Origin of the sequence: Pseudomonas japonica (assembly GCF_013522925.1) — a bacterium.
GTDB classification, from domain to species: domain Bacteria; phylum Pseudomonadota; class Gammaproteobacteria; order Pseudomonadales; family Pseudomonadaceae; genus Aquipseudomonas; species Aquipseudomonas japonica_A.
In genome coordinates this window covers 1-57671 of the sequence record NZ_JAAMQU010000004.1, presented here as the reverse complement: position 1 = coordinate 57671, position 57671 = coordinate 1, and the positions used below count along the sequence as shown (strand labels likewise).

At 64.7% G+C, this 57671-nt stretch carries 45 protein-coding genes and 1 pseudogene (1 of these 46 running past the window's edge); 9 read left to right on the top strand and 37 right to left on the bottom strand.

The window, feature by feature from the left end; all coding sequences use genetic code 11:
* Positions 1-642: the 3' end of an APC family permease gene (locus G7016_RS07380; RefSeq protein ID WP_181112306.1), read on the top strand. The gene continues 723 nt to the left of window position 1, outside the view; the window shows 642 of its 1365 coding nt (coding positions 724-1365); its start codon lies off the left edge, out of view; it ends in the stop codon at positions 640-642.
* A gap of 13 nt (positions 643-655) precedes the next feature.
* On the top strand, positions 656-1762 hold the full coding sequence (locus G7016_RS07375; RefSeq protein WP_181112304.1) for a DmpA family aminopeptidase: 1107 nt from the start codon (positions 656-658) through the stop codon (positions 1760-1762).
* 7 nt (positions 1763-1769) lie between these two features.
* On the opposite strand, the gene G7016_RS07370 is transcribed toward G7016_RS07375, so the two are convergent.
* Positions 1770-2657, bottom strand: a complete 888-nt coding sequence (locus tag G7016_RS07370; RefSeq protein WP_181112302.1) for a polysaccharide lyase family 7 protein — start codon at positions 2655-2657, stop codon at positions 1770-1772.
* Positions 2658-3123: 466 nt separating this feature from the next.
* Here G7016_RS07370 and G7016_RS07365 point away from each other — a divergent pair, with 466 nt between their 5' ends.
* A complete protein-coding gene (locus tag G7016_RS07365) occupies positions 3124-3777 on the top strand; it encodes an RES family NAD+ phosphorylase (RefSeq protein ID WP_181112300.1) in 654 nt (217 codons plus the stop codon).
* Positions 3778-3805: 28 nt separating this feature from the next.
* Here the strand turns inward: G7016_RS07365 and G7016_RS07360 are convergent, their stop codons facing one another.
* Positions 3806-4426: a hypothetical protein gene (locus tag G7016_RS07360; protein WP_181112298.1), complete on the bottom strand. Its 621-nt coding sequence runs from the start codon at positions 4424-4426 to the stop codon at positions 3806-3808.
* A 223-nt stretch (positions 4427-4649) separates the two neighbouring features.
* Between G7016_RS07360 and G7016_RS07355 the strand changes: the two genes are divergently transcribed.
* The 3 genes from G7016_RS07355 (at position 4650) to G7016_RS07345 (ending at position 6020) form a co-directional block, all read left to right on the top strand.
* Complete coding sequence (locus tag G7016_RS07355; RefSeq protein WP_181112296.1) at positions 4650-5087, top strand: thiol-disulfide oxidoreductase DCC family protein; 438 nt, start codon at positions 4650-4652, stop codon at positions 5085-5087.
* Between the two features lie 64 nt (positions 5088-5151).
* A complete protein-coding gene (locus G7016_RS07350) occupies positions 5152-5493 on the top strand; it encodes a DoxX-like family protein (RefSeq protein WP_219854560.1) in 342 nt (113 codons plus the stop codon).
* Between the two features lie 119 nt (positions 5494-5612).
* On the top strand, positions 5613-6020 hold the full coding sequence (locus G7016_RS07345; RefSeq protein ID WP_181112294.1) for a nuclear transport factor 2 family protein: 408 nt from the start codon (positions 5613-5615) through the stop codon (positions 6018-6020).
* Positions 6021-6026: 6 nt separating this feature from the next.
* Here the strand turns inward: G7016_RS07345 and gspD are convergent, their stop codons facing one another.
* From gspD to G7016_RS07265, 16 genes are all read right to left on the bottom strand, one after another.
* The gene (gspD, locus tag G7016_RS07340; RefSeq protein WP_308812149.1) at positions 6027-8267 is read right to left on the bottom strand and encodes a type II secretion system secretin GspD; all 2241 of its coding nucleotides are present in this window, start codon (positions 8265-8267) and stop codon (positions 6027-6029) included.
* Positions 8268-8336: 69 nt separating this feature from the next.
* Positions 8337-8819 carry a general secretion pathway protein GspN gene (locus tag G7016_RS07335; RefSeq protein WP_181112290.1) on the bottom strand — a complete coding sequence of 161 codons (483 nt, stop codon included), beginning with the start codon at positions 8817-8819 and terminating at the stop codon, positions 8337-8339.
* The gene (gene gspM / locus G7016_RS07330; RefSeq protein ID WP_181112288.1) at positions 8816-9433 is read right to left on the bottom strand and encodes a type II secretion system protein GspM; all 618 of its coding nucleotides are present in this window, start codon (positions 9431-9433) and stop codon (positions 8816-8818) included. The genes G7016_RS07335 and gspM overlap by 4 nt, the downstream gene beginning before the upstream one ends.
* The gene (locus G7016_RS07325) at positions 9408-10511 is read right to left on the bottom strand and encodes a PilN domain-containing protein (RefSeq protein ID WP_181112286.1); all 1104 of its coding nucleotides are present in this window, start codon (positions 10509-10511) and stop codon (positions 9408-9410) included. Before G7016_RS07325 ends, gspM begins: the two co-directional genes overlap by 26 nt.
* Positions 10508-11251, bottom strand: a complete 744-nt coding sequence (locus G7016_RS07320) for a type II secretion system protein GspK (protein WP_181112283.1) — start codon at positions 11249-11251, stop codon at positions 10508-10510. Before G7016_RS07320 ends, G7016_RS07325 begins: the two co-directional genes overlap by 4 nt.
* Positions 11248-11874 (bottom strand): prepilin-type N-terminal cleavage/methylation domain-containing protein, encoded by a 627-nt coding sequence (locus G7016_RS07315; RefSeq protein WP_181112281.1) that lies wholly within the window; start codon positions 11872-11874, stop codon positions 11248-11250. The genes G7016_RS07320 and G7016_RS07315 overlap by 4 nt, the downstream gene beginning before the upstream one ends.
* Entirely contained in the window at positions 11871-12242 is a 372-nt protein-coding gene (locus tag G7016_RS07310; protein WP_181112279.1) for a prepilin-type N-terminal cleavage/methylation domain-containing protein, read from the bottom strand. The genes G7016_RS07315 and G7016_RS07310 overlap by 4 nt, the downstream gene beginning before the upstream one ends.
* The gene (locus G7016_RS07305) at positions 12239-12682 is read right to left on the bottom strand and encodes a GspH/FimT family pseudopilin (RefSeq protein WP_181112277.1); all 444 of its coding nucleotides are present in this window, start codon (positions 12680-12682) and stop codon (positions 12239-12241) included. Before G7016_RS07305 ends, G7016_RS07310 begins: the two co-directional genes overlap by 4 nt.
* 6 nt (positions 12683-12688) lie before the next feature.
* Positions 12689-13117, bottom strand: coding sequence for a type II secretion system major pseudopilin GspG (gspG, locus tag G7016_RS07300; RefSeq protein ID WP_181112275.1), 429 nt, complete (start codon positions 13115-13117; stop codon positions 12689-12691).
* A 15-nt stretch (positions 13118-13132) separates the two neighbouring features.
* Positions 13133-14350: a type II secretion system inner membrane protein GspF gene (gene gspF / locus G7016_RS07295; RefSeq protein WP_181112273.1), complete on the bottom strand. Its 1218-nt coding sequence runs from the start codon at positions 14348-14350 to the stop codon at positions 13133-13135.
* Between the two features lies 1 nt (position 14351).
* Positions 14352-16094, bottom strand: coding sequence for a type II secretion system ATPase GspE (gspE, locus tag G7016_RS07290; RefSeq protein WP_181113074.1), 1743 nt, complete (start codon positions 16092-16094; stop codon positions 14352-14354).
* Positions 16095-16214: 120 nt separating this feature from the next.
* Positions 16215-17939: a subtype B tannase gene (locus G7016_RS07285; RefSeq protein WP_181112271.1), complete on the bottom strand. Its 1725-nt coding sequence runs from the start codon at positions 17937-17939 to the stop codon at positions 16215-16217.
* Positions 17940-18278: 339 nt separating this feature from the next.
* Entirely contained in the window at positions 18279-18941 is a 663-nt protein-coding gene (locus G7016_RS07280; RefSeq protein ID WP_181112269.1) for a glycosyltransferase, read from the bottom strand.
* Complete coding sequence (locus tag G7016_RS07275; RefSeq protein ID WP_181112267.1) at positions 18938-19537, bottom strand: methyltransferase domain-containing protein; 600 nt, start codon at positions 19535-19537, stop codon at positions 18938-18940. The genes G7016_RS07280 and G7016_RS07275 overlap by 4 nt, the downstream gene beginning before the upstream one ends.
* Positions 19534-20298 (bottom strand): PIG-L deacetylase family protein, encoded by a 765-nt coding sequence (locus tag G7016_RS07270; RefSeq protein WP_181112265.1) that lies wholly within the window; start codon positions 20296-20298, stop codon positions 19534-19536. The genes G7016_RS07275 and G7016_RS07270 overlap by 4 nt, the downstream gene beginning before the upstream one ends.
* A complete protein-coding gene (locus G7016_RS07265; protein ID WP_181112263.1) occupies positions 20295-21317 on the bottom strand; it encodes an acyl-CoA dehydrogenase family protein in 1023 nt (340 codons plus the stop codon). Before G7016_RS07265 ends, G7016_RS07270 begins: the two co-directional genes overlap by 4 nt.
* A 198-nt stretch (positions 21318-21515) precedes the next feature.
* Between G7016_RS07265 and G7016_RS07260 the strand changes: the two genes are divergently transcribed.
* Positions 21516-21728 (top strand): DUF2934 domain-containing protein, encoded by a 213-nt coding sequence (locus tag G7016_RS07260; protein ID WP_181112261.1) that lies wholly within the window; start codon positions 21516-21518, stop codon positions 21726-21728.
* 44 nt (positions 21729-21772) lie between these two features.
* Here the strand turns inward: G7016_RS07260 and G7016_RS07255 are convergent, their stop codons facing one another.
* The 4 genes from G7016_RS07255 to G7016_RS07240 form a co-directional block, all read right to left on the bottom strand.
* Positions 21773-22510 (bottom strand): ABC transporter permease, encoded by a 738-nt coding sequence (locus G7016_RS07255; protein WP_181112259.1) that lies wholly within the window; start codon positions 22508-22510, stop codon positions 21773-21775.
* Positions 22511-22519: 9 nt separating this feature from the next.
* Positions 22520-23242: an ABC transporter permease gene (locus G7016_RS07250; RefSeq protein ID WP_181112257.1), complete on the bottom strand. Its 723-nt coding sequence runs from the start codon at positions 23240-23242 to the stop codon at positions 22520-22522.
* A 33-nt stretch (positions 23243-23275) separates the two neighbouring features.
* Positions 23276-24124, bottom strand: a complete 849-nt coding sequence (locus G7016_RS07245) for a transporter substrate-binding domain-containing protein (RefSeq protein WP_181112255.1) — start codon at positions 24122-24124, stop codon at positions 23276-23278.
* A gap of 97 nt (positions 24125-24221) precedes the next feature.
* Positions 24222-27230, bottom strand: a complete 3009-nt coding sequence (locus G7016_RS07240; RefSeq protein WP_219856229.1) for a PAS domain-containing protein — start codon at positions 27228-27230, stop codon at positions 24222-24224.
* A 300-nt stretch (positions 27231-27530) separates the two neighbouring features.
* On the opposite strand from G7016_RS07240, the gene G7016_RS07235 reads away from it, so the two are divergent.
* Positions 27531-28583, top strand: a complete 1053-nt coding sequence (locus G7016_RS07235) for a diguanylate cyclase (RefSeq protein WP_181112253.1) — start codon at positions 27531-27533, stop codon at positions 28581-28583.
* Here the strand turns inward: G7016_RS07235 and G7016_RS07230 are convergent, their stop codons facing one another.
* The 10 genes and pseudogenes from G7016_RS07230 to G7016_RS07185 all read right to left on the bottom strand — a co-directional run bounded on the left by G7016_RS07230 (position 28584) and on the right by G7016_RS07185 (position 46441).
* Entirely contained in the window at positions 28584-30095 is a 1512-nt protein-coding gene (locus tag G7016_RS07230; RefSeq protein ID WP_181112251.1) for a phospholipase effector Tle1 domain-containing protein, read from the bottom strand.
* A gap of 135 nt (positions 30096-30230) precedes the next feature.
* The gene (locus tag G7016_RS07225; RefSeq protein ID WP_181112249.1) at positions 30231-31367 is read right to left on the bottom strand and encodes a TIGR03364 family FAD-dependent oxidoreductase; all 1137 of its coding nucleotides are present in this window, start codon (positions 31365-31367) and stop codon (positions 30231-30233) included.
* A 16-nt stretch (positions 31368-31383) separates the two neighbouring features.
* Positions 31384-32403 carry a putative 2-aminoethylphosphonate ABC transporter substrate-binding protein gene (locus G7016_RS07220; protein ID WP_181112247.1) on the bottom strand — a complete coding sequence of 340 codons (1020 nt, stop codon included), beginning with the start codon at positions 32401-32403 and terminating at the stop codon, positions 31384-31386.
* A gap of 28 nt (positions 32404-32431) precedes the next feature.
* Complete coding sequence (phnX, locus tag G7016_RS07215; protein WP_181112245.1) at positions 32432-33259, bottom strand: phosphonoacetaldehyde hydrolase; 828 nt, start codon at positions 33257-33259, stop codon at positions 32432-32434.
* Between the two features lie 20 nt (positions 33260-33279).
* Positions 33280-34986 (bottom strand): annotated as a pseudogene (locus tag G7016_RS07210) (putative 2-aminoethylphosphonate ABC transporter permease subunit).
* Positions 34986-36023 carry a putative 2-aminoethylphosphonate ABC transporter ATP-binding protein gene (locus G7016_RS07205; protein ID WP_181112242.1) on the bottom strand — a complete coding sequence of 346 codons (1038 nt, stop codon included), beginning with the start codon at positions 36021-36023 and terminating at the stop codon, positions 34986-34988. The pseudogene G7016_RS07210 and the gene G7016_RS07205 overlap by 1 nt, the downstream one beginning before the upstream one ends.
* Positions 36024-36114: 91 nt before the next feature.
* Positions 36115-36993: a LysR substrate-binding domain-containing protein gene (locus G7016_RS07200; RefSeq protein ID WP_181112240.1), complete on the bottom strand. Its 879-nt coding sequence runs from the start codon at positions 36991-36993 to the stop codon at positions 36115-36117.
* A 55-nt stretch (positions 36994-37048) separates the two neighbouring features.
* Positions 37049-42148: a trifunctional serine/threonine-protein kinase/ATP-binding protein/sensor histidine kinase gene (locus G7016_RS07195; protein WP_181112238.1), complete on the bottom strand. Its 5100-nt coding sequence runs from the start codon at positions 42146-42148 to the stop codon at positions 37049-37051.
* 164 nt (positions 42149-42312) lie between these two features.
* Positions 42313-46026, bottom strand: coding sequence for an autotransporter outer membrane beta-barrel domain-containing protein (locus tag G7016_RS07190; protein ID WP_181112236.1), 3714 nt, complete (start codon positions 46024-46026; stop codon positions 42313-42315).
* A gap of 187 nt (positions 46027-46213) precedes the next feature.
* A complete protein-coding gene (locus G7016_RS07185) occupies positions 46214-46441 on the bottom strand; it encodes a hypothetical protein (RefSeq protein WP_181112234.1) in 228 nt (75 codons plus the stop codon).
* A 182-nt stretch (positions 46442-46623) separates the two neighbouring features.
* Between G7016_RS07185 and G7016_RS07180 the strand changes: the two genes are divergently transcribed.
* Positions 46624-47553, top strand: coding sequence for a GNAT family N-acetyltransferase (locus tag G7016_RS07180; RefSeq protein ID WP_181112232.1), 930 nt, complete (start codon positions 46624-46626; stop codon positions 47551-47553).
* A 20-nt stretch (positions 47554-47573) separates the two neighbouring features.
* On the opposite strand, the gene cysC is transcribed toward G7016_RS07180, so the two are convergent.
* From cysC to G7016_RS07155, 5 genes are all read right to left on the bottom strand, one after another.
* Entirely contained in the window at positions 47574-50108 is a 2535-nt protein-coding gene (gene cysC, locus G7016_RS07175; protein WP_181112230.1) for an adenylyl-sulfate kinase, read from the bottom strand.
* A gap of 112 nt (positions 50109-50220) precedes the next feature.
* The gene (locus G7016_RS07170) at positions 50221-51660 is read right to left on the bottom strand and encodes a hypothetical protein (RefSeq protein ID WP_181112228.1); all 1440 of its coding nucleotides are present in this window, start codon (positions 51658-51660) and stop codon (positions 50221-50223) included.
* A 74-nt stretch (positions 51661-51734) separates the two neighbouring features.
* Entirely contained in the window at positions 51735-52883 is a 1149-nt protein-coding gene (locus tag G7016_RS07165) for an iron-containing alcohol dehydrogenase (RefSeq protein ID WP_181112226.1), read from the bottom strand.
* Between the two features lie 169 nt (positions 52884-53052).
* Positions 53053-54426, bottom strand: coding sequence for a sigma-54 interaction domain-containing protein (locus G7016_RS07160; RefSeq protein WP_181112224.1), 1374 nt, complete (start codon positions 54424-54426; stop codon positions 53053-53055).
* A gap of 61 nt (positions 54427-54487) precedes the next feature.
* Positions 54488-57421 (bottom strand): autotransporter outer membrane beta-barrel domain-containing protein, encoded by a 2934-nt coding sequence (locus G7016_RS07155; protein ID WP_181112222.1) that lies wholly within the window; start codon positions 57419-57421, stop codon positions 54488-54490.
* Positions 57422-57671: the final 250 nt, after the last annotated feature.

Genomic DNA, 57671 nt, shown 5'->3' with positions numbered 1-57671 from the left:
CTGGTGCTGGTGGTCGCGATCGAGATCATTCCGCTCGCCGCGCTGCTGCTGGGCGCGCCTTCGCTGACCGAGATGCTCGCCAGTACAGACCCCATCGGCTACCTCCTCACAGCCCATGGCAACGCAACACTGTCACGCCTGGTGAGCGCGGGTATCTTCCTGTCGGTGTTCAATGCCATCGTGGCGATCGTGATCCAGAGCGGGCGGGTGATCTACAGCAGCGGGCGCGATGAAGTGTGGATGCCCAGGCTCAACCGGGCCTTCACGCGCATTCACGCCAAGTGGCAATCGCCTTGGCTGGCCACGCTGTTCTTGGCGATACCTTCGGCGGTATTGACCTTCAGCTCCAACCTGGCCGAGCTCACGTCATTCACTGTGCTGTTGATCCTGCTGGTGTACCTCACCGTAGCCCTGAGCGCGCTGTTCAGCCGGGTACTGCGGCGTGACCGGGCGCACCCTTACCGCATGCCGCTGTGGCCAGTGCCAGCCTTGCTGGCAACCATAGGCGCGGGCTACCTGCTGGTGACCTTGCTGGCGCAGGCCTCCAACCGCGACATCATGATTATCCTGGGCCTGCTGAGCGTGTCGGTGATCCTCTACGGCACCTACGGCAAGCTGAGCCCGGGCTTCCAGAAACTTTGATCGAGGAGCTACAATGCGCGCGCGTCAACTGGGTATTAATTTGGGGCTGGGCACTCCCGGCCCGTTCAATGCCATTACCGATGTGCCTGGTGTGCGCGTGGGGCACGCCACCTTGAACGCGCAGCGGGGCGGCAAATGGGTGCGCACCGGCGTAACGGTGGTGGAACCTCGGGAAGGCGCCGCACGGGAGCAGCCCTGTTTTGCCGGCTGCCATGTGCTGAACGGCAACGGCGACGCCACAGGCCTTGAGTGGATTCGGGAAGCCGGGCTGCTCACTACACCTATCGCTACCACTAATACCCACAGCGTGGGCGTGGTACGCGATGCGCTGATTGCCCATGAGCGTCATTCCCTGGCAAGTACCGCGACCTACTGGTGCATGCCGGTGGTGATGGAAACCTACGATGGCGTGCTCAACGACATCTGGGGCCAACATGTCACCTCACAGGAAGTGAGCGACGCGCTCGCTGCGGCCGAAACCGGGCCGGTGCAGGAAGGCCCGGTGGGCGGCGGCACTGGCATGATCTGCCACGAATTCAAAGGCGGCATCGGTACCGCCTCTCGCGTACTGGGGGCGGAGCAGGGCGGCTGGACAGTGGGTGCGCTGGTACAGGCCAATCATGGTCAGCGCCGTGACCTGCGGGTGGACGGTTACCCGGTGGGCCGCTACCTCGCGCACGTGCCATCGCCATTCGCCGAGCAAGGCACGCCGGGTATGGGCTCGATTGTGGTGATCCTCGCCACGAACGCACCCTTGCTGCCCCATCAATGCCAGCGCCTGGCGCAGCGTGCGTCCATCGGCATCGCCCGTACCGGCGGCGGCACCGACGATTCCAGCGGCGATATCTTCCTGGCCTTCGCCACCGGCAATCGGAACCTCCTGCCCGCCGATTACGATCGCAAAGGCGGGGCGTTCAGCCAAGGCGTGAGCATGGTGAACAACGACCACATCTCGCCCTTGTTTGCCGCCGCCGCCGAAGCGGTGGAGGAAGCGATCATCAATGCATTGCTGGCCGGTACGGCCATGGTGGCCGATGACAACAGGCAGGTGGAACCGTTGAGCGACGCGCTGTTGACCACTGCGCTGGCAGAAACCGGCTGGCGCCCGGCTGCGCTGTAGCGTGAGCTCAGCCGCCCCACGCTCGGATGGCCTGGAGTCGAATGTTCAGCGCGTCGGTATCCTCGCTGGGCAGGTCGGCCTTTTCAATGAGCTCGGCGATCTGGTCCAGCTTCCTCAGCCTCTTGCTTCCGTCAACGATGGTGGCCGCTTCGTCGAGCCGACCTTCGTACCTGGCTCGGTGCCCAAAGGTTTCCAACAACTCGGTAACGGTGAGGCGGGTGCCTTCCTTTTCGGGATCAAGGGGCGCCCCGGCGGGGTATTCGTCGTTGTTCACCTGATTGTAGGTGCCCATGTGGAACACATGTGGCCGGGCCCCTCGCTTGGGTTCGACCGTGCGTTCCATGCCCTCACAGCGATTACCCTGCTGCAGGGTGACACGAACTGCCCACATGCTCTGATCCGCGCTGTTTATCTGCTCCAGGTAAAAGGCGGCGCTGAACGGGCTATCCAAGCGTATGCCGCTGAAAATGGTTTCCTTGGGCGGTGAGCTTGTAGAGTCATCGGTGCGCAAGCCGCCCTTGAACACAGCGGTCTTCCCATCCAATGTACTGATGAACCCCTTGAAGGTAGGGTCGTTGCCGTCATGGCAATGCGCCTGGATCAGGACGAACTCACCTTTCCAGTTCACCTGTTCCACGCGAGTGGTGATACGCGCGTAAGCGTATCTTTTCTCCTCGAGCGTGAATGGCTTGCCCTTGAGTTCACACCGGGTGCGCTTGACGCTTTCGGTAGTGGCGCCGGAGGTCGGGGCCCACAGGGACACTTCGTCCTGCCTGCACTGTACGTATTCGGGCACCAAACCTACGTCCGTCCCGGGCACTGTCCAGGCGGTGCCTTTTTCGGGGTGCGGCTTGGGGGTGGTGATGTCGTAGGGAGTGAGGTCGATCCTGGGCATGAGCGGTTCCTCGGCAGGGCGGCGGTGGGGTGCACGGGCAGCCTTGACATTGGGCGAGCCCGCGCGGTTTAGGCTCCCGCCAAAGGCCTATATGTGTATAGCTGGCGGTTTATCAGGTGAGGCGAGTGGCCATGGTCTCGCTTGGAAAAGCTCATGTTGCACAAGTATGTAAATATACGTACGGAAGCATAGTTGCGAGTGGGGAGGGGCAAGGGCCTGGAATAGCAGGTTGAGAAGTTGCACTAATTTGTATTGTCGTGGTGCATAAGAAACAGAAAATTGTTTTTATTTGTTGCTCTCCCCACAAATTAGCTTTTGTGCCGGTTTGGCTCCGCTTAAGATCCGTCTCGTCGCGTGGCTTTGTATGATGTCTGTGGGAAGACAAGTCTCGGATGTGAGTTATGTCCGAGGTTGATAAGAAGTCTGAATGTATAAAAGAGGTAGTTGAGTTACCTATGGGGCATAGATGAAGCAAGATGACGTCAACCAGAAAGCTATCGGTGTGCTCAACAGGAATACCCTAGCAGTGGTGGTCGAGGCCAAGATGCGCGTGTACCGGGTGCAGTGGACCGCTTGCCAGGATCCATTTTTCTATAACGACAGCCCGTACTCTGATTCAAGGTGGGCACATAACGCGCGAGCAATCGGTGTCGGTTACGCAGGCTGCTCGGATGCACTTGCAGTATTGGAGGTATTTCAGCATGGGAAAGCAGGTGAGGGCACGCCTGTGCTACGTTCAGAGGTTGATGCGCATTCCTTGATCCATTTTAAAACGGCGCGGCTCTTGAAGCTGGTGGATGCAGGGGAGTTGATCCGCAGGATGGGGTTTCGGCCAGGCCTTTTGATTGATCTGAAGGGGCAAGGTAGCGAAGGATATGCATTTACTCAAGCGGTGAGCACCGCTTGCTGTGAGTACAGTGTAGAGATTGATGGGGTTTTGTATCCATCCAGCGTATACCAGCCAACCGGTAATCCTCGCGCTGGTACAAATGTGGTGCTATTCGCCGGTCGGCCGAGGCAGTTGATCCCGGTAAGCTCAACGCCGCTCCCCAAGGTGATTCTGGAGGATGGGAGAACCGTGTACGAACTCCTGGAAGATGCACAGGTAGACCTGGAATAAGTGATAGCGTTGATCTGTGAATAAAATCTTATTTGCCCATTTCCAGCCGGTTCTTGTAATCGCGCACAATGACATTAAGGGCGTCCGGGTTATCGATCAGCGCGTAACGTGGTTGTGGGTTTTCTTTCTCGCCAATGTTTGAGAAATCCATGGTTTGTGCCAGAAACTTGATGAGAACGTTGATTTGAGTCTCGTTGGCTGGATCAAGTTCCAGAGCGGAAAGCAGCTGTTTGATTGACGGTTTGACCTTGCTGTCGGCCAGCTGAAACTCGGGAAAGAATTTTCGGCGGTTATGAGAGTAGGCGATGACATGCCCGGCCTTGATTTTTTTACTCAAAGCTTGTTTCGTTACGCCAAGAATATCCGCTACTACGCCGGCCTCGAGCAGTGCGCAACTATTACGCAGCCGTTCGAATGAGCGCATTTGCATGCGGGTAGCGGCCAGCTGGTTGCGAGCTTCTGTGCTCAAGGCTTGCTTTGGCGCAGCCAGCACCAGGTTAAGCGCGTGTCTACCTCGGCATGAGGCAGCCTCGAAGATAATTTCTGCTGGCAGATCTTCAAAAAGCGCCTCCAACTGAGCGTGGACCGCCGCCTTGGCAGCTTCAAGCGTTTGAATGGATGGGTTCTTGACGGGTGCCATGCTGGCCATAACAGCCTCCTCGTTGGCTACAGTTGCTGCATGTCCAAACAGTGCAAAAATTGAAATGCCCCACGCGGACGATCCTAAAAGAAGCCTCTTCACTCGTCAACCAGTAAACCCGGCAACCTATCAACTGGCGTGGTTGTTCCGATACCACCATTCACGTTCATATTTGGCATCCCACACGTTCAACCGTTATCGTGCGGCTATCACCGTCGTCGGTACCCTGCCCATGCCATCTACACCCGCACCCTTCCTCGCCCCCAACGACACCGCTGTGCTCTTCGATGGCGTATGCAAACTGTGCAATGGCTGGGCGCGGTTTCTGATCCGCCATGATCGCGCCCGCCACATCAAGCTGGCCAGCGTGCAGTCGCCGGAAGGCCAGGCGTTGCTGGCCTGGGCCGGGTTGCCCTTGGACAGGTTCGACACTTTGGCAGTGATCGAGAACGGTGAGGTGTACGTACGCACCGACGCGATAATGCGCATTCTTGCCCGGCTACCGATGCCGTGGCCGCTGCTGCGGCTGGCACGGGTGATCCCAGCTCCGGTGCGCGACTGGGCCTACGGCCGCGTTGCACGTAACCGCTACCGCTTGTTCGGCCGCCACGATCAGTGCCTGCTGCCGAGCGCTGACCACGCCGATCGCTTCATCAAGGCGCAGCCCTGAGGTGCAGGCGACGATCACACAGCTGGCACGCATCGCTTGGGTGGCGAGGGCGGGGTTGGCCTTCATGTTCTTCTACCATGGGCTGGTTCCCAAACTGCTGACGCTCAGCGCGGGGGAGCGGCTGATGATTACCGCTCATGGATTCCAGAACCCAGAGCAGATAGCACGGCTCAGCGGCTTGGCGGAAATCGCCATGGCGGTGTGGCTGTTGTCGCCCTGGTATAGGCGCGGTTCGCTGGTTATCGCCGCGACGGCGCTGGCCGGGCTGCTGGCGGACGTGGCAATGATCACGCCCCACCTGCTGGCCGAGGCATTCAACCCGGTATCGCTGAACCTGGCGGGCCTGGCACTGTGCGCGGTGGCATGGTTGGCCGAAGCGCCGGTGCCGCGGGCACATCCGGCTTGAGCCCACCCATCGCCATTGCCGATGCCTGCCATGGCGATACGCGATTTTTCACCCGCGCGGTTGCCGCCTAGGGTGTGCTCCGCCGCACTGTCGCGGCGCCACTCAAGGCCTGCCCTGTCATGACCGCCCAAGCGATTACCCTGCAAGACGAACTGCTCGCGCTGGAAAGCGAGCGCGCCCGCGCGTTGATGGAAGAAGACCACGAGAGCATCGCGCGCCTGTTTGGCGATGAACTGGTGTACGTGCACACCACCGGGCTTGTGCAGAACAAGGCCCAATACCAGGCGTATGCCCGCGAGGCCGTGCGTTACCTGGCCGTTGAACGTGGTGCGTTGCAAGTGCGCGTGCTGGCAGAGGGTGTGGCATTGATGACCGGCCCGCAGGTGAACCTGCTGCAAAAACGCAGTGGCGGCGAACCTATTCAGGCCGAGCCAATCTGCGCAGAAGGTTTCGTTACCCAGGTATGGCAGCGCAACCCTGAGGGCTGGCAGATCGTGGCCTTCCATGGCACACGCGCCAGCGCCTGAACCCGGCTACAGCAGCGGCTGCGCCCGGCTCACCGGTGCCATGGGCTGGATCAGCTGGAACTGCTGGCGGTATTGATCGGTAACCTGGCTGGCCTGGCTGCTGTTGCCGATCAGCCTTGGCGTGATCAGCACCAGCAACTCCGAGCGGCCTCGGCTGCGGCTGGTATTGCCGAACAGCCAGTTCAACCCGGGGATGCGCGCCAGGTACGGCACACTGCTGTCGGTCTGGCTTTCGCTTTGTTGGATCAAGCCGCCTAGCAGCACCGTCTGCCCGCTCTGCACCGCCACCTGCGTACTCACTGCCCGGGTAGAAATCGACGGGTTGCCATTGGCGTCCGTGGTATCGCTGGCGTCGCTCACCTGCTGCTGGATGTCCATGTACACCAGCCCACCCGGGTTGATCCGCGGCACCACGTCGAGGATCACCCCCGTTTGCACGTACTCCACGCTGCTGTAGGTAGATTCGCTGGTGGTGGTCACGGAGGTTTGGGTGATGGGAATGTTGGCGCCGACCTGGATCTGCGCCTGCTGGTTGTTCAGCACCACCAACGAAGGCGCCGACAGCACACGGGTGTTGCCATTGGTCTCCAAGGCATGCAGCGCGATCTGCAAGTTGCTGCTCACAAAGGAGTAATAGAGCGCGTCGGTCGCGCCCAGCGCCGCGCCGCCCTGGCCCAGGCCACCGCCGCTGCCCGAGGTGTTCTCCACCCCGCTGGTGCTGGAATTGCCCGCCAGCTTGCCCAGGTACCATTGCACCCCCAGGCTCAGGTCGCCCGTAAGGCTGACCTCCAGAATGCGGGTTTCGATCTGCACCTGCATGGGTGGGTTGTCCAGGCGCTTGATGGCGGACTGGATCTCATCCCATTGCGAAGGGCGCGCACGGATAATCAGCTGGTTACTGCTTTTCTGCGCGGTAATGCGCACGCCGGACTCATTGGCCGTATTCGCCCCGTTGCTGGATTCGTTGTTGTCCTCGGAGGTTTTGCGGGTAGTGTCGGTGCCGGCATTGCTAAGGCCTGAAGACATGCCAGTGTTGCCCTGGTTGCCCAAACCCTGGCTGCTCCCGGTGAGGTTACTGCTGCCCGCCAAACTGCCCGTGCCCGTGCGGCTGCCGCTGGACAGTGTGGTGGTGCGCAGCCCCGGCGCCACCTGGGCTTCAGCCTCTTCGGTCACCGCCTCGTTGCCGTACAGCTGGCGCAGGTAGCGGGAGAGGTCGGTGGCTTTCATGTTGCGCACGTCATACACGTACATCTGCGGCTCGTTGCCGCCGCCGCGGTCGATGGTTTCTATCCAGCGCCGTACTTCGTTGAGGTACTCGGGCTGGGGCGAAATGGCCACGATGGCGTTGGTGCGTTCGATCGGCAGAAACCGCAGCATGCCCGCCAGCGGAGTGCCGCTGTCAGGCCCGAACAACCGTTGCAATTCAGGCATCAGCTCGGTCACGTTGGCCCGCTGCAAGCCGAATACCGCGATGGACATACCCTTGAGCCAGTTCACGTCGAAAGTGTTGATGGTGCGTTCATAGTTGGCCAGCTCTTCAGCGGTGCCGGCCAGCGCCAGTACGTTACGGGCGGGGTCTACCAACAGGAAGGCGCCGTCTCGTGCAAACGGCTTGAGCAGCTTCTCCATCTCGGTCGCGGAAATGTAATCGAGCGTGAACAACCGCGCGGTGAGCCCCGCGCCCGGTGCCGGCATGCCCATGGCTGGCACCAGGCGACCGGCAACGGCCTGGCTCGCCGGCACCACGTTATACCGGTTGCCGTCGCGTACCAGCGCGTTGCCTGTCCACGACAGCAGGGTTTCGAGAATCGGCAGGGCTTCGCGCCGGGGCACCGGCCGGGCGGTGGAAAAGGTCACATCGCCCTTTACCCCATCGGCAACGGTGTAGTTCTGTTGCAGCAAGTCCCCAAGAATACTGTTGATCACCCCGCGAATCGGCTGCTCGTTGAAGTTGAAGGCCACGCTGGGCTCTCCCGCCGCCTCGGGGGCATTGGCTGGCGCGGGTGTTGGCGCGATGAAGCGGGCGCTGCCCCGCACCATCTGGCTGTCGGTGGCGGGGCGCTGCGACGTTTCCACGGTGCCGGGCATATTGGGCGACGGCGGTGTAGGCAATGGGCGCTGGCTTCCGGTGCCTTCCAGGCCTTCGCGCATCATGCTGTTGTCCGAAGGTAGCTGGGAGGCCGGTGAAACACAGCCGGCGAGCAGCACGGCGGCAACGCAGGCAAGAGGGTAACGCGGTGTCACGATAGGGTTGCTCCTGGCAGAAGCGGCAATCGCGCCGCCTTCTAGATCGAATCCATTGGGTAGGTGCCGCACTCAAGGGCGCCCCGGTGCAGGGCGCAGGCGCAGCCGCTGCTGCTGGCCTTCAAGCACGAACAGCGCTTCGGTGGGGTCGAGCCGCTCAAGCGTCCAGCCATTGGCCAGGGCCTTGCCTTGGGCCACTGATACCTCCTTGCCGCTGGCGTCGCGAAGCAGGGCGACGCGCAGGGTGTCGGTCACCAGGCTGCCGGTAAGGACCATGCCTTGCAGCGATGCCGGTGTTGTGTCGCCGAGTGGTCTCACGTCTGGCTGCCGCCCAGGGCTGAACAATGGGTGCTCCCAGGTGTTGGCGAGCGCCTGTAACGGCGGTGCTGCTGGCGCCGCGTCGCTGACGAGCGGCTCAGGCAGGTCATTGGCCAGGGGTGGCAGCCAGGTAAGGTCCCGGCCCAGGCCGAGCACCTGAGCGACGATCGTAGCCATGAGCACGCCAATCAACGCGAGTAGCCAAGGCCTGAAGCGCAGATGATCGACACGGGTCATAGCGCCTCCTCACGGCCGGCATTCGGGCTGGCCTGAGTGTGTGCAAAGCCACTGACCGTCAGCTGCACCTCCAGCCGCGCTCCGGGTCCGTCCGCGGCTTGCGCGGGGCGTTCGATCCGCAATTGGCTCACGAACAACGCCGGCGTGCCGGTTTCCAGGTCGTACACAATGGCTTCAATCGGTTCGATGGCGCACGTGAGGTTGAAGCTGGCTTGTACCTGCGGGTAAGGCCCGGCGCCAGGCGTGTCCGTGAGCGGCGTACGGTTGAGCAACTCGCAGCCAGCGCCGTCGCCTTGATGTTGTGCTATCACCTCCGCCCCTCGTTGCAGCAATGCCGCCGAAGCGCCGCTGGCATCGTCGCCGGGCAACAGGCCGTTTTCGCTCACGTCCCCCGGCTGCATCGCGGCTACCTGGGCCTGTAGCGCTTCACGCTGGCCAAGCAAGGCTACATAACGGCGTTGAGCCTGGCGCACGTCGGCCATCTGCTCGCTGATCGCCTGATGGGGCGCCACCAGCCACGGCTCTACCGCGCCCCAATAGATGAGCGCCATTGCTACGCCCAGCAGCAGCACGGCGCTGACGCGTTGTTCAAGGAGTGTCAGAGGTCGGCGCATCGGGGTGCTCCTCCTTGCGCAAGTGAGCGAGCAGATAGAAACGCTCCCCGCCCGTGGTTTCATCGGGCTGGATCACCCCTTGGAACTGCGCCCCGGTCACGCTGGGGCACCCTTTGAGCTCGGCGATGAGGTTGCCGGCGTGCGGGCTTTGCCCACCTAGTGTGAGCTGGCCGTCGGGTTCCAGGCTGAACTGGCCGAGCCAGGTGTCGGCGGGCAGGCAGTGGGTGAGTTCGCTCAATACCTGGCTGATGAGCGGAGTGCCCTGGCGGCGTTCGGCCAGGTAACGGGTGGCGCCCTGGCCGTTCTGCAGCTGCTGGCGCAGCTGTTGTACGGTGCTGGCTTCGTTGCGCAGGCGCGCCACTTCGTCCTGCATGGCGGCAAGCGCGGCAGCGCGGTTGTACAGCCACAGCTGCAAGGCAACCACGCTCAGGCACAGTATCAGCAGGCCTAGCACAGCATTGAGCCGCCGCGTGCGGTGGTGGCCGGGTGGCCGGCGTTCGAGTGGCAACAGGTTCAGCCCCATCCCGGCGTTCCCCGAGGGCGCGGCCACATCGACTGCCTGGGGCCGCACGCCTTGCCCGGCCAGGGTGTCGAGCAGCGCGTCGAGGCGCTCGCGCTGGGCCACGCCCAGCACCACGGTGGCCGGCTCCCGCGCCTTGCCCGGCAGGCGTTTGAAGCCGTAATACACCTGATCGGCACGGAAGGGCGTGTGGCGGTCCATTTCGTAGCCGATGGCGTCGGCCAGGTTTGGCGCGGCAGCGGGCGGGAAGGTGAGTGTTCTCACCAGTGCCTGACGCGGCTCGAGCAGCAATACACAGATATTGTCAGCGGGCATTCCCGAGACACAGGGCACCCAGCCCGCTTCGCCGTGGCGCCACAGGCAATCCTGCCGCCAGCACACCAGCGGTGCTTCATCGTTGCGGGCAAGCCAGCCACGCAGGCCAGGGGGCAGGCAACCGGCAAGCTGTTCGCCCCACCACGCGAAAAATCGCGGGAAGACCGACGCTTGCCACTGCTGATGCAGCGCCAGACGCGCCGGGCGCAGGGCTTTGGTCAAGTGAGTTTGAAAGGAAGTCATGGCTGCCAACGCAACAGGCGATACGCGTGCGTGCCGCCGTCCAGGGTCAATAGAAAGGTAGCGCTGAGCGTGGCCCGCCCCCCGCTGTTCAGCTGGGCTTCGCTGGTCACGCTCAGCACCGGGCCAGGGTCCACCTCGTCGGCCATCGCCACCAGGCTCTGCCCCAGCGCCTGGCGCACCGGCGCCGAGGCCAGCGCGGCGACCGGTTCGTCATAGCCGCTCCACACGGTGATGTAGGGCAGCAAACGCTCGAACAGCTCGCTGCTCATGCCTGGCAGCTGCATCGCTTCCTCGAGTACTCGCAGCGGCGTGACCTCGGCATCGGCCTGGCGCGCCCGAAGGGCCGTTGCCAGTTGGCCGGCTTCGGGGCCACTGGCGCCGAGGATGCGGGCCAATCGCGCGCACAGCTCGGGCGACGAACTGTTGAGGTCCACCTTGCCCATGTCGCTGTTTACCCGAACCGTGAGCTGGCTGTCCCCAATCGGCTGGGCATAAGGCTGGCCGTCGGCGCGCCAGCGCTGCTCCCGTTGCGGATCGCTCAGGTGCATCACCGCCAGGGCCAGCCCCGCCTCGGCCACCAGGTCGGCGCGGGTTTGCTGTAGCTGGTGCAGGCTTTGCCGGTTTTCCAGGCGCACCGTGGTGATGATCTGCAGCATCAACAGGCTTAGCAGCGCGAGGGCCCAGAGCGTAAGCAGCAAGGCGACGCCACGCTGGCGAAGGTCACGTCCCGGCGTGGTCATGGGGTGGCCACCAAGGGGCTTTGTTGCTGCAGGCGCAGCGCGACCTGCAACGGTGGCCAGGCGATCGGCCCCGGGCTTTTGAGGGTTATGCCGATCGCCAGGGGCAGGCGCTCCGGCCAAGGCCAGCGAGGCAACCAATCGGTGAGCCGGCCGTGGGCATCAAGCCCGCGGTAGCTGAAACGCAGCCCCTGCACCTGGCTCAGCAACCGCTGTGGCTCGCCCCAGGGCCGACGGCTCGTGGGCCCGGTGAGCTGAGTAAACTGCACTTCAAGCCACGGCTCCGCCTCCCGGTTGCCCAAGCCCAGCGTTTGCAGGTAAAGCCCACCGCCCAGATGCGCCGGCAGGCTCGACACGTAGCGCATCTCGCTGGCTTCACCGTGGAACACCGCGGCGGCGCCCGAGGCCTGCATGTCGATCGGCAAAGCCACGATTTGCTGGAGTTCGCGCCGCAGGAATTGCTGGGCGGCACGCACTTCATCCAGCCTTTGGGTAAAGCGTTCGGTGCCAGCAACGGTCTTGCGTGTAGCGGTGAGTGCCGTACCTATCAATACCAACAGGATCGCCATCAGGCTGATCGCCAGTAACACCTCGATCAAGGTAAACCCCCGGGCCAGGCGGCTCATGCGCCGCGTCCCGCCATGCCCTGCACCCGCAAAGTACTGAAGCGCTCCACGTGCCCCCCCAGTTCCAGCGTGAGGTTGAGCCGGAACAGCCGCACCCTCGCGTGGCCACCCACTGGTGCAATGTTCAGCTGCCAGGCCACCCCGTCCTCAAGCCGACCCTGCTGCTGGCCCGGTTGCAACGGGCCGTCCAGGGACGCATCCAGCACCGTGTGAGCAGCCAGTGCCAGGCGAGTAGCGCGCTGGTCCTTGAACAAGGCATGGGTGGCCTGCCCGATACCGCCCATTACCACAAAAAAAGTGACCGCGAGCAGGGCCAGTGCCGCCAGCACTTCCAGCAGGGTGAAGCCCCGTTGGCGCACGCCGTTCATGGCTGAACCTCCTGCCAGCGCACATCGCCGGTAAGCCAGGCCACGTCCACTCGCCATGCCCGGCCGTCCCGCTCGAGCCGTACGTTGCCGCCGGTGCTGCTGCCGTCGGGGTAGAACTGGATCGAACCCTGCTGGCCCAGGCGCAGCGCAGCGGCGGTGGTCAGGCGCAGGGCCATGCGCGGGGGCAGGGCGTGCGCCGGTTGGCCGGGTGCCTGATACCGTCGCCCGGCCACATCGAATTCCACTCGGGTGGGTTGGCCATCGGTAATCGCCTGGGCCCTCGCCGCGCGCAGGGCCAGGCTGAGGTCGCGGCTCGTTTCCCGGGCGCGCAGGCTGTCCAGCCCCTTGCTCAGGGAAAACGACACCACGCTCAGGGCCACCGCCACCAGTACGATCACCACGATCATTTCCAGCAGCGTGAAGCCCCCCTGGCGGCCCATACACCGTTACTCCCAGTTGCCCAGGTCGGCGTTATAGCCATCGCCGCCGGGTTGGCCGTCCTGGCCGTAGAAAATCAGGTCAAAGGGCCCATGTTGCCCCGGCGCGCGATAGCCGAAGGCATGGCCGAAGGGATCTTGCAGGTCTGAAGGCTTGGCATAGGGGCCGTTCCAATTGCGGGCATCGGCGGGGCGCGTGGTCAGCTGCTGCAGGGCTTTGGGCGGCGCCCCGGCGTCCAGCGCGTAGGTTTCGATCTTCATGCCCAGGCTGGCGAGCTGCGCCTTGCCAGCACCGTATTTGCCTTTGTCCACGTTGCCGCCCACCTGGCGCACCACGATCGTGGCCACGATACCGAGCAGCACGATCACCGCGAGCATTTCCAGCAGGGTGAAGCCGCGCTGGTGGCGGGAGAGGGGGTTAGGGGGCAGTGTTCTCATACCGGTAGCAGCCTTTTAGATATTACTGGTGAGGCTCATCAGCGGAAGCATGATGGCCAGCATGATGAAGGCGACCAGCACGGCCATGACGATGGTCAGGCTGGGCACCAGGGCAGCGAGCAGGCGGTCGATGCTGCGTTTGGCCTCGCGGTCGAAGACATCGGCGACCTTGATCAGGAGGGTGTCCAGTTGCCCGGATTCCTCCCCCACCTGCACCATTTGCAGCGCGAGCGGCGGCAACAGCCGGCTGTGTTCAAGCGAGGCGGCCAGCGGCGCGCCGTCCTTCACCCGGTCGGCCGCCGCGGCCACGGCCCCACGCAAGGCCTGGTTGGTGCACACGTCGTGGCCGATGGCCAAGGCAGCCAGCAACGGCACGCCGTTGTGCAGCAACGTCCCCAGGGTGCGCGCCAGCCGCGCGGTCTCCAGCCGCTGCAGCAGCGGGCCGGCCAACTTCAGCCGCAACAGGTTCCTGTCCCAGCGCAGCCGCCGCGTCGGCTCGGCCAGGCGCGCGCGCAGCCACCACAGCGCGGCCACACCGGTTACCAGCGCCGCCAGGCCGTAATCGGAAAACCCCTGGCCCAGCCACAGCACGCTTTGGGTGAGCACCGGCACCGGAACGCCCAGGTCCGCGAAAATGGGTACGAATTGCGGCACCACATACGCCATCAACAAGGCCAGCGACCCCAGTACGCCCACCACGAGGAACGCCGGGTAGATCAACGCATTGATCACCTCGCCCCGCAGCGCCTGCGCCCGTTCCAGGTACGCTGCCAGTTGAGTGAGCGTGGCCGCGAGCGAACCGCCCGCTTCGCCCGCGCGGACCATGCTCACGTACAGCACCGAAAACTGCTCGGGGTGTTGTCCCAATGCGGACGACAACGGTTTGCCGGCCTTCACATGCTCACGCACCCGCTCCAGCAAGGCGCCCACCCGAGCGTCCGCTGGGTTGGTGAGCAGGATGTTGAGTGCACGGTCCAGGGGCTGGCCGGCGTCCAGCAAGGTGGCCAGTTGCTGGGTGAACTGCGCCACCGCGGCGGCGGAAAGCGGCGGGCGGGTGAACCAGGCGCGCCAGCCCTGGCCGGCCAGTGACCCCTCGGCAGTAGGCACCAGTTGCAGCACCAGCAGGTTGCGGCCATGCAGCTGGCTCGCCGCCGCGTGCTCGTCGGTGGCTTCGAGCAGGCCTTGAGAGGCGATGCCATCGGCGTCCAGCGCCTTGTAGCGATAGCGGGTCATGTCAGTCCCCCCGCGTCACACGTAATACTTCTTCGAGGGTGGTCACTCCGGCCAGCGCCTGGCGCAGCCCGTCCTCGTAGAGCGTGACCATCCCTCGTTCGCGGGCGGCCTGCTCCAGCGTGGCGGCATCGGCGCGGCGCATGAGCAGGCTGCGCAGGGTGTCGTCGAGCACCAGCAGCTCGCTGATCGCACTGCGCCCCCGGTAGCCATCGGTCCCGGCAAGCCCGCCGCGTGGGCGGTACAAGCGTATGGGCCGCGCCTCGGTGTAGCGCTCCAGCTGGTAGTCGGCGATCACCTCGGGCAGGGGCTCGTAGGCTTCGCGCAGGTCGGGGTCCAGCCGGCGCACCAGCCGTTGCGCCAGGATGCCGTTGAGGGTGGAGGCGAGCAGGTAATCCTCCATGCCCATGTCCAGCAGCCGGGTGATGCTGCCCGCCGCGCTGTTGGTGTGCAGTGTGGACAGCACGAGGTGCCCGGTAAGGGCAGACTGGATGGCGATGGCACAGGTTTCCAGGTCGCGCATTTCACCGATCATGATCACGTCCGGGTCCTGCCGCACAATAGCCCGCAGGGCACCGGCGAAGCCCAGGCCAATGCTGGGCTTGACCTGGATCTGGTTGATGCCTTCGAGCTGGTACTCCACCGGGTCTTCCACGGTGATGATCTTGCGCTCGGCGGTGTTCAGCCGGGCCAGGGCGGTGTACAGCGTGGTGGTTTTGCCCGAGCCGGTGGGCCCGGTCACCAGCACGATGCCATGGGGCCGTTCGAGTACCGGCAGGAAGTTCTCAAGTGCCTGGCCGGCGAACCCCAGGCTGGCGAAGTCGAAGCGCACCGAGGCGCGATCCAGCAGGCGCATCACCACCGACTCGCCGAAGCTGGTGGGCACCGTCGACACCCGCAGGTCCAGTTCCTTGCCCTGTATGCGCAGCATGATCCGCCCGTCCTGGGGCAGCCTGCGCTCGGCAATGTCCAGCCGCGCCATGATCTTCACCCGCGAAATCACCGCGGCGGTGGAGCGGGGCGGCGGCGCTTCGGATTCCTGCAGCAGGCCGTCGACGCGGTAACGCACCTTGAGGTGGTTTTCGAACGGTTCGATGTGAATGTCCGACGCGCGCAGCTCTACCGCGCGTTCGATGATCAGGTTCACCAAGCGGATGACCGGCGCTTCGGAGGCAAGGTCCTTCAGGTGTTCGATGTCGTCCAGCGACTGGGCGTCGTTGCCCATGCCTTGGGCAATGGCGCCCATGGCCGAGCGGCCCTGGCCGTAATAGCGTTCGATCATGGCCTGGATGTCGCCACGCAAGCCGATGGACACCCGTACCGGGCAGTCACAGGCGTAGGCGACGGCGTCGAGCGGGTAAGGGTCCGCCGGGTTTGCCAGCACGACGTGCAAGGTGCCGTCCGGGTCCTTGCTTACCGGCACCAGCTGGAACTGTTCGAGGAACCGCAACGGCAGGGATGGCAGTGCTTCTGGCGGCGCTGGCGATTGTTCGGCATCGACCAGGGGCACATTGAGCAGGCTGGCCCAGGCGTGCGCCAGGTCCCGCTCGGCTACCAGCCCCAGGCGCAGCAGGAATGCCGTAAAGGCTTCGGTGGGTGGCGAAGCGGTGTCGGCGCCAATGTACAAGCGGCGCGCGCGCTCATGGTCCACGGCCTTGAGTTGGCCCGCCGCCACCAGATAGTCGCAGAGTGCCCGCTCAGCGGCCTCTCCCTGTAACGCCGGCATCGGCTCACACACCGGCGCCATTTGCCCACCGCCTGCCTTCTTGGCTTCGGTTGCCTGCATCATGCGTCCCCTCGTAGCGCAAGGCGCGCAGGGAAGCGGCAAGCGCCCCCCTGTCGCTACGTCCTGTTCAGGCTCGTGGTCTCAGTCGTGCCGTGAATCGCCACGCGAATCGTTTTTCGCAACCTTGAGCATCCATGCGATCAGCTCGCTGTTGTCGTAGTTACCGGCGTGAGGCTGGTTCCAGGCGATCTGGTAGTTCACGCCCGCTCCCCGGTTCTGCAACACGGTGGCAAGGTTGAGGCTGACGAACGGTGAGGAATCACGGTCATAGGAGCCCACACGGATCCGCCAGTGCCGCGCCACTTCGCTGGAGCCATAGGCCTGCGCAGCGTAGGGGTTGACGTCAAGGCCGGTATTACGAGGGCTTTTCACAATGTAGTACATGGGGTTCATCATCGCCGCCCACTTGGCCACTGCGTCTTTCACCACAAAGCCTTTCACGCTGGTGTAACCGGTGGCGCCCTTGAGCCCGGCCTTGGCGATGGCGTCGCCCAGGTTCTCGTCAAAGTGGTTCCAGCCCTTGGCCACCGTTACATCGTTGCTGAGCACCGTGGGGTCGGTGTTGAAGGCGTCCATCTCGCCGGTAACGCTGGCAAAGCCATTGTCGAAGGCGCCCACCGGCTTCATCCGGTTCATGAACAGCATGAGGTTTTTCCAGCTGGTAAGGGTCGCGGTACGGGTAGATGCGTTCCAGCTGATGAAGTCTTTGGGCGCCAGGCCCGACGCCAGGCCGTTCATGGTGGCCGCGGTGCTCATGTAGGTTTGCCCGGCGCTGTTGAGGCTGCCGTCGCCGTTCACATAACCGTTCTGCAGAATGAACCGGGTGGCCGAGTCGCCCAGCACGCTGTACACGTAGTTGCGATAGCTACCGCCGCGTACCGCGTCCGGGCTGTAGCTGTTGAGCTTGAGCGGCGCGCCGGTGCGCGGGTGCTTGAGGTCCAGGCCGTTGAGGTAGGGCACGTACTGGTTGGCCATCACTGTGGACAGCGCCTGGTCGTTGGCACTCAGGTTAAGGGTGCCGCCGCTGGGATGGGCCACGGTAATACCAGTGCCGTTGAAGTAGTACTCATAAGCGGCGTTGGCGTTGTCCAGGTCAGTGATGGGGCAGTAGGGCGCCACGCCGAAGACCGCGTCGCTTTCCTGGGCGGCGCCAAGTTCGTTCAGGTAATTCTTGTACAACGGGCTGTCGCCGGTTGCGCCCACCAGGGAGCTGTAGGCGCCGCCGCCGCTGGTGCCGCTGATGATGATCTTTTCGGCGTTGCCCAGCATCGCCTTGTCGTTGTGCTTGAGGTAGCGCACCGCGGCCTTGAGGTCCACGATCGCCGAAGGCCCATCGCCCACTTCGGTGGTCACGCCGTCGATCACTAACGTGGAGTTGCGCCCCCGGCCTGCGGCGGAAGCCACCACAATGCCCTTGGCCAGGGCCATGGCCGCCGCGCGGTTGGCGCCGGTTTCATCGGCGGTAGTCACATCAGCGGGGGTGAGCAGGTCCAGCTGCATATAGCCGCCGGTATTGAGCGGCATGAAGATGGGCGAGGCCTGAGTCGCGTTGGACGGAATGTAGATCGTCATCACTTGCTGGGCGGGGTCGTTGGGCTTGGCCACGTACGTCACGGTGTAGGCGGTGTACGTTACGGTTTGCCCGAATACCGTTACCGATCCTGCTGTACCGCCCGTGCTGGAATCGAACTTCAAGGTATCGTCACTGTTTTTGCCGCTGGCGTGGGCGGCGGTGCCCAGGGCGGCCGTCAATGCAAGGCACAAGGCGGCGCGAGCGAAAGGCTTGGCTGCGGTGTTCATTCGCATGGTCATATCCTTTGAAGAGTTAGTTGTTTTTATCGTCCAACGGAAGTTCAGGCGAAGCGGTGAGGCGTGAGGGCAAAGCCTCGCTGCTCAACGTGCGTAGCCCAGGGTTACCTTGGTGTTGCTGTTGTGAGGTAAGCCCGTGGTGGCCCAGGGTGGGCCGTTGTGCAAACAATGCCGGAGTGCGGCCGGCGCGCTTGAATATAGGTGGGAGGGTTTTGGCGGGGTAATGCCTTTGAAGTGCAAAAGGTATGCGTTTTGTTTATTTGAATGTATCAACAGGGAAATAAAAAACCGGCATAAGTGCCGGCTTTTTGATATCAGGCTATTCGAGAGTTGATATCAGGGCTGCACGCCTTCTGCCAATCCCTTCAAGTAATCGCTGAACCCACCCTGCGCTCGGCAATCGAAGCGGGCGCTGGTGATCACCCGGTTCAGATGTGTCCACACGATGCGGGCACCACTGCGCTCGAGGTCTTCGATCAGGTGCACGTCTTCGTGGGCGCTGAGTGGGCGGAAGCCCCCGACGCGGCGGTAAGCCTTGGCGCATACGCCCAGGTTGGCGCCGTGAATGTGCCGATGGCCGTCGCGGTCCTGATAATTGGCCATGTACCGAGCTTGCACGCCGGCGGAGTGGCCGCTCCAGTCTTCAACATGCACCGTTCCGCACACAGCCTCTGCGCCGAATTTCAGCTGGTTGCACAGCCAGTCTTCGCCCACCAGGCTGTCGGCGTCGGTGCAGGCCAGCCAGCGCGCACCGCGGCCAAGCAGGTAACTGGCCCCTACGCTGCGGGCATGGCCCACATTACGGCTGTTCACGCTCAGGGTCTGCACGCCCAGTGCTGTGGCGATGGCATGCGAACCGTCGGTGCAAGCATCCAGTACAGCAAGTATTTCCACCTCTTCCCCGGCAAGCTCAGGATGCCTGGCTGCCTTGAGTACGGAGCTCAGGCAGGCCCCCAACAGCTTCTCTTCGTTATGAACCGGGACCAGAACGCCGATCATTCGACCACCTCGCTTAAATCGAAGCCAACCGGCTGGTGGCCCCAGAGTTCCAGAATGAAGTCTTTCTCAAGATGGTGAATCAGGGGCTCAAGTTCCAGCTTCCGCGCCAGTATTTGATGTACACCATGACCGTCCATCCGGCAGCCCTCGATCGGGTGCAGCCAATGGCAGGCCAATACGCAACCGCCAGCCGCCAGGCTCTTGCCTGCCCGGGTAGCCACTTGCTCCCAGGCTTCGGAGGTCAGGTAGTAGCCTACTTCGCTCAGCACGATGAGGTCGAACTCGCCGCAAGGCCAGTCATCGGGCAGCGAACACTGGCGTACCTCCACCCCCTCGATGCCGGCCAGCCGTTCTTGCGCCAGGGCCACGGCTTGGGCGTTGAGGTCGGTGCACAGCAGTTGGTCGCAGCGCTGGGCCAGCTCCGCGCTCAGCTCTCCGTTCGAACAGCCCGGCTCGAAGCCACGGCGGTAACGCTGGCGGGGAAGGCAGGCGAGCGTGAGGTCGCGCTTGCGTTTCTCGTACCAGCGGCGGCGGTAGGCCCAAGGGTCCGGGTCGCCGTCGTACAGGTTATTGAAGTAGCCTTCCGGGTCGGTCATAGGAACACCACCTCGTAGGGTTGCAGCCATCGCCGAAGGGCTTCTTCGCTCAATACAGGGTCGGCGCCGGTGGTGGGGTCACGATGGAGCTGGCTCTGATGCGCATGAAGCGCCGCCTGTTTGCGTGCCAGCCATTGCGGCGTGAGTGTCAGGCGGCGAGCCCGCTCCCATGGAAGGCGGTCATCCTCGGGTGTAGCCCAATGCCAGGCCCATACAGGGATTTCGCGCAATTGGGCACCCGCGTCGGCAGTGGCGGCCAGGCAGGCGCGGGCAACGGCTTCGTGGTCGCAGTGGCCGTCCAGCCTCCAGGTGGTAAATACGAGGTCAGTGGGCCGCAGCAGCGCTCTCAGCGTGGCGGCGAGGCCGGCCTCGTCGTTGCCCACCTGGCTGTCAGGTGCATGCAGGCGCTGCCAGGCCAACCGCTCCGGCGCCAGGCCGAGCGCGCGCAAGGCCGCCTCGCTTTCAGCGTAACGGGCCTCACGCAAACGCTCTGGCGGCCAGTCGAGGGAGCCAGGGTGGCTCCCTTCGCCATCGGTCACGGACACTAGCAGCAATTCCTGCTCGCGCTCTGTCAGCGCCGCCAGCAAGCCACCACAGGCGATCACTTCGTCGTCCGGGTGAGGCGCCACCACCACCACCCGGTGGCCCGGTGGGGCCAGTTCATCGAGGCTGATGGCCGGCACTGCGGCCAGGCGATGCGAGCCTTGCCAGGCCGCCAATGGCGTGCCCGCAGTCTGTATCAGGTTTGGCGCGTCCGTCATAGGTGCCAATCTCCGGCCTGGGAAGGGTGGCGGGTCAAGGCCCCAAGGTCGGCAAGGTCACGCTCGGCATGGCTTTGGCGCACGAATACAGGAAGGTCGGCGGCGAGCCGGGCAAAGTGGCGGTCGCGACAGAAGGGGGTAGCGCCCAAGGCGCGGCCCACGTGGTGCAGCACCTGCTCAACGGTGTGTTCAACCTGGGCGCGCACCCGCCGCACCGGCAGTTCAGCGTTACGGGTGGGGTGGGCGTCTATCCAATGCGCGCACTCGCGCAGGCTGGCGGCGGCCATGGACAAGCTGGCATCCACGGCGCCCAGATGGGCCAGCGCATGGGGGTCGGTTTTGCTGCCATCGCGCAGGTATTCGCTCAGGCGGGCGGCGGCGCCATACCAGCAGGCGGCAATGCCGGCGCCGCCTTGCCAGAAGCCCGGCCGCTGGAGGTAACCGTCACCGGCGCAAATCACCTGCGCCACGGCGCCATCGAAGCGCACGTCCAGGCTGGCCGTGGCCGCCATACCAACTGCCTGCCAGGCGCCGTCGATGATCTCGATCCCGGGTTGGCGCAAATGGACCGCGGCCAGCCAGGGCTCGTCGTTGGCGCCCCACACGGTGACCACTGCATGATCGACCTGCGCCGCCCCTGAGCACCAGGCTTTGGTGCCATGCAAGCGCAATTGGCCATCGCTCATACGCTCTGCGCGCACCCGTGCATTGGGCGGTTCGGAAGCCCACACAGCCCACAAACCCTCGCCTGGGGCGTGCTGGGGCGCCAACTCGGCGAGGATCGCCAGCGCGTCGGTATGCCCCTCGTAAAACTTCACCAGTGAGAGGTCGATGGCCGCGACCTGTGCCAAGGCGCGCCAGCGCTGCAGGGTGTTGCCTCCACCGGGCAATGGCAGGCGGTCCTTCCCTGCGGCGATCAGGTCCCGCAGGTACTGCTCGATATCCAGGTCGGCGCTGGCAACCGGTTCGCCCGTAAGGCGAGCAGTACCTTGGCCCAGGTAAGCGGCTGCTGTGCTCATCAAAATTGTCCCGTCGCTGCGTTTTGTATAGGAGTTGCACAAGCGCAACGGGTTCAGCACATTTCATCGGCCCGCGTGCCTTCTGTCAGAAGCCTTGGCGGGCCTGGCCAGCCGTCGGCACGGTATCGCTTTCATCCAACTTACGGCCCGTTGCCGGGTCGATGTGGGAACAGCCATCAGCGAACGAGGACTACGGCCATGAGCGTGGACGAAAGCAAGATCCGAGACCGTGCGTACGAACTCTGGGAGCGCGAAGGCCGCCCGGAAGGCGCGGCGCATTCGCATTGGAAGCAGGCCAGCGACGAGCTGGAATCGGAAGCGAGCGATACCAGCAACGCCGATACACTGGACGATGCGTCCGGTGGGGTGGAAAGTGGCGTGGCGCAGCCGATGCCCAAGCCTGAAGCCTGATTGCCGGCGGGTAGGCAGGCCGAGCCGGTTCAGCGCAGTCAGCGTCAAGGGTCGGTAGGTAGGGGCGCCGTAGCTTGTGCCGGGGCATCGCTTTCCAAGGGGCGCGTCGGCACGGCAAGGCGGTGCTCCAGCCAGGCCACGGCGCGCACTACCAGGAAATTCAGCACCAGATAAATAGCCGCGGCGCAGGCGAACACCTCAAGGGTGCGGTAGCTGCGCTGGATGATCTGCTGGGCAACGCCAGTGACGTCCCACACGGTCACCAGGCTGGCCAGTGCCGTAGATTTGACCAGCAGAATGGCCTCTGTGGAGTATGCCGGCAGCGCCTGGCGCAAGGTGATGGGGGCAATGATCCGGCGCAGCAGCTGCCAACGAGAGAGCCCGATGGCCAGGCCTGCTTCGATCTGCCCTTGAGGCACGCTCAACAGGCCACCGCGGATGATCTCGGCGGTGTACCCTGCGGTACACAAGGCCAGCGAGAGCACGGCGCAGGCATAGGGCGAACGCAGTACCACCCAGGCGAAGCTCTGGCGCACCTCGGGGAACTGCCCCAGGCCGTAGTAAATCAGAAACATCTGCACCAGCAATGGGGTGCCGCGGAACAGCGCGATATACCCACGCGCGGGGTAACTCAACCAAAGGCGCCGGTTCACCCGCAAGGCCACTACCCCAAGCGAAAGGCACAAACCTAGCACGAGCGACGCGAAGAACAACCCGAGCGTGGTGGGCAGCGCCCCCATCAGCTTGAGCAGGGTGCTACCCAAAAATTCGAAGTCGATCACCACAGGCCCTCAGGAGTGCATCGCATTGGTACGGCGGGTGCGGCGCACGCGGGCTTCGGCGGCGGCGAACACACGGCCCGACAGCCACGTGAGCGCCAGATACCCCAGGCCGCCCACGATGTAAAAGGTGAAGTACTGGCGCGTCGAGCCCGCCGCCACCTGGCTGGCGCGCATCAGCTCCACCAGCCCGATCACCGATATCAGTGCCGAATCCTTCAGGCTCATCTGCCACACGTTGCCCAACCCAGGCAGGGCAAAGCGCAACACCTGCGGGATCAGTACCCGGCGCAGGCGCAGGGCAGGGGACATGCCAATCGCGCTGGCCGCTTCGAGTTCGCCCTTGGGTACCGCCAGGTACGCGCCCCGGTACACCTCGGCCTGGTACGACCCGGAAATCAGCCCCACCGCCAGCGCGCCCACCGCAAAGGGCGGCACGTCGATGTAGCCACCGCCGCCGAACCAGTGGGTAACTGCCGAGACCATGGTGGCGCCGCCGAAGTAGAACAGGTAGATCACCAACAATTCCGGAATGCCGCGAAACAGCACGGAATACAGCTCTCCCAGCCAGCGCAGTGCCCGCCGCGATGACAACTTGGCCATGGCCACCAGGGCGCCGGCCACTGCGCCGATCAACAGCGCTACAGCGGTGAGCACCAGGGTCATTCCCGCCGCTTGAAGCAGCGTCGGCCCCCAGCCGTGTTCACTGAAGCCCAGCAGCTCCACAAGCGCCATGCGGGTGTCTCCTTCGTGGTCGGGCAAGGGCCATTACGGGGTGAGGTCCACCTTGAACCACTTCTCGCTCAGGCGCTTGACCGTGCCATCGGCGATGGCGTCCTTGAGGGCGGCGTCGAAGCGGGCCTTGAGGTCGGTGTCCGCCTTGCGAAAGCCCAACGCCTCGCCTTCGCCCCAGATGGGCCCGGCGATCTCCGGCCCGGTATACGCCAGGCCTTTGTTATCGGGCTTTTCCAGGGTGGCGTTGAGGAAGGTCACGTCGTCGAATACCGCGTCGATGCGGCCGGCGTTCAGGTCCAGGATCGCGTCCGCCGAGGTGCTGTACTCGCGCACCGTGGCCACGTCCTTGAAGTACTCGTCGATGAACGGCGTGTACACCGTGCCGGAGGCAATGCCGATGGTTTTACCGTCCAATGCCTTGCGCAGGGCCTCGACGGCCGGCTTGATCTGAGCAGGGTCATTGGCCAGGGTGATGGCGCCTTCCTTGCCAGGCGTGCCGGGCAGCAGCTTGGCGTCCATGGCCGCGAAGCTCGCTGGCGTGCGGGCATAAGGGGTGGAGAAGGCCATCACCTGCTTGCGCTCTTCGGTGATCACGATCGCATCCATCAACACGTCGAACTTGCCGGCGTTGAGGCTGGCGATCATCCCGTCCCAGTTCTGCACCTTCAGCACGCATTCCAGCTTCATGCGCTGGCACAGCACCTCCATCAGTTCAGGCTCGAAGCCGCTCACCTTTCCGCCCGGCAGGGTGAGGTTCCACGGCTCGTAGCTGCCTTCGGTGGCGATGTTCACGCGGCTCCAGTCCTTGGCGTTGGCCGTACCGGTTGCCAGCAGGCAGGCCGCAAGCAGCCCCATGGCCCAGCGTTTATCGCTCTCTCGCATCGTTGCGTTCCTGTGTGGGTGATGAGTAACCGCGCCCCGTTTCGACACATTCACAGGTTAGCTGTTACCGCAACGGCACAACAAAATCGCAAAAGGCTCAGGGGTTGCCGAGCATCCGGGCAACGTTCGCTGCCAGGCTGGCCATGGAGAAGGGTTTGCTCAATACCGCCATGCCGTCTTCCAGGTCCCCCGCAGCCAGCACCGAATGCTCGGCGAAACCGGTCACAAACAGGACTTGAAGCGAAGGGCGTGCCATGCGCGCCGCGTCAGCCACCTGGCGGCCATTCATGCCGCCGGGCAAGCCCACGTCAGTCACCAGCAGGTCGATGCGGGGCTCGCTCGCCAGCAGTTTGAGGCCGGCTGGCCCATCATTGGCCTGCAAGGTGCGGTAACCGGCATGCTCCAGCGCCTCCACCATCAGCATGCGCACGGTGGCCTCGTCATCAATCACCAGCACGGTTTCGCCCATGCCGGTTTCCGCCGCCGCCACGGGTACGGGCCTACCCTCCGGCGTCGCCTCACCCAGGTGGCGTGGCAGGTAAAGATTGACCGTAGTGCCCAGGTTCACCTCGGAATGAACCCGCACCTGCCCGCCCGACTGGCGCACGAAGCCGTGCACCATGGACAGGCCCAGGCCGGTGCCCTGGCCGATGGGCTTGGTGGTGAAGAAGGGGTCGAAAATCCGCTCGATAATGTTCCCGGGAATGCCCGTGCCGGTATCCGTCACGCCAATGCGCAGGTACTCGCCCGGTGGCAGGTCATAGGTTACGGCGGCTTTGCTATCGAGGTGCAGATTGCTGGTTTCCAGTGTGATGCTGCCACCTGCAGGCATGGCGTCACGCGCATTGATTGCCAGGTTCAGCAGTGCGCTTTCCAATTGAGGGGCGTCAACGCAGGCTGGCCACAGGCCCGCTGTGACGCTCACTCGCACTTCGATCGCCGGGCCCACCGTACGCCCGATCAACTCCTGCATGCCCATCACCAGTTGGTTCACGTCGAGGGGGCGGGGGGCCAGGGTTTGCCGACGGGAAAACGCCAACAGCCGCTGGGTGAGTGCGGCCGCCCGCTGGGCGGAGTTCTGCGCGCCCTTGAGGAAGCGGTCGAGGTTATCCGAACGGCCGGCCTTGAGCCGCTGTTCGACGATCTCCAGCCCGCCGATGATGCCCGCCAGCAAGTTGTTGAAGTCGTGGGCAATGCCGCCCGTGAGCTGCCCCACCGCTTCCATCTTTTGCGCCTGGCGCAGGGCTTCGTGTGCCTGAGTGAGTTCTTCAGTACGCTCGGCCACCCGCTGCTCGAGGGTTTCATTGGCGGTTTGTACCTGCTGGAACAACCGTGCGTTGTCGATGGCGATAGCGGCCTGGGCAGCCAGGGCGACCATCACTCGCTCGTGTCGCTCGCCGAAGCGGCCGGGTTCGGGGTGCCCGAAAAACAGCCCACCCAGCACTTCGCCCGCCCGGGATACCACTGACACTGCCAGGTAACTGCGCACCGGCAGATGGCCCTCGGGCATACCGTTGTGGGGGCCCCGCTGCCCGTAGCGGGGGTCGGCCAGGATATCGTCGGAACGCACCACGCCTTCGTTACGGAAGGTCGGGGCGAACACCGGCGTGGCGCGCAACCCGCCGAGCGCGGAAAACTGTTCCCGCTCGGCCCCAGACAGCGTGAACAGGGTGAGGTGCTCGCCACTGTCATCCAGCACGTTATGGAAGAACGCGCCGAACCGGGCGCCTGTGAGCGCTACCCCGGCATCGGTCAAGGTTTGCACCACCCGTTCCAGGTCCAGGTCGCCGGCCAACAGTTTGTTGATCTGGTCGAGGGTTTCCAGGGTACGGGTTTGTTCGCGCAGGGCTTCCTCGGCGCGCACCCGGTCGGTGATGTCCACCACCAGTTCGAAACAGCTGCCATCCGGCAGGCGTTTGGCTGCGACCAGGGACCACCACCGGCTGCCGTCCTTGCGCAGATGCTCGCGCTCGAACGGTGTGGCGACGCCGCAGGCCTTCAGCTCCGCCATTGCCCTGAGCCAGGGCCGCCGCCACTCGGCCGGCGTGAGCATTTTCCAGTTCAACCGGCCGGCCTGCACGTCCTCGGCGCTGTACCCGCTCATGCGCAGGAAGGCTTCGTTGGCGTCCAGCAATACGCCGTCGTCGGTGAAAAACACCGCGCCGACAGTGTCGATGGCCAGCGCCGCGCGAAACCGCTCCTCGCTGGCAGCGAGCGCGGCCTGGGCCAGGTGCGCTTCGGTCACGTCAAAACCTTCGCAGAAGATGCCGATCACCCGGTTGGCTTCGTCCGTGAGCGGTTCGTAGATAAAGTCCAGGTAGCGCTGCTCGCTGGGCGCCCCTTCGTAGGCCAGCATGATCGGGGTGCGCTTGGCCACGAAACGTTCACCGGTGGTGTACACGCGGTCCAGCCACTCGTAGAAGCCCTGGCCTTCAAGCTCAGGGAACACCTCGCGAATAGGCTTGCCGATAAAGCCCCTGTGCCCGAACAGCCGCAGGTAGGCGCTGTTCACAAACTCGAACACATGTTCGGGCCCGCGCAATATGGTCATGAACCCGGGGGCCTGCTCGAACATCCGCTTTTGGCGCGCCAGGTCGGCTTCACGCTGGCGCTCGTGCAGCACGCGCCGGGTAGTGTCGTGGCCCTGGTTGAAAATGCCCGCGATGTCACCCGTTTCGCCGCGGATAGGCGTGAGGCTGTAGTTCCAGTAGCTTTCGGTCACCTCACCGTTTCGCATCAACGGCAGCAACTGGTCAAACACGGTGAAGCCCTCACCGCTATCACGTACCTGGTTCAACTGCGGCCCAACGATGTGCCAGATGTCGCGCCACACCTCGGCGGCGGGTTGCCCCAGGCACCCTGGGTGGCGTTCACCAGGTATGAACGCCCAGGCGTCGTTATAGAGCAGACGCAGCTCTGGCCCCCAGTAGATCGCCGTTGGAAGGCTGGAGTTGAGGCAGATGCTCATGGCCGACCGCAGCGATTGGGGCCAGCCCTGCGGGTTACCCAGCGGCGTGCTGGCCCAATCGAAGGCGCGGATGCGCGCGCCCATTTCGCCGCCGCCGGACAGAAAGCCCTGCGCGAAAGTGATGTCGGTTTGTGTCATTGGTACTGCTGCCCTGGCCACGCCTTGAATCCGCCGAGAGTGTGCGGCGCGCAAGTGTAGGGGATAACCTGCCAAAGCGGCAGGATTACAGATTATCGGCGCGCGCAGAGCTTGTGGCGGCGCCCTGGCGGCTCTACTACGCCGGTCGGAAGGCCAAGCAAAGTAATCCATTGGCCATTGTTCCGCTTATATCAAAGTGACATTATCCCGCCCGCGAGCCTCTTGGCTCGCTTGCCATCTGTGCGAGCCCGAACGCCGGCGTTGGCTATCCGTTAGTAAGCCATCAGGAATGACCAAGCCATGCCGAGCAGCCGCCGCGAACTGGGCCGTGATTTTGCCCGCCGAATCTATGGCCCGCGGTCCCTGGGCTGCGTGCTCAGTGCGGTATTCATCGTTGCGGTGGCGCTGAGCAATGGCGGTACCAGCAGTTGGGTGTGGGCACTGATAGGCCTGAACGCGTTTGTGTGGCCCACCTTGGCCTACCGGGTAAACCGGGCCGCCCTGGACCCCTACACGGCGGAGCGCCGCAGCCTGCTGCTGGACGGCGCATTTGCGGGCCTGTGGGCGGGCCAGATGGCGCTCAACCTGTTGCCCTCGGTGTTGCTGCTGGCAATGGTATTGATGAATGCGGTGGCCGCTGGCGGTTGGGCGTTGTTGCGCTGGACAGTGTTGCTGCAAGGGGTTGGCGTGATTGCCGCGTTGCTGCTCACCGGTTTCAAGTTGGCACCCCACACCACCGAACTGCAGATGCTCGCTTGCTTGCCGATGCTGGTGATCTACCCGCTGGCGGTGGGCAGCGCGAGCTACCGGCTGGCCGTGCAGCTGGCGGTGCACAAAAAAGCCTTCAAGCTGATCAGTACGCTGGACGGCATGACCAACCTGCTGCACCAGGCCGCCTGGCTGGAGCGGCTGCGCGCCACCTGGCGGGAATGTCGTGGCGGGCAGAAGGTCGCCATCCTTGCCTTGCTGGACATCGACGACTTCAAGACCATCAACGACAGCCATGGGCACCTGGTCGGTGATGCGATCATCGCCCGCTTGGCCAACCTCCTGCGCGCCGGGCTTGGGCCCCAAGCGGTACCTGGGCGCTACGGCGGCGACGAGTTCTGCGTGATTCTCTACGACATAACCGTGAGCCAGGCCTTCGATCAGCTTAACGATATTCGCAAGCGCTTCAGCGACTGGACCGACGGCGCCTCGCCTGTGGCCCAGGCCAGCCTGAGCATTGGCCTGGTGCCCTATTCACGCAAGTACGGCTCCGAGCGGGACTGGCTGCAAGCGGCCGATGAAGCGCTGTACCGGGCCAAGCACAGCGGCAAGAACCGCTTGTGGTTGCAGGAACTGCCGGTGTGATCAGGGCGTGGCGCAGCGGGTGACTGGCGCGTCGGCGGTTTGCTCGCGCTGGGCCTGCGGCCTTGCCGTTGCCGGGCAGGCGCGCGGCAGTACCTTGAACAGCCGCCGCGGATCATCCCCCAGGTTGGCCGGGCGATAGTGCCCCTCGGGCTCGCGTTCGCAGTGCCGCACCCCCTCGGCCAAGGTGATCTGCATACGGCAAAGCACGCTGCCGTCCACGGTGTCCCCCACCACGGGGTGTCGGCGGTTAAGGCCAGCCAGCCGGAATACCCGCTGTCTCAGGCCCACGCTGTCGAGGAACTCGTCGTGCAGGCGGCCATCCAGGCATTCCTGCGGCCAGGGAGCGTCGGCGAAAATGCGATCGGCAGTGAAGTTGCCCAGCATCCAGCGCAGCGGCGTTGCTTCCAACCCGATGGGTTGCTGCGCCTTGGGAAGGTTTGGGTCGAGAGGGCAGCCACTGAGCGCCGGCGCGCCATAGCCGCCCCCCACATCCGCGTGCACGCCGGCGAACCACACCTCCTGTAACCGTTGCCCGTCACGCAAGGGGGCGAAAAAGCGCTGCAAGCGAAAGTCGTCACGCTGCTCGTCCAGGGACATCGCATGGTACCCCCGGCGGGCGTACAGGCCGATGCGATGGTCGTCGGGCTCCTCGTCGCGCAGCAGCCCGGCGGCCGGCACGGTGTCGAACACGCCGATGGCTTCGACTGTCACCGGGCGCACCGGCAGGCCGTGTTGCTTCTCATAATCCTGCAGATGCTTGCGCAGGGTGGGCTCGAAGCGGGCACTGCCGGTATCGCGGCTGAAGTAGATTTCGTACAGGTGATTGGCCTCCCGGTGCAGCCGGGTAAGCCCCGTAAAGGCTGGCATGCGATCTCCCCAGTCGACCCCGAGCGCCTCAGCATCCAGCAGCCCGGCGAACTCGATAAAGCCGTTGAGCGAGCGTGCCGTAAAGGCCCCACGGCTGAAACCGAACAGGTAGATCTGGTCTCCCGGCCGGTAGGCCTGGGCGAGGAAGCGGTAGGCCTGGCGTACGTTCAGGCTCACACCGGAGCCGAACAGGTTGCCGGTCACCTGCGAGCGCTTGTCATTGCCCACGCCCCGGTCGTAATAGGGGATCACCGGCTGGCCGTGGTCCGCCGCCTTCAGCGCCAGATCGTACAATCGCCAAATGTTCGTGCTGCTCTGTTTGTTGTTTGCCGTGCCGTCCAGGAATACCAGCAGCTTGCGCCCCTGGGTCGCTTTATAGCGGCAGGCCAGTTGTTTCCAGCGGGCAGTGACCTGCTCATAGCTGTCGTCGGGGTCAGTGTTTCGCAGGTCCACCTGGCCGTCGGGGATACAGCTGGGCCCGCCCTGGTCGGGTTCCTTGGCTAACTGCAGGGTTTGACCCCGGGAGGTATCGGCATTCGGGGTAGGCTCCGGCCCGCGGGGGTTTGCGGCGCAACCGGCAAGCAGGCTCGACATGAGCAGCCAGATGGCCCAGGCAGGGGCGTGCGAGACACGAAGCGCATCCATGGTGACCTCGGCGGGTATCCGCGGGACCACACGGCGATAGCGGACGACCTGCCGGGGTAGTTAATGCAGCGTAGCAGCGTGTGCATTGGCAGGGCGAACCAGGCAGAGGCTTTGTTCGCTGGCTGCCGCGAGCGCCTACCTGGCGCCGAACATTTCGGCGATCACCTGTTCCCCCAGCGCCAACCCCACGCTCATCCCCAGCCCCGTATGCATCAATACCGCCGTTACCCCGTCGCCTGCGCGAGTGACACTGAACGGCCCGGGGCCCCGGCAGCCGTATACGCCCTGCCAGCGTTCGATCACGTCCACCTTACAGCCGAGCGTGTGCTCGGCCAGTTCAAGCAGCAGGCTGTCCACCGCTTCGGCATTGAAAGGTGAGGCGTCGCTGCCATAGGCGTGGGAGTCGCCGATGATCAAGTCCCCGTAGGGGGTCGGGCTGATCAGCAGGTGAATGCCATGGTTTTCCAGTTCCGGCTGCTCACGGCGGATCTGCTCGCGGATGGCTTCGGCTTCGGGCAAGTCGGCATAGGCGCCGTAATGCACGCAGCTCAGGCCGGTGAGCAGGGCGTGGTGCAGGTCCAGCGGCTGGCGGGGGCGCGCGCGGAGCATTTGCAGCGCACACACCTGTGGGTTCAGCCTGGCCAGAGGTTCGGCCAGCAAGGTCTGGTAATCATGGCCCGAACACACCACCACCTGGCTAGCGGTGAAACGGCCCCGGGTGGTTAGCACCTCGCCGGGGGACACGTCCCGCACCAAGGTTGAGAAATGGAACGTCACACCCAGTTGTGTGGCCAGATATTCCACGATCTGAGGCAGCGCCTGACGCGAATACACCTGTTGATCGTCCAGCCCATGCAAGGCTGCGCGATGATGAGCGAAGCGGCCATGGTAGAGCCCGGCCAGAGCGGGCCCGCGCAGCAGTTCGGTGCGGTAGCCGAGGGCTTCTCCTCGGCCGGCGCGGAAGGCTTCCAGCAACGCTTCTTCGGCTTCGGTGCGGGCGAACAGTAGCGAGCCCTGCTGGCGCAGGTGCAGCCCCGCCTCCGTAGCCAACGTGGCCCATAGGGCGCGGGCCTCGCGCGCCAGCTCCAGCATCGGCCCCGGCGCCTGGCCGCTGACCAACGCCTGGCCGAAGTTGCGTACCGACGCGCCCAGGGGCGTGTGGCTGCGCTCGAACACGGTCACCCGCAAGCCGCGGCGCGCGCCGGCCCAGGCATGTGCCAGGCCGAGGATGCCGGCGCCGACGATGATCAGGTCGCTGTGCGATTCATTCATACAAAGCTCCAGCGGCTTATTGCGCAAGGGGTTCGGATTTACCGTCATAGCGCTTGCGCCATTCGGCCAGGATTCGATCGCGGTTCTCCGACGCCCAGGTGAAGTCGTTCTTGATCAATCGCTGTTCGTAGTCGGCGGGCAGCTCGGCAAAGGGCGCCGCCTGGCCCGGTTGCGCCAGCACCGCGAAGTTTTCCCGGTACAAGGCCATGGCCGCAGGGCTGGCGGAGAAATCGGCAAGCTTGCGCGCAGCATCCAGTTTCGGAGTGCCCTTGATGATGCCCGTGGCTTCGATTTCCCAGCCCAGGCCCTCGCTTGGCAAGATCACATCCAGGGGTGCGCCTTTGCGCTTGAGTTGCACGGCTGGGTACTCGAACGAGATACCGATGGGGAACTCACCCGCGGCGGCCTGCTTGCAGGGCTTGGAGCCGGAATGGGTGTACTGGCCGATGTTCTGGTGCAGCTGGTCCATGTAGGCCCACCCCTGCGCCTCGCCGAAGCGCTGCAGCCAGGCGCTGACATCCAGGTAACCGGTACCGGAGGACGCCGGGTTGGGCATCACGATCTTGCCCTTGTAGACCGGCTTGGTGAGATCGGCCCAGCTGGTGGGGCGGGGCAGCCCTTGTTTTTCAGCCTCCACGGTATTGAAGCAGACCGTGGCCGCCCACACGTCCATGCCCACCCAGGCGGGAGGGTTGGCGGCGTCGCGGTAGTTGGGCCCGATCTGCGCCAGGTTGGCCGGTGCGTAGGGCTGTAGCAGGCCCTGTTGCTGGAGGATCGCCAGGCTGGAACCTGCCAGGCCCCATACCACGTCCGCCTGGGGGCGGTCTTTCTCGGCCAGCAGCTTGGCCGTGACAATACCGGTGGAATCCCGCACCCACTTGATGCGGATATCCGGGTTCTGTTTTTCAAACGCGGCCTGGTAGGGCTTCAATTGCTCTACCTCAAGCGCTGTATACACCGTCAACTCGGTGTCGGCATGGGCGTGGGCAGCAACGATCAGGCACAGCGAAACGGCCAATGCGGCGGGTTTGGTCATGGAGCGCTCCGTTTTCATAAAGGGCGGGTCAATGTGCGTTCGGCAGTTCGCCGCGGGCGAGGCGGGCATTGATGGCGTCGACGATGGCCGGTAGTTCGGCAATGGTGTCGATCAGGTAATGGGGCCGGCATGGGCCAAGCTCGGCGTCGATGCGCTGGCGCGCGGCAGCACGTGGTTCATGGCCAAGCGCCTGATAGTCCTCCCAGCTCAAGCCCAGGCAGTTGCCGGAGAAGCGCAGCGCTACCGTCCACATACCGGCATGGCGGCCTTCGAGCAATCCGGGGGCGGTGTCGTCCACCTTGACGCACGCCGCCACATCCTCGATTTCCAGGGCAATCACATTGGCCAGCGCCTGCGCGGGGGAGGGTCGCCCGCGCGGCACTTCATCACTGGCCACCACATGGTCAGGGCGATAACCGGCCTCGGTGGCCAAGGCTTCTACCTTGTTCATCACCGCGCGAGGGTAGCCCGAGCAACTGCCAATCTTCAGGCCGCGCTCCCGCAGGCTCGCGATAGCGTCCAGGGCGCCGGGAATCATCGCTGAATGCTCGCCCACTTTTTCGATCTGCAAGGGCATGAACCGCTCATACAAGGCCGTGACGTCGGCATCCGTGGGCAGCCGACCGAAGCGCCGTTGGAAGCGCTCCGCCACCGCAGGCTGGTCGCACAGCGCGCGGATGTGTGCCCATTTGCCCAGCCCCATGGGCCCCCGGGCTTCCTCCAGGCTGAGGGCCAGGTCGAAGCTGGCAAAGGCCTCGACAAAAATGCGGGTTGGCGCGAACGAGCCGAAATCCACCACGGTGCCGGCCCAGTCGAGAATGGCGGCGTGCAAGTGAGTGGGCGGTTGATAGGTCATGGGCAAGGGTCCGTCTGGGGTTAATGAGTGGCTGCGCGCCAGGCTTGGCTGCGGCGTACGGCGCGGCGGGAGAGGGCCGCCAGCAACAGGGAGGCGAGGGCGCTGGTCAGCAGAATCAACGAGCCCATCGCGGCGGCGCCGCCAGTGTTCCCGGCATCATCGAGGTTGAGCACCGCAATGGCCGCCAGCATGCTGTCGGGGCTGTAGAGGAAGATCACCGCCGACACCGTGGTCATCGCCGACACGAACAGGTAGCGAAACACGTCCAGCAGCGCAGGCAGGCACAGCGGCAGGGTGACCCTCAGGAAGTGGCGCAGCAGAGGGACTTTCAACGAAAGCGCGGCGGCCTCGAACTCGGCGTCCAGCTGCCGCACCGCCGCGCTGGCGGTAAAATGCGCGGTGGTCAGGAAATGCGCGATGGTGCACATCGCCATCAACGGCAGGCTGCCATACAGCAGGTTCAGTGGGTTGTCAGGCAGGTTGAAGAAAAAGACATAACCCAGCCCCAGCACCAACCCAGGGACTGCCATGGGAATGAACAACAGCAGGCGCAGCGTGCGGGTGAGCGCCGTGGCGCGGGTTTTTTCCAGCAGGCAGGCGGCAAGGAACACCAGCGCCACCCCGCCGGTGGCGGTACCCAGGCCCAAAGCAAGGCTGTTGCGATACGCCTGCCATCCGCCGGGAAGATCCGAAAAAGCGTAGTGCTGCAGCGAGAGCGACAGGTCGTACGGCCAGAACCGCGCCAGCGAGGCGTACACCGCCATGCCGAACACGCCGATCAGGGCTGCACATACCAGCAGTATCAGCAGCAGATACGCCCGATCGCGACCTGGCGAAGGCTGCGGGTGCCAGGCTTGACCGCGGCCGCTCATGGCGTCGCGCTGGCGCCGGCGCAGTCACAGGTCTACCCCGAAGCTCAGCAGGGCGGGCACCAGCAGCATCAAGCCTACCAGCGCACCGCGGCCAAATTGCTGCTGGCCGACCACGGCCTTGTAGGCTTCCAGCGCCAGCGTCTGGTAATCCCCGCCCACCACTACCGGCACGCCGAAATCCGTCACGCACAAGGTAAACACCAGGCATCCCGAGGCGAATACACCTTGCCGGGAAGACGGCCAGGTGATGGAGCGAAACGCCCGCCAGGGCGAGGCCCCCATGCTGGCCGCGGCATCGAACAGCCGCCGATCCGCGAGCGCAAGGGTGGACATCAACACCATCAGGGCATGGGGGAAACAATAAATCGCCTGGCCCAGCACAATGCCCCAGAAACCGTAGAGGTTCCCCGGCAGCCATGCGCGCAGCACCCCTTGATTGCCGAACAGATAGATCAATGCGATGCCGGGTAGCATCGAGGGCGCCAGCAGCGGCAGCAGCGCCACGCCGCGCCATAGCGGCCGGGCCGGAACACAGGCGCGCTGCAGGCCATAAGCGAAGCCATAGGCCAGCGGCAGTACCAGGCAGGTAACGGCCAAGGCACTGGAAAGGCTATTGGTCAGCAACCAGCGGAAGTGCTCGCTGGCGAGCATTGCCGTTGCGGCCTTCAGGCCACCGCCTTGCCCAGGGGTATCGCTCAGGGCTCGCCAGAGCATGGCCAGCAAGGGGCACACCAAGGCCAGAGTCAGCCAACCGAGTAGCGTAGCCATACCCGCGCCGATCAGCAGGCGATCGCCAAGGTCGGCCGGCAAACGGCGGGCTGGCGTGGGCTCCTGCAGCACAATAGCGCGGTCCATCAGGCGAATACCTGCAAATGCCGCGAGGGCAAGGCCACCCATAACGGCCCTGGGTGCAGCGGGGGCGCCATTGCGGGGAGCTCCGCCTGCAAGGTATGGCCGGGCATTGCATCCAGTTCGAATGCCAGGCGGCGGTGGTTCCCCAGAAACGTCTCGCCCCGCAGTTGCGCGCTGAACCGGTTTTCTTCGCCCGGCTGCGGGTTGACCAGTACCGCTTCAGGGCGACAGAACAATCGGCCCTGCGTATGCAAGGGGCCAGCCGGCAGATGCACGCTCAGGGTACCGACGCGGGCCTGCTGGCCTTCGAGATGGAAGGGCAGCCAATTGCCCTGGCCGAAGAAACGCGCCACGAACGGTGTGCGGGGGTGTTGATACAGCTCCCCGGCAGTGCCGTATTGCTCCACTCGGCCTTCGTTCATGACCGCGATGCGGTCAGCCATCAGCATGGCTTCGTCCTGGTTGTGGGTGACCATCAAGGTGGTGATGCCCAGGCGCTGCTGCAGTTGCCGAAGCTCTGCACACAGGTGGTCACGCACTTGCGCATCCAGCGCCGACAGCGGTTCGTCCAGCAGCAGTAGAGAAGGGTTGGGTGCCAATGCTCGAGCGAGCGCCACCCGCTGCTGTTGGCCGCCGGACAGTTGGCCGGGAAACTTGCGGTCGCTGCCCTGAAGGCCCACCAGCTCCAGCATTTCGTGCACTCGGGCGCGGCATGCCTGGCGAGGCAATGCCGCAAGGCCGTAAGCAACGTTTTGCGCCACGCTGAGGTTAGGGAATAGCGCGTAGCTCTGGAACACGATCCCATAGTCGCGGGCAGCGGGCGGCAAAGTGGACACGTCGCGCTCGCCGACGGTGATCCACCCGCGATCCTGCCGCTCGAGCCCGGCCAAGCAACGCAGCAGTGTGGTTTTGCCACAGCCGGAAGGGCCCAGCAGGCAAACCAGCTCGCCGGCGCGCACGTCCAGCGATACGCCGCCCAGCGCCTTGAAGGCGCCAAAAGCTTTATGCACGCCACTGATGTGCAGACTTACCGTACCCATGGACCGAACCTCGTTGAAGGAAACGAGGCCCATGGTGGGCGCGGCCTGCTAAGCCTTGATGGCAGTTAACCCAAAAGCGGCGATAGCCGTATCAGTGGTTTTGCGAAGCGGGTAGTGCGGTTTCCCGAGCGAGCGCCAGCAAAGCCGCGGGCAGGCGGGCATGGCGCCGGTCCTTGAGGCAGTACAGGTATTCGGCGATCAATGGCGCGCCCTCCAGGGCGATCACGCGCAAGTCGGGGTTTTCCGGCACCTCGTGGCGGGCAATCACGCTCACCCCCAGGTTACGCAACACCGCCTCGCGGATGGATTCGCGGCTGCCAATCTCCACCGTGGCGTTCACCTTTACGCCTGCGCTTTCCAGCATGTGCTCGGTAAGCAGGCGCGTGGTCGACCCAGCCTCGCGCATCAGCAGGCAGTGCCCCGCGAGCGCGGCGGGCGGCAGCGCGGCACAGGCGGCCAGGGGATGGCTGCGATGAGCAGCCACCACCAGAGGGTCATGGCCCAGTACCAGCCGGGTAAAGCGGCTGTCTTCTTCCAGTTGCGAGGAGGCGGCAAGGTCCACGCGGTGCTCTTCCAGCGCTTCGATGACCTGCTGGGAGTTACCGATCTCCAGGCTTACCTGAATCTGCGGATGACGCTCGCGTAGCCGCTTTACCAGGTCCAGCACGTAGTAGGGCGCGGTGGCCCCCAGGCGCAGCCGACCTTGCAGCTGGCTAGCGTTACGCAGGTGGAATTCAATGTCCGCTTCCTGCTGCAACAGCTGTTTGACCATGGGCAACAAACGCGCGCCCTCGTCGCTCAGCACCAAACGGCGCCCGCCTCGGTAAAACAGCTCGATGCCGTACTGGGCCTCCAGGTTGCGGATCTGGGTAGTGACCGTAGGCTGGCTGAGGCCAAGCTTCTTCGCTGCCTGAGTGATGCTGCCCAGGCGGGCAACCATGTAAAAGGCTTTGAGCTCTGAAGCAAGCATGGGGTGGGGCTCGGGTGAAGGTTGCACGCAGGGTAACAGAGCCGCGCCTACGAAATCATTCAGGGGGCGAACCCCCTTCCACCCCCGGCAACGTAAACAGGAACAAATGCTCACCCTCGCGCCCGGTGTGGGTGTGCAACACGCCGCCGTGTGCGCTGATGATCGAGGAGCAGATCGCCAGGCCCATGCCCATGCCGCTCGCCTTGGTGCTGTAGAACGCCTGGAAAACCTTGTCGGCCTGGTCAGGCGCTATGCCTGGGCCGGTGTCTTCAACCATCACCAGCACGCCGCCAGGCACCGGTTCGGTACTTACCGTGAGGCGCCGTTGGGTCGCAGGCAGGGTTTGCATGGCATCCATCGCGTTGTTCACCAGGTTCAGCACCACTTGCTGAACCTGTACCGCGTCGGCTTCGACCAGGGCGGGCGACTGCAGGTTGAGGATAAGTGCTACCTGGCGGTCGTCGATGTCTGCCTGGGTGACCGCCAGTACCTGGCGGATAAGCGCATCCAGGGCCACAGGCTGGCGTTCCGGCACGGTTTGGCGGGCCAGGGAGCGGATTGCGGTAACGATGTCGGCGGCGCGTTGGGCCTCGCTCTTGATGTCGCGCAGGCCTTCGCTGGCTTCGCCGATCTCCGGCTGTGGCCGCTGCAGCCAGCGCAGGCTGGCGCCGGCATTGGTAAGGATCGACAGCAGCGGCTGGTTGATTTCATGGGCAATAGAGGCGGCCAGTTCGCCAAGTATGGTGGCCTGGGCGGTGCGGTTCAGCTCGCCGCGTGCCGCGCGCAGGGCTGTTTCGGTCTGCTGCCGGCGTTGGTTTTCCTCCACCAGGCTGCTGTACAGGCGGGCGTGGCTCAGGGAGATCGCTGCCTGGGCCGCCAGCCATTCCAGCACCTCCACCCGCGAGGGTTCGAACACCTCGGGGGCCAGGCTGTTTTCCAGGTAAAGCAGGCCAATCACAGTGTTTTGCTTGAGCAGCGGCACGCACAGCGCCGAGCCGTTTTCCAGCCGTCGCAGGTAGCTGTCATCGGCATAGCCGCGCAGTTGCTCGGGCCGGTTCACCACCAGCGAGGTGCGCCCACGCAGGCTGGCATGGATCAGGCTCAGGGGCAGGGCCGTGGGTGACGGCTGCGCCTCGCACAACTGCACTTCCACGCCGCCGACATTGGCGTGGGCTGTTGCGCGTAGCGTGAGCTCGTCGCCATCGGCCAGCAGCAGCGCGGCATCGGTGGCCCCTGCATACATCACCGTGGTGGACAAAAGGTTCGTCACCAAGGCATCGAGTTCGATCTCCCGGGAAAGCGCCTGGCAGGCGCGGGTGATCGACATCACATCCAGCGGCTGCGCGGTGGCCTGAGCGGGATGGCTGAACGCGAAGCGATCGGGCTCCAGCAGGAACGGATGCTCGGCCTCCAGTTGCCGGGCCAGCACGCCTGCGCCCCAGCGCACCCAGGCATCGCGCGCCAGCCGCCAGTGATGACGGGCCGACACCTCCAGCCCCACGCTGTGGTGACAGCGGGCAGCCAGTTCATGGCCCAGCCCTTGAATATGAATGGCGCCGCACTGGGTCGCATGGGCAATCGCGGTTTCATAGCCTTGCAGCGCGCCCAGGTTGTCACCGTTAACCCGGCATATTTCGGCTTCGGCCAGCGCCAGGCGGTCGGCAAAATACCGAGGGTTGAGGCTTGCCCACAGGCGCAGGGAGCTCAGCGGGCAGTCGAAATTCTGTGCGATGCCGGTGGCGGTCTGCAGCGCCGCGCGGTTCAGCACGGTGAACAGTGCCAGGTCGATCAGGTGGATGTGCGCCGGTACCGCCCAGGCCAGCGCCCAGGCGGCATCCATGCGGCAGGCGGCCGCGGCGAAGTTGCCTTCGAGGAATTCGAACAGCCCGTCGAACAGCTCCCACCAGAAATGCAAAGGCCCCATGGTGCTGGCCTCCACCCGCTGGGCCAGCTCCGCACGCTCGGGGATCGGCACAGACCCGCCCACATCCCCGGCCAGGCGCCGAATGTACCGGGCCTGGATATACAGAATGCTTTGCGCGTCGGCGTACTCCAGGTTGGTCGCCAGGTTCAAGCCGGCGTCGATTTGCCGGAGCATGCGCTCGATGGGCGCGCCCAGCACCAACAGGTCCGACACGATATGCGTGTTGGAGAAGCACGCCAGGCTCGGGCTGCCTTGCGCCAGGCTCGACCTGTACGCCTGCTCGGCGCATTCGAGTGCGAAGGGCAGAGGCTGGGTCCATACGCTCACCTGGTCCAGTGCCACCAAGGCTGCCACCCGCCCGCTGGCGTAGCGAGGCTGCTCGGCCAGCGTAACGGCGCAGTGACTGAAGCCGAACCCTAGCGCATGAGCGTCAAAGCGGTGGGCACAGGTCACGCCCAGCCACGCAAGGCCGGGAATGCTGGCGGCGGTGAGGCCGTGGGCGAGGGTAAGGCGGGCGATCTGACAGGCCGTGACCAGCATCAGTGTGGGGCTGATGAACGAACCGGGAATCAACACGCTGGCCAACAGTTCGATCAGGGCCTCCACGAGCGGATCAGCCGCCGGGCGCAGGCTGAGAAACACACTCGGCGATCGACCGGCGAGATCGTGAAGCAGCCCTTCCCAGGCCTGTTTGGCCTGCTCGCAGGACGGATCAAGGGCCATGCTCACGCCCAGGCTGGCCAGCCCCGTGATGATCGTTTGCACGGCCCCGCTGTAGTCACCTCGCAATGCGCGTATCTCGCTGGCGAGCCGGTAAAGGCTGGCACCTTCCAGGGCGTCCAGTGGGTGCTGCAGCAGCGTTGCGATATGCCGCTCCGCCGCCAGATGGTCGGCATCGAGAATAAGGCACTGCACCTGAAGAAGGTCCACCTCTCGGGTCAATGCCCGCAAGCCGGGGGAGGCGGCGGCGAGCATGCGCTGTGCCTGCGCCAGATAGCGCAAGGCAATTTTTGGCGCGGCAGCCGCGCGGGCAGTATCCGCGGCGCGGACCAGCACCGCCACGAATGCCTGCCGCTGGCTATTGCCGAGCAACGCGTGGTCGACGCGCAGCACCTGGCCGGCAACGCGGAACAACGCCTGCGCGTCTGCCTGGGCCGATAAACGCCCCAGCAGAATGGTCGCAAATTGCAGGTGCATGGCCTGCTGGATGTCATCGCGCAAGCGTGCGCGAACCGCTTCAAGCATCGAGTCATGCACGAACGCCAGCCCGCCACGGCTCTCTGCCACAAGCCCGGCAGTGATCGCCGGGCGCAGCATGGCGGTGAGCGGTGCAGGGTCGGTTGCGGTAACAGCGGCCAGGTCATCCAGCGGCGTATGGTTGCCAAGCATGGCCAACACGCTGAGCAATTCCCGAGTGCGCTCGGGTAGGTCATCCAGGCGGGTGGTGAACAGTGCTTCCACGTCGGCGAACACAGGAAGGTTGATCGCCGCCTCCGGCCGCTCGAGATCGCCCAGTACAGCGATAACCTGATCGATATACAGCGGGTTGCCAGCGCCGCGCTGATGCAGCCGGTGTGCCAGCGAGTCGCGTTCGGTACTGTGCAGGCTCAGCCGAGCGTCGAGCACGGTGGCGATGTCATCGACACCAAGCGGGAGGAGGCTGATCTCCCGACAGCGCTCTCCCAGCGCCTGGAAATGCCCCAGCAAACGGACCAGAGCAGGATCGGTGGCCAAGGCATCGCTGCGACAGGCGGCGATCAGCAGAACGTGGTGCAAGTCCCGGGCGCTGAGCTCGGCAAGGAACGACAGGGTTTCGTGATCCACCCACTGCACGTCATCAAGGAACACCACCACAGGGGACTGAGGCGTGGCCAACGCTGCCAGTAGCCGCTGGAACAACCCCAGAAGGTTGCGCCGCGCTTCGCTCACCGAAGGTTCGCTGGCGGCAGGCAGCACTCCGGTGAGCCATTGCAGCTCCGGTACCAGGCGGCTCAGGGTATCGCCCTGATCGCCCAAAGCCAGGCGCACGCGCTCGGCCACGGGTTGCGCTTGCTCTGGCGAGGCGCCTGCCAGCCGGGTGAACAGCGCACCCAGGGCCGCGCACAGGGCACCATAGGGCAAAGGGTGGCGTGCCAGCTCGCATTTCGCGTTGGCAAACAGCGGCGCTTGTGCACCCAGGCGTTGGCGCATGCCACGTACCAGGCTGGTCTTGCCGATGCCCGGTTCGCCACTGATGAACACCGCGCCGCCGTGCCCGTCGTAGAGGGCTTGCACCGCCTCGTTCAATACCGCCATCGGTGCTTCGCGGCCCACCAGCGTCACCGTCAATGGAAGGCGGAGCGGTGCTTCGGTGTTGGCGTGAAGAGTGCCGTATTCACGCCATTCGTTATGAAAGCGCCACAGTTGAGCTTCAAGCAGGCGCGCCGACGCAGGCCGGTGTTCGGGCTGCTTGCTGAGTAAACGGGCGATCAACTGCTCCAGGGGTTCGGGGGCTCCCTGGCAAAACCGGGACAGCCGGGGCGGGGTGACCGCCAGGTGCTGCTGACGCCATTCCAGTGGATCGTTCGCTTCGAAAGGCAAGCGCCCGGTGAGCAGCTCGAAGAAGGTAACGCCAAGGGCGTACAGGTCTGTCTCGGGGCGCACCGACGCAGCGCCAACGGTGTGCGCTTCTGGCGCGAGGTAGGCGTAGCGGCTCGGCCATGCACCGGCCGGGGCCCTGGCATGGTTGTCTATTGCTGTTGCCGCGCCGAAGCCGGTCAGCCTCACCCGGCCCTCGCTGCTCACCATCAAATGGCGCGAGCACAGGTGGTTATGGATGATGCCGCGCTCATGGAGGACGGCAAGGGCAGCGCTGGCGTTGATCGCAAAGGTAAGGAAGCCTTCCAGCGGCAAGGCACCTACCACGGTGGAGGCCGGCTGGCCACCGTCCTGCAGCACCAGGGCGGGCCCTTCGCGGGTGGTCAGGCGGCCGAGGGGGCGCAATGCCCCAGCGGCGCCCAGGCTCGGTGCCAGGGCGTATTCACGATCAAGCCAGGCGTGAGCTTCAGCAGTGGCAGGGTGGTCTGCCCGTACCAGCAGCCAGCGGCGCAGGCCATCGGCGCTGGTTACTCGCCAGCGGCTTATGCCATCCTCGACATCCAGAGGGGCCCAATGCAGGCCGGCAAGCCAATGTTCATCGAACGATTCGAAGCCAGGCACGGGGCCGTCTTCGCTTGCATACACAGCGTCCATGGCTGCCCTTGGCCTGGAAGCGGGCCCCACTGGCCCGCCGGATAGTGGCCATCTTACCTGCATCGCCACCATGCGCAATCAACGGCCCGGCCGCTGACCTGTAGGAGGGGGGCGGCCTTCCGGCAAAGCCCCCGAACCGGCACCGGCCTTCACATAAAAGACCCTCAGAACGGCACGCTAACCCGCATCATCCCGGTTTGCTCGGTGTACCCGGCGCGAGTTTGCATGTCCATGGAAAACGACACGCTGGTGCCGCCACGGCTCACCGAGGCGAATTCCAGCCCGCCACGCAGCACCCACGGGCCCAGATCACTGCCTGGCGTGCGGAATGTCTGCCCGGGCGCGCCGGCGAACGCCGCAGTGACGACGTTGCCCTCGTCCAACACGTCATAAGCGACGCCTAGCTTGCCCTTGAGCTGAATGCCAGGCGCCAGGTCGTGGCTTACGCGGGTATCAAAGCCCAGCAGCAACTGGTCTGTGGTGCGGGCTTTTACGTCCAACAGCAAAGGCGCAATGCTGGAAGCTCCGCTCTCCCGGTAAGCGTCGTCGTGTACTCGGGTGTAGTCGGCGCTCAGGGCCGGCGTAACGGTTGTTGCCTCGGTCAGCGTCAAGCGCCGCGACAGCGCCACGCCGCTGGTGAGGATCTGGCTGTCCACGCTGGCGCTGGCCTGGGTGTTGTTGCCGCCGAAGTTCAAGGTACGGCGGCCGTCACTCTGGTTATGGCCCATGCCCATGTGCACGCTCAGCTCGGTTACATCGTCGAGCAGGTGGCTGCCGTAGGCGGTGAATTGATACAGCTCCAGCTGGTTGTTGCGCCCACTGCCGGCGCCTGCATCAGTAGCCTCGCTGTTGCCATACGCAAAGGCCACGCCGAACCGCGTGGCCCGCGACAGCACAGCCTCGGCGCCGAACAGCGTGCCGCCTACATTCGCCGCAAAACCATCGCCGGCAGTGCGTTGATTGTCGGCCATGCGCGCGCCAAAGGGTTTGATCCATACCCCGCCCTGCGGCTGCGCGAAGCTGGTGCCGAGCATGGGCGATTCGGCCAGGCGCTCGCGCAGGGTATCGGTGATCTGTTCAAGCATGAACTGGCTGGCGGGCAGGGCATTGGTGAGTGGCAGGCTTTGGCTCACAGCCCGTGCCACCTCGGCGCTGGAAGTGGCGCTCACGAAGTAGCTCGACAGCTCACTGCCAGTGCCCTTGGCCAGCTGGCTGTCCAGCACGCGAGCGGCGGCCTGAGCGGCGGCATTGCCTTTCACGGCGTCGCTTACTCCCGTAGGGCTTTTGGCGGCCAGGTTCAGGTCCAGGGTGTTGGCATCTTTCACCCCGGTGAAGTTGAACAGCTGGGAGTTGCTGGTCACGTTATAGGTGCCGTCGGAGGCGAAAGTACCCGCCGAGATCACGTTGCTCAGGCTGCTTACAGTGAACGGCTGCGAGGCGTCGGCCACGTTCACATACACGTTCGCTTGGTGGGGCAGGGTGGCCGTGCCGCTCACTACCAGATGGCCGTAGTTCGCGCCGTCGAGCACCCGGGTGCTGAAGGTCGCATCGCTGGCTTGCACATAATTGCCTTGGATCGTGGCCACCGCGCTGTGGCCCGGTGCGCCGGGATCATCCGGGTCCGGCCCTTGTGCCGCTACGGCCAGGGTGCCGCGGTTTTCGAAGGTAGGTACCTCGAAGCGGTTGCCATCCTGCAGGGTGACGGTGCTACCCGAGGTCACCAGCACCGGCGTGGCCAGTGCTCGAACCGCGCCGCTGAACCTGGCGGTGTCTTTCCCGTTGATGCGCAGCTGCGGCACGCTGGAGTCGCTGTCGATGTTCACCGCGTACCCGCTGATCGGGTCGGCAAGCACCGGGCCGCTGATATCGATGCCACCGGTGATGTCGCTGTTGCGCAGATAGATGCCCGCCTGCCCGGCGATGGTGCCGCTGTTGATCAGGCGCCCGCCCACCTGGGTATCCACCAGCAGCACGGTGAACGGCGAGGTGGGATCGGAGCGGATTTGCCCGCTGTTGCTGAGGTCGCCGCTGATTTGGGTGCTGGCGATGGTGAGCACGCCGTCGTCGCCACCCTGGATCATCCCGCGGTTGTCGAAGCTACCGATACGGCTGTTGCCTACCACCACGCCCGCCGGGCCTTCAATGTGCCCGGAATTGACGATGCCGCCTTTTATGAATGAGCCCCGCACACTCAGCGCGTAGGTGTGCGCCTGCAACGTGCCGCTGTTGCGTAGCACTCCGTAAACAGTGCTATCGCTGAGCCGCAAGCCGTTGTCCCAGCCGAACGATACGCCACTGTTGTCGATGTCGCCTTCCACGGTGCTGCCCAGGAGGGCGATGCCGGTGCCGTCGGCCTGGACGTTGCCACTGTTGAGCAGGCTCCCGCCCACGTTGGTGTCTTCCATGCGCAAGCCGTTGACCCCGCGCAGGTCCCCGCTGTTGCTGAGGTTGCCGCCGATGCCGCTGTTATCCAGGCTCACTGCGGTGGCAGTGCCGGTGATGGTGCCGGCATTGCTGAAGCTGCCTTCGATCTGGCTGGCGCGAACCTTCACCCCTGCGGCGCCTTCCACGCCGCCCAGGCCCGCGATAGTGCCGGTATTGATCACGCTGCCGGCCACCCGGCTGTTGTCCAGGAACAACCCGGTGCGCCCGCTCCAGGTGCCGCCCACGTTCTTGATGCCGCGGCTGCCCACGGTGGCGGTGTCGATCTGTACCGCAATACGGTCGGTGCTGGTCACGCTGCCCGTGCTGTACAGGCCACCGATCATTGAACCGCCATGAACACCCAGCACCGCCTGTGGGATATCCGGGGCCTGAACCGTACCCCCTTCCAGCGACAGGCTGCCGGTGTTCTGCACTGTGCCCTTCACCGTGGCGTTGTACAGGGCCAGCGCGCTGCTGGACGCCACGATGGTGCCCCGGTTGATGATGTTGCCGCGCACGTCGCTGCCCACCAATATGCCCGCGACAGCGGTGATGTCGGCTTCGTTTACCAGGTTGCCGGCCAACCGCCCGCTGGACAGTTGCACCCCGGTGCCCTCGGAGGTGATGGTTCCCTGGGTGAGGATGTTGCCGCTGACAGTAGTGTTCACCAACCGCAGGGCGTCGGAACTACCCCGCAGCGTGCCGGTGCTGCGCACGTCGCCGCTCACCCGGGTGCCTGTCAGCGCCAGGCCATATTGCCCCCCGCTGACTGTGCCGGTGTTCAACACGTTGCCATGCACGATGGTGTTGTTCAGTGCCACACCCACCACGTCGCCCTTTATGCTGCCGCTGTTGTTTACGTCCCCGTTGACGGTGGTTTCCAGGGTAAGCAGCCCATACACGGCTGCGCCGATCTGGCCGCGATTGCGTAACCCGCCGACGATGCTGGCTTCGATGTCGATACCATTGCCGGACGCCGACCCGGACTGGACCTTGCCGTTGTTGGTGATGCCTGCGCTGAGGCGTGTGCTGTCGATCAGCACCGCCGTGCCGTTGGTGGCCGCGCCTGCCAGGGTGCCGCTGGTGTAGTTGGTGATGCCGCCGTTGATGGAGCTGTTGGTAAGTGAGATCGCGGGTTTGCCACGTATCGTGCCGGCGTTGAGGATCTGCAGGCTGCCGTTGACCTTGTTGCCGCTGGCCCCGGCGGCACCGTTGCTGCCAAGGGTGCCGGTGCTGGTGACCTTAAGGATGCTCCCGGCCACCAGCACACAAGGGCCGCTGGCCGCGCCGCCGATCACGGTAGTGCCGGCGCTGCCGCATGCCGCGAGCGCCGGCTGTGCCGCAAGGCCGCCGATCGCCAGGGTGATTGCCCAGGCCAGGGTTCGAGGAGAGTGGTGTGTGTGAAGGTCGCCCAGGCCCCTACTGCACTGCCCGTTCCGGTTATTCCGTACCATGGCCCACCCCCGGCTCGTCGCCGATGTTGTAGAGAGGACTTGGGTATAGTCAGCAGCGGAAGGTGTGTCAAAGCTGAAACATTCAGCCAACAGCAGGCACAGACAAGCGGCGCTTACCCTCAGTGGGAAGCGCGTTTGACGTCAGCGGTATGCCGCTTTGAATCGAGGAAATTACTGCGGTATCAGCTCAACCCTGCCAGCCCGGCACAGAAGCCCACGGCATCTCATCCGCAAACAACTCGCCATCACAGCCGCGACGATGCTGGAACGGTTGCCGGCTCTGCCAGCGGCCCTGGCTGGAACCGCAATGGCGGCACGTCAGGCGATCGTCGCGCAGCGACCAATGCGTTTCCCAGGCAGTTATCGCGTCCAGTGCGAAGTTCAGGCCTGCGAGGTTCGATTGAAGTGCGGCCATGTGCCACCTCCGTGTGAGTGTGTAAGGATAGAACGGTGGAAAACCAAAAGGTTCGAGCCGGTGGTCGGGATATTTCGATCAAAAACAGTATGGCCTGTCCCCCTATAGCCTCGGCCCCATGGCTTTGCAGGGGATTTGTTCCCACGGTATCGTTCGCGCTTCATTGCCCAACCGAGGCCTTCATGTCCGACTTCCTTATCCAGCCTTTGCTTGAAGCCGACCTCCCCGAGGCACGGGAAGTGGTGTGCGAGGCGTTTGCCACCTTCATGGGGGTAGCGGCGCCGGGCGAGTTCTGGAACGACCGGGATTATGTGGAGGGCCGCTGGCGCGCGCCGCATACGGCCTGGTTCAAGATCCGGCTGGGCGGCACCCTCGCCGGGGTGGCAGGTGTTGCCCGGTGGGGCAGCCATGCCGTGGTGGGGCCCGTTGCGGTGCGGCCGGCGTTCTGGGAGCGCAAGGTGGCCAAGGCGTTGATGGCCGCGGTAAGCGGGCAACTGGACGCCTGGGGCGTGAGCCATGCCGGGTTGTTCACCTTCCCGGACAGCCCGCGCCATCTGGGGTTGTATCAGGGCTTCGGCTTCTGGCCCCAGGCGTTGACCGCCGTGATGGAACGGGCAGTAACCCCCGTGCCGCCGGGCGCTACCACCCCGGCGGTTGAATTGACCGAGGCGGTGCTTCAAGCCTGCGCCGGCCTTACCGAAAGCATCGCCGCAGGCCTGGATGTGCGCGGTGAACTGCTGGCGGTGGAACAACTCAAGCTGGGCGCCAACCTGTTGTTGCATTCACCCGACGGCGAGGTCGAAGCCTTTGCGGCCTGCCACTTTGGCCCCCACAGCGAGGCCGGCGACGGAGTGTGCTATGTGAAATTCGCTGCGGTGCGCGGGGGCGATCAGGCGCCGGTTCGAATGAACCGCTTGCTGGCCGCCTGTGACGCACTCGCCGTCGCCAACGGCCAGCGCAGCGTGATGCTTGGCGTGAACACCGGCCGCCGGGACGCCTATCAGCACCTGCTGGCCGCCGGTTTCGCCATGCGCATTCTGGGTGTGACCATGCACCGTGGCAGCGGCGGCTACGACCAGCCCGACCGCTGGGTGTTCGACGACTGGCGCTGAGCGCCGGCTGGGGCGCGTGTTCAGCGGCAGTCGCCCAAGGCCTCCAGCAATGGCCCAAGGTAGGCCTCGTAATTGCGCCAGCGCTCCACCGATGAGCTGTACAGCGGTTGGCGCACTTGGGTCACGCTGGCGGTGCGAATGTTGCGCTCGTTGCGGTGGAACGCCAGGCACGCGTCATCCCAAGGCAAGCCGCAGAACTCCAGCAGGCGTGCCGTTTGCCCAGGCAGGTCGGCTACCAGGTCCTCGTAGCGCACGTCCAGCAGGCTGCCGGCCGGCATCACGGCTCGCCAGTGGTCCATCAGCCGGGCGTAATGGCGGTAATGTCGCCCCAGTTCAGCCAGGTCATAGGTGGCCTCCTGATGTTCGCTGAACAGCCGGGTGAAGCACGACAGGCAGGTGTCCACCGGGTCGCGCCGCACGTGGATGATTCTCGCGTTCGGCAACATCGCCGGTATCAGCCCGGCGCCCATGTAGTTCGCCGGCAGCTTGTCGGTGATCCGCCGTGCCTGTGGCCCGTGGCGGCGCAGCCTGGTGAGGTAGTCGCGGCCCAGCGCGGCCAGGTCGCTGGCATTGGCCGGGGCCAGGTTCATCGGGTAGGGAAGCGGGCGCTGGCCGGGGAGTGGCGCTTGCAGCAACTGCATGAGGTCGTGCAGCTCGCCGGCCCCTGTCACCTGTGGATGGCTGGCCAATACCTGTTCGGTAAGCGTGGTGCCGGAGCGTGGCATGCCGAGCACGAAGATCGGCAAGTCGCTCGGGTCTCCCTGGCCTTCCAGTGAGCGCAGGCGTGGCGCGTCGAAGTGCTGGATGATCGCCTCGATGCGGGCCTCGTCCGCCTCGCTGCTGTAGTCGAACGTGGCCCGTTTCAGCCGCGCGCCTTGCTCGAAGTGGGTGAAGGCACGGGCGTAATCGCCCAGTTCGTCATAGCCCTTTCCCAACCCGTAGTGCAAGGCAATACGCCGGCCGGGGCTGGCCTGGGCGGCCCCGGCTAGCAGCGTTTCCATGTGTTCGAGGTTGTCGTCCCCTGGCCCGGCCTTTCGCGCCTGGGCCAGGTGGTACCGAGCGCCATGGTTGTCCGGCGCCTGATCGATGGCCTGCTCCAGCAAGGTGACGGCTTCTGGTTGATGGCCGCGCTCCAGCGCCAGGCTGGCCAGCCCCACCAAGGCTTCGGGGAAGCCTGGGCGCAACTCCAGCGCCCGGCGTAGCGCGGTTTCGGCACGCTGCGGTTCGCCTGCCTCGGCCGCCAGCGTGCCCAGTTGGCACCAGGCTTCGGCGCTGTCCGGCGTACGCTCCAGCCCGGCTTGTAGCAGTTGCAAGGCTTGCTCGCGCTGGTCAAGTTCGGCCAGGCAACGGGCCAGGCCGGCGCAGGCCTTGATGTGCGTGGGGCGCAATTGCAGGGCATGTTCCAGCAGGGGCCGGGCCTGTGCCGGGCGAGCCTGGCGAAGGCGTGCCAGGCCAAGGTTGCACACCGCGTCGGCGGACGTAGGCGCCAGTTCGGTGGCTTGTTCCAGTGCCTGAACGGCTTCGTCCAGGCGCTCGGCTTCCATCAGTACGGTGCCCAGGTTGGACAGCGCTTCAGGGTAATCAGGCCGGCACAGCAGGGCCTGGCGGTAGCCATGGATAGCCGCTTCAAGCTGCCCGCGGGCATGGGCGATGCTGGCCAGGTTGTTCAGTGAGGGCACCATGGTCGGCTGCAGTTGCAGCGCGGTGCGGTGACAGGCCTCGGCGCGGTCCAGTTCGTTGAGGTCGAACCAGGCCAGGCCCAGGTTGCTGTGCGCCGAGGCCAACGCGGGCGCCAGGGCTACCGCGCGTTCGCCATGGGCCACGGCCGGGCGGGGCTGGCCCTGCTGGCGCAGCATTTCGGCCAGGTTGCTGTGCAGCAGCGGCGCGTTGGGGGCTTCTTCGATCAGCCGTGCCATGGCCTGCAAGGCCTCAGGCACCTGCCCGTTCCGGTAAAGGTGCAGCGCCTGCTCGTGGCGCATGTCCAGTGGCGCGCTCTGCGGGCGGCCCAGCGGCAGCGCCTCGAGCACGTAGCGATATAAGCGCTCCACGCTCGCCTGGGCGCTTTCACGGTGTGTGTCCAGGCGCAGCTCCGGGGATGTCGGCGCTTCGTAAGGGGCGCTGATGCCCGTAAAGGCGGGCAGCTCACCCGTGCGGGCGCGGCGATAGAGGCCTTTGGTGTCTCGCTGTTCGCAGGTGGCAAGGTCGGCGGCCACGTGGATCTCATGGAAGCGGGGCGTGGCGTTGCGGGCGCGCTCGCGGTCGGCGCGGTAAGGGGATATCAGCGACACGATGCACAGCAGGCCGGCATCGGCGAACAGCGCAGCCACCTCGGCGGTACGCCGCACGTTTTCGCTGCGGTCCTCGGGGCTGAACCCCAGGTCGGCATTCAGGCCGGTGCGCAGGCAGTCGCCATCGAGCAGATAGCACGGGTAACCCGCAGCGCCCAGGCGCTCGGCCACGGCTTCGGCCAGGGTGGTTTTGCCCGCGCCAGACAGCCCGGTCAGCCAAAGCACGGCGCCCGCGCGTGAAGAAGAGGTTGCTGGGGTAGTGGTCACGACAGCGCTCGCTCCGGTCAGTGGTCGCAGCAGCATAGCCCACCGGCGGTAACTGCGTAGCGCGGCCGTTACGATCCCTTGCCGACCTGCGCCGGCAAGGGTTTGCCAGGCATCAGTCGGCCAATGCCTGCTCGGAGGCGCGGGCGTGCCTGGGCGCAGCGGGCATCGGTACGGCGGGCTCGGGCTGAGGTTTCACGTCTTTGGTGAAAGTGCCGTCTACCTCACCCTTGAAGAAGTCCTTGCCGTAGATCAGCAAGCACAGCACCACGCCGATGGCGAAGGCCCAGCTGGCACCCTTGATCGCCAACACCGCGCCGATGACGCCGGCGATTCCCAGGTCGCGCTGGCTGCGCGCTTCGAGGATGCCCAGGCGCACGCTTACGTAGCCCTGGATCAGCAAGGTCAGCGACAGCGCCACGCCCAGAATGGGTTGCACCAGGGTTACTACCGGCAATAGCAACAGGCCCGTGTTGGTGCCCCAGCGGAAAGACCCAACGCCGCCGATGATGGATTTCATCGCCTTGGGCCCGCCCTTGAATCGCTCGATCACCACCACCAGCATGGCGGCCCATTTGGGCCCGCACATGGCCACGTCCGGGCCGAAGATGCTCATGAAGGCGTTGCGCGCGCCGAAGATCAGGTGCGCGCGGTCGGGGTTGTAGTCCACGGCCTCGTCGGTGCGCACTGTCTCGGCCTCGTCGAGCAAGGCCTTGGCGCTCAGCACGTCGCCGAACACGATGATGTACACCGCCAGCATGGTGGGCACGGCGGAAATGAACATCGACAGCAGTGGCATGCCCAGGCCGAACACCGTGTAGCCGTGCCACAGGCCGGCGAAGTCAGGTTGGCTGATGCCCCACTGGATCGTCGGCCACGGCGCTTCGCCGAACAACGGCGCGATCACCACCGCCAGCAGGATGATCGGCAGGATGCCGAGCTTGGCGAAGTTCCACCAGAAGCGGTTGCGCTGCTTGAGCGCATTAAAGTGCGTGGAGAAGATCAAATAGAAGGCGATGCCCACTGCGATCGAGATGGTCATGGGCAACACGTTGAACTTGCCGCCCACCTGGAACACGGCGATCACGGCGCTGAGGCCGGCGCCCACGATAATCCCCGATTTGATTGCCGGCGGCACGTATTCCACCACCTTGCGCGCCATGCCAGTGGCCCCGAGCGCAATGGAAAACACCCCCAGCATCAACTGGAAGGCAATCAAGGCGTGCACCCGTTCCGGGCCCATGGGGAACTGCGCACAGTAGGTCATCAGCAGCGGCACCGCCGGGGTGATCCAGCCTGGCACGGTGGGGTCACCCAGCAGGTGATGCGTCAGGTACAGCAAACCATTGAGCATCACCACCGCCAGGGCCACCTCGAATGGCATGCCCAGCAGCTCGGTCATCAGCGGGATAGCCGCAAGGTCTACCGCACACATCAGCAGGCCCTGCAGGTAGTCGGGCATCTCGAGCTTGTAGTGGAGGAACGGCAACCGGACCTTGAACGGTCCCAGGGGGATGTAAGGGCTTTCACGACCCGCAAGCGGTGTATCGGACATGGTGGGCACCTGAATTATTGGTTTTATAAGGGTGAGGCCCGGGTAAACCCGGGCGAGAGCCTGCGGCGCTGCGATCAATACGCGCTGCGGTAAATTTTCTCGATATCACTGGCGGTAAGTTTGCGCGGGTTGTTGCGCATCAACCGGTCAATCTTGCTGGCTTCCTCGGCCATGGCCGGGATCGCGTCTTCCGGCACGTTGAAGCTGCGCAGGCCGGTAGGGATGTCCACGGCGGCACACAAATCGCTCATGGCCTGCACGGCCAGGTCGGCGGCGTCCCGGTCACTCAGGTGGGCCACGCGCAGGCCCATGGCCTCGGCGATGTCGCGGAAGCGCTCCAGGCAGGCCATTTTGTTCCAGGCCATCACGTAGGGCAGCAACAGGGCGTTGCTCACGCCGTGGGCGATGTTGAAGCGCCCGCCCAGCGGGTAGGCCAGCGCATGCACCGCGCCCACGCCGGCGTTGCCGAATGCCATGCCGGCCATCAGGCTAGCGGTGGCCATGTCCTCGCGGGCGCTGAGGTTGGAAGGGTTGGCGTAGGCCTTGGGCAATGCGCGGGCGATCAGCTTGATCGCACCCAAGGCAATTGCATCGGTAATCGGCGAGGCGTTCACCGATATGTAGGATTCCACCGCATGCACCAAGGCATCCACGCCACTGGCGGCGGTCACGCTGCGGGGGCAGGTGAGGGTCATGACCGGGCTTACCAGGGCCACGTCCGGCAGCAGGTAATCGCTGACGATGCCTTTTTTCAGCTGGGCCTGTTTGTCCGAGAATATCGCCACATTGGTCACTTCCGAGCCCGTCCCGGCCGTGGTGGGAATGGCGATCAGGGGCGGGCCCTTGCGTTTCACCAGGTTTACCCCGAACAGCTCGGTCAGGGGGCCGTCATGGTGAGCAAAGGCGGCAACGCCCTTGGCGATGTCGATGGCACTGCCACCGCCCACGGCGATCAGCGCGTCATGGCCCCCCTCGCGGTAGGCGCGGGTGCAGTCCTCGACGATGGAGAGTTCCGGTTCGGGCTTGACCTGATCGAACAGGCCATGCTCGCGCCCACCCAGTTGCGCCTGGGCCAGCGCCACGGTGCCCGAGCTCACCAGAATGGCATCGGTGACGATCAACGGGTTGCGTACGTTCAGGCGGGTGAGTTCGGCCGGCAGCTGTTCCAGCGCAGCGGCACCGGTAATCAGAGTATTGGCGATCTTGAAGGCAGAGAGGCTCATCGGCTCGTCCTGTAGGCGTTGTTGTGGGGAGCGTGCCTGATGGACGTAGCTAAAGCTGTGCCAACCCTGCGCAGGCCTTGGGCTAGAGCGGTTGAAGGGTTTTGCCGAGCGGCAGAGGGGGCCGCAGCGATTGGCAATCGAATCAAAATCAGCGGCGTTGATTGAAATCCTAATCGGAGCGTTCCCAGCGTTTCATTTTCTGCACCACAGTGGCCTGGCTTACCCCTAGCGCCTTGGCGGCAAGGCGGGTGGTTTTGTGTGCCTGCAGCGCTGCGCGGATGGCCGCGCGTTCGGCGTTCTCCAGCACCTTGCGCAGCGGCAGGCGGCTGTTTTCGGCGGGCGAAGGTGCCAGCTTGAGAATCTCTTCGGGCAGGTCCAGGGCGTTTATGGTACCCGTGTGGTTGGTCACTACCAGCCGCTCCACGATATTGATCAGCTCGCGAATGTTCCCGGGCCAGGTGTAGTCGCACAGTAGGTCGAGGGCCTCGAGGCTCAGCTGCACCTCGCGCTCGTAGCGGCCGTTGAAGCTAGCCAGGTAGTACTCCAGCAATGGAGGGATGTCTTCCCTTCGCTCGCGCAGCGCGGGGATGCTGATGGGCACCACGTTGAGCCGGTAGAAAAGGTCTGCGCGGAACTTGCCCGCGGCCACCTGGCTTTTCAGGTCGTGATGGGTGGCGCTGATGATGCGTACGTCCACCTCCTTGAGCTCCAGCCCGCCCACCGGGATAAAGCGGTTTTCCTCGATGACCTTGAGCAGCTTTACCTGCACCGGCAGCGGCAGGTCGCCGATTTCATCAAGGAACAAGGTGCCATGGTGGGCCAGTTCCAACAGGCCTCGCTTGCCCTTGGGGCCGGCCCCGGTAAAGGCCCCGGGGGCATAGCCGAACAGCTCTGCCTCGATCAGATTCTCCGGCAGGGCGCCGCAGTTGAGCGCCAGGAAGGGTTCTTTCGCCCGGGGGCTGGCGTTGTGAATGAACTGAGCGACCAAGGTTTTACCCACCCCGGTTTCGCCTTGTAGCAGTACTTTCACCGAACTGGCAGCTACTTGCCGGGCGAGGGCGAACACCTGACCCGACACCTCTTGATGGGCCACCATCGGCGATTGCAGCAGGTTATCCCGCTGGCCGGCATGCAGCCGGGCAGTGCTGTTGCGCAGCTGCTTGAATTGAGCGAGTTCGTCGCGCTCGTGCTTCATGCGCAGCAGCTCGGTCATGTCCCGCACCGTGCTCACCACGTAGCGGATGCGCCGCATGTCATCGAAGATCGGCGTAGCACTCACCAGCAGTTGCTTGCCTTGGCTGAGGCTCTGCATCACCGATACGGGCTGACCATCCTGCAACACCCGCAGCGAAGCGGACTGTGAAATCACCCCTTCCTTGACCAGCGCCTGCATCGGCCGGCCCAGCAGCGCTTCGCCATCCAGCCCGGTGAGGCGTTCATAGGCGCGGTTCACCTTTAGCGTGATGCCTTCACCGTCAGTGATGTACACCCCGTCGTGAAGGGCATTGAGGAGTTCTTCGAAACTCGAATCGCTGATGTTCACCGGGTTCTCCGCCTGGGGTGTTCAAGCGGAGTTTAAGGGATTTTGCGGGCGGGCCCCTCCCTCAGAACGGCAGCCTGAATTTCACCGAGGCGGTTTGGTCGGTGTAGTCGCTGCGGGTTTGCGCGTCGTAGTTCACCGACAGCTCGGCGCCATTGCTGAAGGTGGTGGCCAGGCCCGCGCCGCTGCGCCACAGCCACGGGCTGGCTTTTTCGCCGGGGGTGGTGAAGGTCTGGTCCGGTGCCCCTGCGAAGGCGGCTTTTACCGCGCCGTCGTCGTTGATCAGGTCGTAGCCCACACCCAGGTTCAGCTTCAGCGCGGTGCGTGGGGTGAAGGCATGGGCCAGGGTGCCGTCGAGGCCGGCGATCAGCTGGTTGCTGTGGCGCTCTTCCACGTTGAGCAGCAGCGGCGCCAGGCCGCTGGACCCATGCTCGCGGTAGGCCTCGTCGCGGATATGGTTGAAGTCCAGGCGTAGCGCGGGCAGCAGTTGGGTAGTGTCGCTCAGCTGCAAGGTGCGGCCCAGGCTGGCGCCGACGGTGGCGATCACGCTGTCGTAGTCGCCCTTGGCCGTGCCGCTCACGCCACTCAAGGCGAGGGTGCGCTCACCCTGCACGCTGTTGTTGCCGGCACCGGCGTAGAGCATCAGCTCGGTGGTGCGATCCAGTGCATAGCTGCGGTAGCCGAGGAACTGCCACAAATCCAGCTGGCTGCTCTGGGCCGCGCCTTGCACGTTGGTGGTTTCGGCGTTGGCGTAGGCAAAGGCCAGGCCGGCGCGGGAAGTGGAAGAGAGCCGGGTGTCCATGCCGATCACCGAACCGCTGCTGCCACCGGTGCGCCCGCTGGCGTAGCTGAAGGGCTTGCTCCACAGGCCGGGTGCGTTGTTCAGGCCGTCCGCCGAGAGCAGGCCGTTGGCGATGCCCATGCGCTCCTGCACCGCCAGGCCGATGGCCGACAGCGCGCCCTGGCTGGCACGCAAGGAGGCGTTGGTCTGCGGCAGGGTTTGCGCCAGGCGGCTGGCGACCTCGGCGTTGCTGGTGGCGCTCACGAAGTAGGGGGTAAGTGCGCTGGCACTGCCCAAAGCCAGTTGCTGGTCCAGCACCCGGGCGGCGCCGCCGGCACCGGTCAAACCCGCTTCACTGGCGGCGACTCCAACACCGCTGGAGGTTTTGGCGACCAAGGTCAGGTCCACGGTGTTGGCGTCCTTCACCGCGCCGAAGTTGAACAGCGCCGAGTTGCTGGTGACGGCAAAGGTGCCGTTGGACTTGAGCGTGCCGGCCTTGATCACATCCTGCAAACGGCTCACGGTGAACGGCTGATTGGCGCTGGCCACGTCCACGTCGATGCGCGCCTGGCTGGGCAGGGTGGCGGTGCCGCTGACCACCAACTGGCCGTAATGGGTGGCGTCGGTGACTTCGGTGCGCAGTACCGCGCCGTCGCGCTGAATGTAGTCGCCGGTAAAGCGGGCGGGCTTGGCTGCAGCCACAGGCGCGGTGAGCACCAGCTGCCCACGGTTGGTGAAACTATCGACGGTCCAGCGATCACCCGGCGCCAGGTTGTAGCGCGCGTTGCTGTAGAGGTAGGCCTTGGTATTGGGCGCGTACACCGCCCCTTTGAACCGCGCCGTACCGTTGCCGCCGATGGCCAGGGTGGGCAGGGTGCTCGTGCCGTCCACGTAAAGCGCGTACTGCCCGCCGGCCAGGGTCCCGGTGTTTACCAGGCCGCCCAGGCTGCTGTTGGTCAGCGTGATCCCCGCGCCGCGCCCGCTCATCAAACCATTGTTGGTCACGCTGCCACGCACAGTGCTGTCGGTAAGGCGCAGCGCGCTGCCCAAGTAGCCGTCGTCATAACTGTTGTAGCGAATGGTGCCGCGGTTGATGAAGTCGCCCGCCAGCTGCGCGCGGGTCAGTATGGCTCCGTCGGCACCGAGGATGAGCCCGGTGTTGATGAAATCGCCGAACACGCTGGCGCCGCGGTCCAGCTCGATGCCGGTGCCGTGGTAGTCGCCGTCGATGCGGCCGCTGTTGATCACGTCGCCGAGGATCGCGCCGCCGTACATGTGCAGCGCTGGTAACCCTCCATACAGCGAGCGCATGACGCCCGTGTTGATCAGGTCGCCCTTGATCAGCGTGTCGGTCACGTCGAATTCGCCGGTGCCGGCCGTGATCGTGCCTTCATTGACCAGGCTGCCCAGCACACTGCTACTGATGCCGACGAAGCTGCCTCCGTAGAGCACGCCACGATTGATCAAACCGCCTTCGATCGTGCTGTCACCGATGCCCAGGGACGTGAAGCCCGAGGCGATCGAACCTTCGTTTATGAACTGCCCATACACGTGGGTACCGGTAAGTGCCGTATAGGCGAGGCGGCCTGTGTTCACGAAGTTGCCGAGTAGAGTGTCGTTGGTCAGGGTAAGGCCGCGGCTGAAGGCGGTGATGGCGCCGCTGTTACGGAAATCCTCGCGGATAATGCTGCGCTCGATCACCAGGCCGTCCTCGCTGCCATCGATGCGGCCACTGTTGTCAAAACGGGTAAGGCCGACGTCCGAGAGCGTCATGGCAACGTTGCCAGTGATCTGGCCTGCATTGGTAAGGGCGCCCAGGCCCGCGTGGCTGATGGAAACCCCTTCGACGGCGCCCTTGATAAGGCCGGTTCTGGTGTTCGCGAAACTGTCGAGGGCGGTATCTTGTGCGGTGATGCGCACACCGTAGTCGCCGCTGAGGGTACCGCTGTTGGCCAGGGTGTGGTTGTAGCCGGTAAGGGTGACGGCGGCGCCGGAGGGCACCTCGATGGCGCCACTGTTGGTAACCGTGAGGCTTTGCCCCTGACTCAAGCTGCACGCCACTGTGATAGCGCTGCTCACGGTGGTGATTGCCGTGGTACAGCTGTCAGCCGCTTCGGCCAGGCCCAGCGGCCCGGCGAGGGCTAGCAACAGCGCGGCCTGCAGCCGATGATAAGGGTGGCCGCCGAGGCCAGAGAGGTGAGGGCTGCGGTTGTCCATAAAAGGTGCACCCTATTGTTGTGGAGGGGCGGTTGCGAATGTAGGAGGGGGCGAGAGCCCCCGGACTTTGAGCCTGCTTTGGTCCATTCCCCGGCTACGCCGGGTCCCACAGGTGTGACCAAGGCTACGCCCTAGAACGGCAGCCTGAATTTCACCGAGGCGGTTTGGTCGGTGTAGTCGCTGCGGGTCTGGGCGTCGTAGTTCACCGACAGCTCGGCGCCGTTGCTGAAGGTGGTGGCCAGGCCGGCGC

Coding starts and splice junctions, on each gene's coding strand:
- G7016_RS07375 (WP_181112304.1), top strand. CDS start 656: ATGCGCGCGCGTCAACTGGGTATTAATTTGGGGCTGGGCACTCCCGGC.
- G7016_RS07370 (WP_181112302.1), bottom strand. CDS start 2,657: ATGCCCAGGATCGACCTCACTCCCTACGACATCACCACCCCCAAGCCG.
- G7016_RS07365 (WP_181112300.1), top strand. CDS start 3,124: ATGAAGCAAGATGACGTCAACCAGAAAGCTATCGGTGTGCTCAACAGG.
- G7016_RS07360 (WP_181112298.1), bottom strand. CDS start 4,426: ATGGCCAGCATGGCACCCGTCAAGAACCCATCCATTCAAACGCTTGAA.
- G7016_RS07355 (WP_181112296.1), top strand. CDS start 4,650: ATGCCATCTACACCCGCACCCTTCCTCGCCCCCAACGACACCGCTGTG.
- G7016_RS07350 (WP_219854560.1), top strand. CDS start 5,152: ATGTTCTTCTACCATGGGCTGGTTCCCAAACTGCTGACGCTCAGCGCG.
- G7016_RS07345 (WP_181112294.1), top strand. CDS start 5,613: ATGACCGCCCAAGCGATTACCCTGCAAGACGAACTGCTCGCGCTGGAA.
- G7016_RS07335 (WP_181112290.1), bottom strand. CDS start 8,819: ATGACCCGTGTCGATCATCTGCGCTTCAGGCCTTGGCTACTCGCGTTG.
- gspM (WP_181112288.1), bottom strand. CDS start 9,433: ATGCGCCGACCTCTGACACTCCTTGAACAACGCGTCAGCGCCGTGCTG.
- G7016_RS07325 (WP_181112286.1), bottom strand. CDS start 10,511: ATGACTTCCTTTCAAACTCACTTGACCAAAGCCCTGCGCCCGGCGCGT.
- G7016_RS07320 (WP_181112283.1), bottom strand. CDS start 11,251: ATGACCACGCCGGGACGTGACCTTCGCCAGCGTGGCGTCGCCTTGCTG.
- G7016_RS07315 (WP_181112281.1), bottom strand. CDS start 11,874: ATGAGCCGCCTGGCCCGGGGGTTTACCTTGATCGAGGTGTTACTGGCG.
- G7016_RS07310 (WP_181112279.1), bottom strand. CDS start 12,242: ATGAACGGCGTGCGCCAACGGGGCTTCACCCTGCTGGAAGTGCTGGCG.
- G7016_RS07305 (WP_181112277.1), bottom strand. CDS start 12,682: ATGGGCCGCCAGGGGGGCTTCACGCTGCTGGAAATGATCGTGGTGATC.
- gspG (WP_181112275.1), bottom strand. CDS start 13,117: ATGAGAACACTGCCCCCTAACCCCCTCTCCCGCCACCAGCGCGGCTTC.
- gspF (WP_181112273.1), bottom strand. CDS start 14,350: ATGACCCGCTATCGCTACAAGGCGCTGGACGCCGATGGCATCGCCTCT.
- gspE (WP_181113074.1), bottom strand. CDS start 16,094: ATGGCGCCGGTGTGTGAGCCGATGCCGGCGTTACAGGGAGAGGCCGCT.
- G7016_RS07285 (WP_181112271.1), bottom strand. CDS start 17,939: ATGCGAATGAACACCGCAGCCAAGCCTTTCGCTCGCGCCGCCTTGTGC.
- G7016_RS07280 (WP_181112269.1), bottom strand. CDS start 18,941: ATGATCGGCGTTCTGGTCCCGGTTCATAACGAAGAGAAGCTGTTGGGG.
- G7016_RS07275 (WP_181112267.1), bottom strand. CDS start 19,537: ATGACCGACCCGGAAGGCTACTTCAATAACCTGTACGACGGCGACCCG.
- G7016_RS07270 (WP_181112265.1), bottom strand. CDS start 20,298: ATGACGGACGCGCCAAACCTGATACAGACTGCGGGCACGCCATTGGCG.
- G7016_RS07265 (WP_181112263.1), bottom strand. CDS start 21,317: ATGAGCACAGCAGCCGCTTACCTGGGCCAAGGTACTGCTCGCCTTACG.
- G7016_RS07260 (WP_181112261.1), top strand. CDS start 21,516: ATGAGCGTGGACGAAAGCAAGATCCGAGACCGTGCGTACGAACTCTGG.
- G7016_RS07250 (WP_181112257.1), bottom strand. CDS start 23,242: ATGGCGCTTGTGGAGCTGCTGGGCTTCAGTGAACACGGCTGGGGGCCG.
- G7016_RS07245 (WP_181112255.1), bottom strand. CDS start 24,124: ATGCGAGAGAGCGATAAACGCTGGGCCATGGGGCTGCTTGCGGCCTGC.
- G7016_RS07240 (WP_219856229.1), bottom strand. CDS start 27,230: ATGACACAAACCGACATCACTTTCGCGCAGGGCTTTCTGTCCGGCGGC.
- G7016_RS07235 (WP_181112253.1), top strand. CDS start 27,531: ATGCCGAGCAGCCGCCGCGAACTGGGCCGTGATTTTGCCCGCCGAATC.
- G7016_RS07230 (WP_181112251.1), bottom strand. CDS start 30,095: ATGGATGCGCTTCGTGTCTCGCACGCCCCTGCCTGGGCCATCTGGCTG.
- G7016_RS07225 (WP_181112249.1), bottom strand. CDS start 31,367: ATGAATGAATCGCACAGCGACCTGATCATCGTCGGCGCCGGCATCCTC.
- G7016_RS07220 (WP_181112247.1), bottom strand. CDS start 32,403: ATGACCAAACCCGCCGCATTGGCCGTTTCGCTGTGCCTGATCGTTGCT.
- phnX (WP_181112245.1), bottom strand. CDS start 33,259: ATGACCTATCAACCGCCCACTCACTTGCACGCCGCCATTCTCGACTGG.
- G7016_RS07205 (WP_181112242.1), bottom strand. CDS start 36,023: ATGGGTACGGTAAGTCTGCACATCAGTGGCGTGCATAAAGCTTTTGGC.
- G7016_RS07200 (WP_181112240.1), bottom strand. CDS start 36,993: ATGCTTGCTTCAGAGCTCAAAGCCTTTTACATGGTTGCCCGCCTGGGC.
- G7016_RS07195 (WP_181112238.1), bottom strand. CDS start 42,148: ATGGACGCTGTGTATGCAAGCGAAGACGGCCCCGTGCCTGGCTTCGAA.
- G7016_RS07190 (WP_181112236.1), bottom strand. CDS start 46,026: ATGGTACGGAATAACCGGAACGGGCAGTGCAGTAGGGGCCTGGGCGAC.
- G7016_RS07185 (WP_181112234.1), bottom strand. CDS start 46,441: ATGGCCGCACTTCAATCGAACCTCGCAGGCCTGAACTTCGCACTGGAC.
- G7016_RS07180 (WP_181112232.1), top strand. CDS start 46,624: ATGTCCGACTTCCTTATCCAGCCTTTGCTTGAAGCCGACCTCCCCGAG.
- G7016_RS07170 (WP_181112228.1), bottom strand. CDS start 51,660: ATGTCCGATACACCGCTTGCGGGTCGTGAAAGCCCTTACATCCCCCTG.
- G7016_RS07165 (WP_181112226.1), bottom strand. CDS start 52,883: ATGAGCCTCTCTGCCTTCAAGATCGCCAATACTCTGATTACCGGTGCC.
- G7016_RS07155 (WP_181112222.1), bottom strand. CDS start 57,421: ATGGACAACCGCAGCCCTCACCTCTCTGGCCTCGGCGGCCACCCTTAT.